Consider the following 49,964-nt stretch of genomic DNA (forward strand, 5'->3'; position numbering starts at 1 on the left):
GACCGGCGCATTCACCGGTACGACAGTCAACCAGTGGCCGGCCCAGCTCGTCTGGGTGGGCTGGTTCGCCGCGAACGCAGCCGTCGCCGGCGCCGTCCTGACCGGACGCCTCGCTCGCCGCGACGCCCCGGCGGCCGGCACCGGCCGGCAGTTGGCCGTCGGCGGCGCGGCAGCGCTCGGCGCCACAGTCATCGCCCCGCTCTGCATGCAGCCCGCCCGCGCCGCGGAGCTGATCTCCGTTGACCCGGTCTGGGCGGTGGGCATCTGCGCCATGGTCGGTGCGGTGATCGGGGCGGGCGCGGCGATCGCCGTCCTGTTCCGGCCCGAGCTGGGATGGAACATGGCGGCCGTGGCCGGCGTGGTCTGGCTGCTGGCGCTGATCTCCGTCCTGCCGTCGCTCGGCACGGCCGGCCCACTGCCGACCGTCCGGCTCGGCGTACTGGAGCCGAGCTGGCTCGACGACGCCGCCGCACAACGGCTGGCGCTGCTCCTGCTGCCCATCGTGGCGCTGCTGGCCGGCGCGGCGACCGCCGGGCTGGCTCGCTGGCGGGGCCAGGCTCCACTGGTCAGCGGGGCCACCGGGCTGGCCGGTCCGGTGCTGGTGGCGTTCGCCTACCTGACCGCCGGTCCGGGTGACGCGGTGGACCGCTACCAGACCGCCCCCTACTACGGCTCGTTGATCGCGATCCTCGCCGGAGCGCTCGGCGCGGCCGCCGCCGCGCTGCTGCGCTGGCCGACGGGCACTCGTACCGCCGATCCGCAGGCGATCGAGCCCACCGCCATCCTGCGCCCGCTGCCCGCCGGCCCGGCACTGCCCGGCGCGGCGAACGACCGGGACAGCGCGGCGAACGACCGGGACAGCGCCGAGCGCACCGACACGGAGACGACAAACGCCGAGCTGGCCACCAGCACGAAGCCCGCCGGCGTCGTTGCGGGTCCGGGGGCGACGGGCGACCCCGATGCCGTACGCACCGTCCCGGCCCACTGGGACTGGCCGGAGACCACCGCGAGCGGACAGCACGGCCCGGGCCCCGCCACTGCGACTCCTGCCGCACCGACTCCCGCCGCTCCCACTCAGCCCGCCGCCTGGCTGACCGCGCCGACCGGTGAGTTCACCGCCGCAGGGCAGACGCCCCCGCGCCAGGATGAGGTCCTGGCCACTACCGAGCCCTCCGCCGGCACCGACGTCAGCATCGTCACCGGTGTCACCGCGACCGGCACAACGGCCGGCACCACGGCCGGACGCGCCGACGCCGCGACCCCGACGGGCGGCCGCGCGGTCGACGAGCCGACCGGCAGCACCGCGACGGACACGACCGGCAGCACCGCGACGGACACGAGCGGCAGCACCGCGACGGACACGAGCGGCAGCACCGCGACGGACACGAGCGGCAGCACCGCGACGGACACGAGCGGCAGCGCGGCGACCAGCGGCAGGCCGACCGGTGGGCGCCTCACCCGCAAGTCCGCCGCCACCCCGAGTGGCACCGGCGCACCCGGTTCCGGCACGACCGGCACGGAGGCGAGCAGCGCGGGCACGGCCGACCACGGCACGCCCGAGGCGCCGCTGACGATCAAGCCGCGACGCGGCCGTAAGTCGAAAGCCAACCCGGACGCCACCGCCTCCGACGTGGCTGACGACACGTCCCCTGCCGGTTCGGCAACCACCAGCGAGACGACCACTCGCGGGACTACCACCGACGCAACCACCAGCGAGACGACCACCGGCCGCGCCGCGAAGGGCACCCGGCCGGGCAGTTCCGCCGACAGCACCGCCTCCGACGCGGCCACCGACGCTCCGGCACCCAGCCGGGGAAGCCCGGGTGAGCGGTCAAGTTCGACCTCCGAGGTCACCTCGGCTGCTGCCTCTGGCACGGCAGCAGCCCGGACCACCGCTACCGGCGCGAAGCGAGCACCCGCCACCGGCTCGAAGCGAGCACCGGCCGCCTCGACGACCGCCAAAACCGGCGCGACACAGGTGCCCGCCAGCCCGGAGTCCCCCACCACGTCAACCGTCGCCACCCAGACCCCGACCACCGGAGCCGGAGCCGGGACGACACCAGCACCGGCCACCGCAACCGGCGCGACGCGAGCAGCGGCGGCGGCGAGCACCGCGGCCGGCCAGGTTGGCGCGGAAGCCAACCCGCTCGCCCCGAGGGCCGACACGGGCAGCAAGGTAGCACCGGCCGACATGACCTCCCCGACCAGCGATTCCGCAACAGCCGAGGCTCGTGACACCGACAGCGCGCGGCCCACCGCCGAGGACGTTCCCGCCGCCGGGTTGTTCGGGGCAACCGCCGCCAATGACCCGGACACGGACCGGTGGACGCCCGCACCGTCGGCCTGGCCGGTCACCTCGACGTGGACGGTGCCACCGCAAGCCTCCGAGCCGGAGGCGACGGCATCGGATGGGTCGAGCAGGCCCGACGCGCCGACCGGGCCGACGCCCAGGTCCCGGCATCGGGCACCATTACCGGATCTGAGCAGGGCCGGCACCTGGAACGCGTTCGACACCTCGCGGCGCCGCGGGTCGGCGGAATCGCAGGACAGCTCGACGGCACGGACAGGGCCGACCGAAGCCGGCGAGACGACCACTCCGGTCGGAAACCCGGCTCCGACGGAGTTCCCGGGCACGGTGGGCGCGCCCTCCGGTGCCGCCGCCACCAGCGACAGCGCCGCCGGTACCGGCGATCTGACGCCTACCGACACCACGTCGGCAACGCCGACGGGTCCGAAGGTGGCAGAGCAGCCCTCCCGGCGAGGGCGGCTCGGGGGGCTGTTCCGCCGCAACCGGTCCCACGCCGACGAGGAGAGCCCGAAGACGTCGGACGAAGCCGAGCCGCTGGCGTCCCAGGACGAGGAATTCGTCGACTGGGTCGCCGGTCTGAGCAAGCCGGTGTCGGACAACGAGCCCGAGCAGGAGAACGGCCGCCGGTCGTTGCGCTCCACCGGTCGACACCACCGCGAATGACCCACCGCGACTGACTCCACCACCCAGCGCACCGACACACCCGACCGGTCGCTTTGTCGACACCCCCTGCACCGGCCCACGCGGACCGTCCCGGCGTCGCTCACAACGCCGGGACGGCCCAGCCTGGAAGGGTCAGGCGAGCGGTAGGTAGACCCGGCTCCCGCCGGAGACGAACTCCTCCGACTTGTCCTTCATGCCGCGCGCGGCGTACTCCTTGAGCTCTTGGGTGATCTTCATGGAGCAGAACTTCGGGCCACACATCGAGCAGAAGTGCGCGGTCTTCGCCGGCTCCGCGGGCAGGGTCGCGTCGTGGTACGAACGCGCCGTCTCCGGGTCCAGCGAGAGGTTGAACTGATCCTCCCAGCGGAACTCGAACCGCGCCTTCGACAGGGCGTCGTCCCAGGCCTGCGCGCCGGGGTGCCCCTTGGCCAGGTCCGCCGCGTGGGCCGCGATCTTGTACGCGATCACGCCCGCCTTCACGTCGTCCCGGTCCGGCAGGCCGAGGTGCTCCTTCGGCGTGACGTAGCAGAGCATCGCGGTGCCGAACATGCCGATCATCGCGGCGCCGATCGCCGAGGTGATGTGGTCGTACGCGGGCGCGATGTCGGTGGTCAGCGGACCGAGCGTGTAGAAGGGCGCCTCGTGGCACCACTCCTGCTGAAGGTCCACGTTCTCCTTGATCTTGTGCATCGGTACGTGACCGGGGCCCTCGATCATCACCTGGACGTCGTACGCCCAGGCGATCTTCGTCAGCTCACCGAGGGTGCGCAGCTCGGCGAACTGCGCCTCGTCGTTGGCGTCGGCGATCGACCCGGGGCGCAGCCCGTCGCCGAGAGAGAACGTCACGTCGTAGCGCGCGAGCAGCGCGCACAGTTCCTCGAAGTTGGTGTAGAGGAAGTTCTCCTCGTGGTGCGCCAGGCACCACGCCGCCATGATCGAACCGCCGCGGGACACGATCCCGGTCACCCGGTCCACTGCCAGCGGCACGTACGGCAGGAGCACCCCGGCGTGCACAGTCATGTAGTCCACGCCCTGCTCGGCCTGCTCGATCACGGTTTCCCGGAACACCTCCCAGCTCAACTTCACCGGGTCGCCGCCGACCTTCTCCAACGCCTGGTAGATCGGCACCGTTCCGATCGGCACCGGCGAGTTCCGCACGATCGCCTCACGGGTCTCGTGGATCCGCTTGCCCGTGGACAGGTCCATCACGGTGTCCGCGCCCCAGCGGGTGGCCCAGGTCAGCTTCTCCACCTCCTCCGCGACCGACGAGCTGACCGCCGAGGTGCCGATGTTGGCGTTCACCTTGACCAGGAACGCCTTCCCGATGATCGCCGGCTCGCACTCCGGGTGGTTGACGTTGAGTGGGAGCACCGCCCGACCGGCGGCGATCTCGGCCCGCACGAGTTCCGGTTCGACGTTCTCCCGGATCGCCACGAACTCCATCTCCGGCGTCACCACACCGGCCCGCGCGTACGCGAGCTGGGTGGGCCGACGACCGTCCACCCCGGCGAGTGGCGTGCCCGCACCCCGCACCGGGGCCACGTCACCCCGCTCGGCGATCCACGGCCCGCGCAGCGGCGGCAGCCCCACCTCCGGGTCCGAACCAGGGCCGGACGTGTCGTAGAGCCGCACCGGCGGCAGGTCCCCGGTCAGCCCCACCTCCGCGAACGGCACCCGGACATCCGGCCGCGAACCCTCGACGTACACCTTGCCTCGTGCGTGCATGACAGCCTCCCTGGTGATCAAGCGGACCAGCCGAAGTGGTTCAGCGGCCCACGTCCCGCGCCCAGCTCCCAGCCCCGCGCGCCGGTCAGCGCACGGAGCACGTACTCCTTGGCGGTCCCCACGGCGGCCGGCACCGGGTCACCCATACCGAGCCGCACCGCGATCGCCGCCGAGAACGAGCACCCGGTGCCGTGGGTGTGCCGGGTGGTCACCCGGGGTGCGCGCAACACTGTGGTGACTCCGCCGCCGTGCAGCACGTCGACCGCCTCGCCCCCGTCCAGGTCACCGCCCGTGACCACCACGAACTCCGGGCCACCGGCCACCAGGGCCTCGGCGGCCACGACCATCGCGGCCACGTCGTCCACCGGGCGTCCGGTGATCGCCGCGGCCTCCGCGCAGTTCGGGGTCGCCACAGTGGCGTACGGCAGCAGCCGCTCCACCGCACCCACCACGCCGAGCCGGTGACCGCTCGTGGCGACGAGCACCGGGTCGACGACGAGTTGAGGCAGCCGGCCGTCCCGGGCGGCCTCGGCCACCACGTCCGCGATCGCCGGGGTGCCGAGCATCCCGGTCTTCACGGCGCACACTGTGAAATCCGTGAGCACGCTTTCCAGCTGCTCGGTGACAGTGCGCGGGGGCAGCGGCAGCACCGCGTCGACACCCCGGGTGTTCTGCGCGGTGACCGCCGTGAGGACGCTGGTGCCGTACGCGCCCAGCGCGGCGAAGACCTTGAGGTCGGCCTGGATGCCTGCGCCGCCGCCGGAGTCCGAGCCGGCGATGGTCAGCAGTGTTCGCGGGGTCATTTTCCCTCGTCTTTGGTTGCGGTTGGGGACCTGGGTGACCCCGTGCCGGGTTTTGAGAGCTTGGGGGTGACCGCCTTTTTGAAGGCGCTGGTCAGACTCGTCGCTGTCTCGGCCGGGTTTGTGGCCCGCATAATCGCGCCGAGCACCGCTACCCCGACGGCTCCCGCCTTGACGCAGGCGGTTACCTGTTCTGGTGTCTCGACTCCGCCGAGGGCGAGCAGGGGCACCGGGCTGGCGCGGACCAGGCTGCCCAACCCCGCAACACCCAATGGTGGGCCGTAGCCCGGTTTTGTCTTTGTGGGCCAGATTGGGGAGATGGTGGCGTAGTGCTCGGTGGTCAGGCGGTTCAGCTCGGTTGCGTCGTGGCAGGAGCGGCCGACCATAGGGTGGGTCGGTGGCGGGTACGGGCCGGCGGCGGGCAGGTGCACGGCGTCGCCGCCGAGCGGGTCGGGGCCGGCCACGATGAGGGTTCCGCCGACGTCGGCGAGGATCGCGCGCAGGTCGGCGGCGAGGGCGGCGCGTTCGGCGCGGGGCAGGTCCTTCTCCCGCAGCACCACCCAGCGCACTCCCCCGGCAACGGCTCCCGCGATAACCCGCTCAAGCCCCCGGGAAGCGGCCAGCCGATCGGTCAGGACGACAACCCCCGACGGGATCTTGGAAAGAACAGGCCCCTCCAGGGGCAGATTGCTTCCAAGATCCGTGGGCGGCACCAAGCCGGTCACAGCTCGGGTCTTCCCTCGTCGGGGGTGGAGGCGAGCGCGTGGAAGCGGCGCTCGATCCGGCCGGCCTGGGCCGCCAGCCGGCCCGCCTCCACCGCGTACCGCATCGCGGTGGCCATCGCCACCGGGTCGGCCGCCCGGGTGACAGCGCTCGCCAGCAGCACCCCGTCACAGCCCAGCTCCATGGCCAGCGCCGCGTCGGACGCGGTGCCGATGCCGGCGTCGAGGATCACCGGCACGTCCACACCCTGCCGGATGAGTCGAATGTGGTGCGGGTTGCCGATGCCGAGCCCCGAGCCGATCGGGGAGCCGGCCGGCATCACCGCGGCGCAGCCCACATCGGCGAGGCGGCGGGCGAGCACCGGGTCGTCGCTGGTGTACGGCAGCACCGTGAAGCCGTCGGCGACCAACTCCTCGGCGGCGCGGAGCAGCTCCACCCCGTCGGGCAGCAGCGTCCGCTCGTCGCCGATCACCTCCAGCTTGACCCAGTCGGTGTCGAACGCGTCCCGGGCCAACCGGGCCACCTTTGTTGCCTCGGTGGCGGTGTGGCAGCCGGCGGTGTTCGGCAGCAGGCGTACGCCGCACCGGTCCAGCAGTTCCAGCAGCCCACCGGTGGAGCCCGGCGCCGTGCCCACCCGGCGCAGCGCCAGGGTGACCAGCTCGGTGCCGGACGCCCGGATCGCCTGCTCCAGGACGTGCAGGTTCGCGGCGCCACCGGTGCCGAGGATCAGCCGTGAGGTGAAGGTCTCTCCACCCAGTTCGAACGGCACGCCGCTCACCCGCCCTGCGCCGCGGTGAGCACCTCGACCCGGTCACCGTCGCGCAGTGCCCGGGCCGGCCAGCCGGTCCGGGGCACCACCTCGCCGTTGACAGCGACCGCCACCCCACGTGGGTGCGGCACGATGTCGCGGACCAGGTCCGCCACTGACGCGCCGGCGGCGACGCTGCGCCCGGCCCCGTTCACGGTCAACTCCACAGGTCCCCCTCCATCGTCGGTTCAGGTCCGCCCGACGCGGCCACCGCGGCACCGCCGAAGCGGTCGGCCCGGAAGGGCGCGAGCAGCGGGTCGGGTACGCCGCCGAGCACCAGGTCGGCGATCAGGTCGGCGGTGATCGGGGTGAGCACGATGCCGTGCCGGTGGTGCCCGGTGGCGGCCAGGACGTCCGGTCGGTCGGGCAGCGGCCCGAGGATCGGCGCGTTGTCCGGGGTGCCCGGGCGCAGCCCGGCGACCGCCTCGACCAGGTCGTACTCGGCCAGCTCGGGCAGCAGGTCGACCCCGGCGCGCAGCAGCCGTTGCACAGCGCCGGCGGTGACAGTGGTGTCCGAGCGCTCCTCGACAGTCGCGCCGAGCACTACCTCACCGTCGGCGCGGGGCACCAGGTAGACGTGCTCGCCGTCGGCGTACCCCCGGATCACGTGCCGGAAGCCCGGCGCGACGCCGTCGGGCGCGCGCAGCCGGAGGATCTGGCCCTTCACCGGCCGCACCGGCAGGCCGGTGAGCGCGGCGGCCCCGCAGCCGGCGGCGACAACGGTGACCGGTGCCTCCACATCGGACAGACGCCGGACCGGCTGCGGCACGAGCGCCGCGCCGGCCCGCTGCGCGGCCGTGCGCAGCGCCGGCACCAGCAGCCGGGGGTCGACCTGATGGTCGGTGGGCGCGAGCGCGCCGCCGCGCACCCGTGGGGCGAGCGCCGGTTCGCGGTCGCGCAGCTCGCTGGGGCGCAGCGGCGTCACGGGCAGGCCCAACCCCTGCTGGTACGCCCACAGCCGGCGCGCCTCGGCCAGGTCGTCGCCGGTGAGCCCGACCATCAGGGTGCCATCGGTCCGGTAGCCGATCTCGGCTCCGGTCGTCTCGGTCAACTCGGCGGCGAACGCCGGCCAGCGGGCGGCGGACGCCAGCAGCAACTTGGTCAACTGCCGCTCGCCGAAGTACGCCTCGGCGACCGGGGAGAGCATGCCGGCTGCCACCGCCGACGCCCCCGAGCCGGGCGCCGGATCGTGCACCACCACCCGCAGCCCGCGCGCGGCGCAACGCCAGGCGATCGCCAGCCCGATCGGCCCCGCACCCACCACTGCCACGTCCGGCCGGACCCGGTCGCTCGACGGCGGTGACGGGAACCGGCCGGTCAGCACGTCAGGGCCTCGATCAGCTCGGCGGTTGCCCGTGCCGGGTCGGCGGCGGCGGAGACGGCACCGACCACCGCCACCCCGTACGCCCCGGCGGCCCGCAGCGCCGGCACCCGGGCGGCGGTCACTCCGCCGATCGCGATGACCGGGACGTCGACGGCGTCGACGACGGCGCGTACCCCGGCGGGCCCGATGGGGTCCGGCAGGCCGGTCTTGGTGCTGGTGGTGTGACACGGCCCGACGCCCAGGTAGCTGGCGCCCGCCGCGACGGCCTCGCGCGCCGGGCCCGGCGCGCGAGCGGTGGCGCCCAGTACACCGGTGGGGCCGAGCACCCGGCGGGCGGCGGCGACCGGCAGGTCATCGGCGCCGACGTGCCCACCGGCGGCGCCCACCGCCAGCGCCACGTGCAACCGGTCGTTGACCAGGCAGGTCGCCCGGTACGACGCGCAGAGCGCGAGCACCCGCCGGGTCAGGTCGTACGCCTCGCGGTCGGTGGCGGAATCCTCGACCCGGACCTGCACCACCAGATCGGCGTGGGCCACTGTGAGGGCGGCGCGAACCACGGCGAGTGGGTCGCGACCCGGTCGGGTGTCGGTGATGAGATGCAATCGCCCCAGGGACGGCACGGCAACGCTCCTCCCTGCGCCGGCATTACCCGGATCAGGTTCGACGGTCGGGGGCTGTCAGCCCCCCTCTCAGCCCGGTACACCGGGCTCCCGTGGGTTACTTGCGTGTCACCGTACGACAGATCCGCCGGCCTGCCAAGGCGCGGGGTCGGCGGTGGCCGGCCGGCGGGCCGCGTCAAAACGAGCGAGATCCAATGGGGCACTTCATACGGTCCTGTTCGGAATGTCGCCCCCCGTTGCAGAACCGTTACCCGTCCGCATCTTGCCCGACATCGAGCCAGCCGAATTAATTTGTTCAGCGATTCGACAAAATGTCGGTGGGGGCACCCTGACACGGTGTGACCACCGGCTCCATCAGGGACGGCCTTCGGCGAGCCGACTCCCGCGAGCTCTGTCACTACGACACAGGAGGCGGCGTGTCCCGTTCTCGTCGTGCCCGCTTACCCATCACCGCAACCCTGATCTCCCTGGCCATGGCCTCGACCACCCTGTTCGGCGCGCCCGCGCAGGCGGCCGCCCAGGTTCCCCCACGGGATGCGAAAGCCGCAGCCCCGGTCAGCCAGGTGGCGCCGAAGGCGCCAAAGGCCGCGGCCGATCCCTTCTCCGTCCTCGTCTTCTCCAAGACCGCCGGCTTCCGGCACGACTCCATCCCCACCGGCGTCGCCGCCATCCAGCAGCTCGGCGTCGACAACGGATTCACCGTGGACAACTCCGAGGACGGCGCCGCATTCAACGACGCCAACCTGGCGAAGTACAAGGCGGTGATCTGGCTCTCCACCACCGGCGACGTGCTCAACGCCGACCAGCAGGCGGCGTTCGAGCGCTACGTGAAGGCCGGCGGCGGCTACGTCGGCATCCACGCCGCGTCGGACACCGAGTACAGCTGGGCCTGGTACGGCGACCTGGTTGGCGCGTACTTCGCCAACCACCCGCAGAACCAGCAGGCCACTGTCAAGGTGGAGGACCACGCCCACCCGTCCACGGCCGGGTTGCCGGACCGGTGGTCCCGCTTCGACGAGTGGTACAACTACCAGACCAACCCCCGGCCGGACGTGCACGTGCTGGCCAGCCTGGACGAGAAGAGCTACACCGCCGGTGCCGGCGCGATGGGTGCGGACCACCCGATCGCCTGGTGTCAGGACTACGACGGTGGCCGCTCCTGGTACACCGGCGGCGGGCACACCCGGGAGTCGTACGCCGAGCCCGAGTTCCTCTCCCACCTGCTCGGCGGCATCCGCACCGCGGCCGGCGTCGAGAACGCCGACTGCGGCGCCTCGAAGACCTCGAACTTCGAGAAGGTCACGCTGGACAGCAACACCAGCAACCCGATGGAGCTGGACGTCGCCCCCGACGGGCGGGTCTTCTACATCGAGCGCGACGGTCGCGTGCAGATCGTGAAGCCGGACACCGGCAACACCGTCACCGCCGTTGACCTGGACGTCTTCACCGGTAACGAGGACGGTCTCATCGGCATCCGGCTCGACCCGGACTTCGCCACCAACAACTGGGTGTACCTGTACTACGCCCCGAACGACGGGGTCACCCGCAACCTGCTGTCCCGGTTCACGGTGACCGGCGACACCATCGACCTGGCCAGCGAGAAGCAGGTGCTGCGGGTCGACACGCAGCGCAACACCTGCTGCCACGCCGGCGGCAGCATGGCCTTCGACGGCGACGGCAACCTGTACCTGGCCACCGGTGACAACACCAACCCGTTCGAGTCGAACTCGTACACGCCGATCGACGAGCGGGCAGGGCGCCAGGACTACGACGCGCAGCGCACCTCCGGCAACACCAACGACCTGCGCGGCAAGGTGATCCGGATCCACCCGGAGGACGACGGGACGTACACCGTTCCGGCGGGCAACCTCTTCGCGGCGGGCACCGAGAAGACCCGTCCCGAGATCTACGCGATGGGCTTCCGCAACCCGTTCCGGATCGGCACCGACCCGAAGACCAACACGCTGTACGTCGCGGACTACGGACCGGACGCCAACGCGGACAACCCGAACCGGGGCCCCCGCGGTCTGGTCGAGTGGAACGTCGTCACCCCGGGCAACTACGGCTGGCCGTACTGCACGGGCACGAACGAGGCGTACAACGACTACACGTTCCCGTCCGGCCCGAGCGGTCCGAAGTTCGACTGCGCCGCCCCGGTGAACAACTCGCCAAACAACACGGGCCTGACCAACCTCCCGCCGGTGGTCCCGGCGACCGTCGACTACGGGTACGCCGGTGACGCGCGTTACCCGGAGATCGGTGGCGGCGGCGCCCCGATGGGCGGCCCGGTCTACCGCTACGACGCCGACCTGAACTCGAACCGCAAGTGGCCGGCGTACTACGACGGCAAGGCTCTGCTCGGCGAGTGGAACCAGAACAAGATGTACACCATGCAGCTGACCCCCGACGGCAAGTCGTTGGTGGACATCAACCAGCTGCTCACCGGCATGAGCATGGTCCGGCCGATGGACTTCGAGTTCGGCCCGGACGGGGCGCTGTACCTGATCGAGTGGGGCAGCGGCTTCGGCGGCAACAACGACAACTCGGGCGTCTACCGGATCGACTACACCGCCGGTGACCGCGCCCCGATCGCCGCGGCGTCCGCCAACCCGACCTCGGGTCCGGCGCCGTTGACGGTGACCTTCTCCAGCGCCGGCTCCCGGGACCCGGACGGTGGCACGCTCACCTACGCCTGGACGTTCGGCGACGGGCAGACCTCGACCGAGGCCAACCCGACCCACACGTACGCCACGGCGGGCAACTACACCGCCCAGCTCACCGTCACCAACCCCAAGGGCCGGACCGCGGTGGCCAACGTGCCGGTCACCGTGGGCAACACCGCCCCGACGGTCTCCATCGAGTTCCCACCGGACGGCGGTTTCTTCAACTGGGGTGACCAGGTCCGCTACTCGATCAAGGTGACCGACCCCGAGGACGGGCAGATCGACTGTGACCGGGTGCAGCTTCAGGTGCTGCTCGGTCACGACGAGCACGCCCACCCGCTGGAGCAGCACACCGGCTGCACCGGCACCGTCCAGACGTCGCTCGCCTCCGGGCACGGCGCCGAGGCGAACGTCTTCGCGGTCTTCGAGGCGACCTACACCGACGAGGGTGGTGCCGGCGGCGCCGGTGCCCTGACCGGTCGGCAGATCGAGGTTCTGCAGCCGAAGCAGAAGCAGGCCGAGTACTTCACCGCCACCGGGCGTGCCCCGGTGAGCACCGGCGGTGGAGACCCCGGCGTGCAGCGGGAGGCCGGCGCCGACACCGCCGGTGGCGGCCAGAGCATCGCGTTCATCGAGGACGGTGACTGGTGGTCGGTCGCCCCGGCGGACCTGACAAACATCACCGAGATCCGGTTCCGGGCCGCCTCCGCCGCCGCTGGTGGTCGGATCGAGGTGCGCGCGGGTGCCGTTGACGGACCGGTGGTCGCCACGGCCGTCGTACCGTCGACCGGCGCGTGGCAGACGTACACGGACGTGAGCGCACCGGTCACCGGCGCTGCGAGCGGCTCGCTGTACTTCCTGGCCCGCGATCCGAACGGCGGAACGGGTTCGCTGTTCAACGTCAACTGGATGGACTTCGTCGGCCGCGGTGTCACCGAGAACGGGCCGCCGGTGGTCAGCGCCACTGCCACCCCGGCCACCGGCACCGCACCGGTCACCGTCGCCTTCGACGGCACGGCCACCGACGCCGAGGGCGACACCCCGTTGACGTACGCCTGGGACTTCGGTGACGGAGGCTCGGCGACCACACTGGACGCCAGCCACACCTACACCAGCCCGGGCACCTTCACGGCCACCCTCACGGTGACCGACAGCAAGGGCGCCAAGTCGTACGCCACGGTGCCGGTGCGGGTCGACGCGCCGGACACGTCCTGCTTCGGGGCGCGTTCGGACGACTTCAACGGCAACAGCCTCGACAAGGAGCGCTGGACCAGCGTCGTCCGGGAGAACCAGCTCTACTCGCTCAGTGGCGGCGCGCTGCGGCTACCCACCGGCGTGGGTGACCTCTACGGCGCTCGCAACGACGCCACCAACCTGGTGCTCCAGGCGGCCCCGACCGGCGCGTGGGAGATGACCACCAAGGTCACCCTGCCGGTGACGGCCAACTACCAGCAGGCCGGCCTGCTGGTGTACGGCGACGACGACAACTACGCCAAGCTGGACCTGCTGTACAACGGCAGCCGGGCGGTGGAGTTCATTCGGGAGACGGCCGGCACGCCGCGCAACGAGGCCGACGACAGGACCGCCGCACCGGCGGGTGACACCGTGTACCTGCGGATCACCAGCGACGGGACGAACCTGACCGCGGCCGTCTCGGCCGACGGGCAGACCTTCACCCCGGTCGGCCGTTCGGCCGCGCTCGAGGGCATCACCAACCCGCGGATCGGGGTCTTCGCGCTCAACGGAGGCACCGAGGCGCCGGTTGTCGACGCCGCGTTCGACTCGTTCCAGGTCACGCCGGACGCTCCGGCCGGCCCGGTCGACCCGTCGGACGAGTTCACCGGTAGCACGTTGGACAAGTGCCGGTGGGACGCAGTGACGCGGGAGGACCCGAGCGGTTACCGGGTCACCGATGGCGCGCTGCGGATCGACGTGCCCAACGGTGACATCTACGGCACCGACAACACCGGGCCGAAGAACTTCATCCTCCAGACCGCGCCGTCCGGCGACTGGACCCTGGAGACGAAGGTCGACGGCAGCCTGCTGAACGAGCAGTACCAGCAGGCCGGTCTGCTCGTGCAGGCGGACGACGACAACTACGTGAAGCTCGACTTCATCGCGGACAACCAGGCCGGCCAGGCGGTGACGCGGCGGATCGAGTTCCGCAGCGAGATCGCCGGGGTGGTCCAGAACCCGCAGCCCGAGGCGGGCAACCTGACCTCGGCGGTGTGGCACCTGCGGCTGGCCCGCACGGGCGACACGTTCACCGCGTCGTACTCGGCCGACGGGACGACCTGGACCGCGTTGGAGACGCTGACCAACAGCGCGGTCGGGGCAACCCCGAAGGTCGGGTTGTTCACCCTCGGCGCCAACCAGACGGCGTCGAAGACCGCCTCGTTCGACTACTTCCGGCTCAGCACGGAGGTGGCCGACGAGACGGCGCCGGTGACCACCTCGGCGGTTTCCGGCACCCCGACCGACGGGTGGCACACCGGGCCGGTGACGATCACGCTCACCGGTGCCGACGAGGCCGGCGGTAGCGGGCTCGCCGGTACGGAGTACCAGCTGGACGGGGCCACCACCTGGACGGCGTACACCGCTCCGGTGGCCGTCAGCGGGGACGGCGAGCACGAGCTCCGGTTCCGCTCGACGGACAAGGCCGGCAACGTGGAGGCGACCAAGACCGTCTCGGTCAAGATCGACGCCACCGCGCCGGTGACCTCGGCGACGTTCGCTCCGGCTAACGACGCCGGTTGGCACGACGGGACGATCCCGGTCGTGCTGGCCGCCACCGACGCCGGTTCCGGCGTCAAGACGGTGGAGTGGTCGCTGGACGGTGGCGCGTGGGCGCCGTACTCGACGCCGATCGAGGTGACCGGTGACGGGCAGCACGAGCTGCTGTTCCGTTCGGCGGACAAGGCGGGCAACGTCGAGACGCTGAAGTCGGCGGTGCTGCGCATCGACGGCACCAAGCCGACGCTGCTGGTGTCCGGGCTGGCCGACGGTCAGCTCTACGGCGACAGCCAGGACGTCCGGGTGGCCTGGCAGGCCGTCGACCCGACCTCGGGCATCGCGAGCGTGGTCGGTCAGCTCGACGGCCAGGCGTACACCAGTGGCACTCTGCAGGCCATGTACGACCTGTCGCTCGGCCTGCACGAGCTGACCGTGACCGCTACCGACAAGGCGGGCAACAAGACCACCTCGACGGTCCGGTTCTTCGTCACCACCTCGTTCCGGGACATGCAGAGTCTGCTGGACCGGTTCAAGGCGACGGGGCGGCTCTCGACCAAGGCGCACAAGCAGCTGTCGAACAAGCTCGACGCTGTTCGCGCGTCCGAGGCGGCCGGCGACGACAAGGCTGCCGTCCGGCAGCTGACCGCGTTCCGGACGCTCGCCAGCGATGCCACGCTGGTGCCCGAGGCGGAGGTCCGAGACGTCCTGATCCGGGACGCCGACGCCATGATCGTTCGGCTCGGCGGCGCGGCCAGCAAGGCCGGGGTCAAGGCGAACGACGGCGACTCGGTCAAGGGCACCGGGCGGCTCGGTGGCGATGCCACCCGGCTGGCACCCGGTCGTCAGCTCTGATCCGACGAGGCCCCTCCTCGGCGCTGCGGCGTCGGGGAGGGGCCTCCCTCATCGGTAGGGAGGAGATGTCCGTGACGGGTATCCGCAAGGTGCTGGCCGCCGTGTTCGTCGGACTGGCCCTGACCCTGTCCGCCGCCGCCCCGGCGGCGCAGGCTGCTCAGGCCGCCCCGGCGGCGCAGGCCGACAAGCTCAAACTCACCGTGGCCGGCGACGGGGCTCAGGGCGTCACCATCCAGGCCACCTACGCCGATGGCCGCCGGCTGGAGCAGGTGGTGCGGTTGGTCCTCACCGCCACCGGCCCGGACGGGCAGCGGGTCGGGCCGGTGCAGCTCGAACCGCAGCCCGAGGGGCACGGTTTCTACAGCAGCGGCCCGGTGCTCTCCACCGGCACGTGGAAGGTGTCGGTGAACTCCCCCGCTCCACTTCAGAGCAAGGCCACCGCCACGGTGCAGGCGAAGGCGGCGCAGTCACCGCCGGCGCCCGCGCCGGTCGCGGTGACCAAGCCGGTGGACGGCGGGTCGGGCACCGGTTGGTGGCCGTTCGCGGCGGCCGGTCTCGTGCTCGTCGCCGCGGCGATGGGGGTGGCCATGCTCTTCGGCCGCCGCCGCACCGACTGACCAGACAGCGTTCAACGACCGGGCCGGGCCGCGACGAGCGGCCCGGCCCGATCTCGTTCGACTCAAAGGACGGCGCGCAGCGCTGCCAGATCGTCGTCGCTGGGCTCCCAGACGCCGGCCGCGGCGTTGGCACGCACCTGCTCGGGCGTGGTGGCACCGGCGATCACCGAGGTCACCGCCGGCTGGGCGGCCAGGCCGCCGATCGCCACCTGGAGCATCGTCAGACCCCGCTCGGCCGCGTACGCCTCGATCGCCTCGATGGTGTCCCAGTCGGCAGCGGCGAGCCGCTCCGCGTACCGGCCACCGCCGGAGAGCCGGCTGCCGGCCGGCGGCTGAGCCTCGCGCTTGTACTTGCCGGTGAGCAGGCCGTTGGCGAGCGGGAAGAACGGCAGCATGCCGAGGCCGAACCGCTCACACGCCGGAATCACCTCGGCCTCCACCGAGCGCTCCACCAGGCTGTAGTGGTTCTGCGCGCTGACGAAGCGGGACCGACCGTTGGACGAGGCGACCCAGTCCGCGTCGGCGATCTGCCAGCCGGTGAAGTTGGAGTTGCCCAGGTAGCGCACCTTGCCGTCGCGGACCAGGTCGTCCAGGGCGGCGAGGGTCTCGTCGATCGGGGTGCCCGGGTCGGGCTCGTGCATCTGGTACAGGTCGATGTGGTCGGTGCCGAGCCGGCGCAGCGACGCCTCCACCGCGCGGGCGATGTAGCGCCGCGCACCTCGCGCACCGTAGTCCGGCCCGTTGAGGCCGTTCATGTCCATGCCGAACTTGGTGGCCACCACCACGTCGTCCCGGCGCCCCTTGAGCGCCTGCCCGAGCAGCTCCTCGGAGCTGCCCTGCGGCTCGCCGTAGATGTCGGCGGTGTCGAAGAGGGTGATCCCGGCGTCCAGGGCGGCGTCCACCACCGCCCGGGTGCCGTCGAGGTCGAGCTTGCGGCCGAAGTTGTTGCAGCCGATGCCGACCACGGACACCACGAGCCCGGAGTCGCCCAGCCGGCGATAGGTCATCTGAGTCACGAGATCCACCCTATGCCGGCCGGACGCACCGCCGCCGGGGACCGATCACCCGACGTCCCAGACCGGTTCCGGGGTCTCCACCACCTCGCTGTCGCCTCGGAACAGCACGAACCGGTCGAACGAGCGGGTGAACCAGCGATCGTGGGTGACCGCGATAACCGTCCCCGCGAAGGCGTTCAGGCCCGCTTCGAGCGCTTCCGCGCTGGCCAGGTCGAGGTTGTCGGTGGGCTCGTCGAGCAGCAGCAGGGTCGCCCCGGACAGCTCCAACAGCAGCACCAGGAACCGGGCCTGCTGCCCGCCGGAGAGCGTGCCGAAGCGCTGGTCGCCCTGCGCGGCCAGCTCGTAGCGACTGAGCACACCCATCGCCGCGTGCCGGTCCATCCCGGTGCGGTGCTCGTCGCCCCGCCAGAGGATCTCGACAAGCGTCTTCGACATCAGCTCCGGCCGGTCGTGGGTCTGGGAGAAGTGCCCGGGGCGGACCCGGGCACCGAGGCGGGCCGTGCCCTCGTGCGTCACCGGAGCGAGCGCGCCCGCGCCGTCGACCGGCCCGTTCGCCGGGTCCGGGTCGGTGCCGCCGCGGGCCAACAGCCGCAGGAAGTGCGACTTGCCGGTGCCGTTGGCACCGAGCACCGCCACCCGGTCGCCGTACCAGATCTCCAGGTCGAAGGGGAATGTCAGGCCGTCGAGCTCCAGCTGCTCGCAGATGACCGCGCGCTTGCCGGTCCGCCCGCCGCTGAGCCGCATCCGGATGTCCTGGTCCTTCGGCGGTACGGGCGGCGGCCCGGCCTCCTCGAACTTGCGCAACCGGGTCTGCGCGGCCTGGTAACGCGACGCCAACCCGTCGTTGTACGCGGCCTTCTGCTTGTACATCAGCATCAGCTCGCGCAGCTTCTGGTGCTCCTCGTCCCAGCGCCGACGCAGCTCGTCGAGGCGGGCGTGCCGAGTCACCCGAGCCTCGTGCCAGCTGGCGAAGCCGCCCGGGTGTACCCAGGCGCTGCCACCCTCGACGGCGACCACCCGGTCGGCGCTCTGGGCCAGCAGCTCACGATCGTGCGAGACGTAGAGCACCGACTTCGTCGACTCGCGCAGTCGCGCCTCCAGCCAGCGTTTGCCGGGCACGTCGAGGAAGTTGTCCGGTTCGTCGAGCAGCAGCACCTCGTCCGGGCCGCGCAGCAGCAACTCCAGGGCGAAGCGCTTCTGCTGGCCGCCGGAGAGGGTACGCACCGGCCGGTCCCGAACGGCGTCCCACGGCTGGCCGAGCACGATGGTCGCGACGGTGTCGAAGAGCACCTCGGCGTCGTACCCGCCGGCCTCGCCCCAGGCGCCGAGCGCATCGGCGTACGCCAGCTGGGCCTTGCCCGCGGCGTTGCTGAACTTGCCGTGGGCCTCGGCCGCCCGCATGGCCGCCTCGGTCTCGCCGAGCCGCCGGCCGGCGTCGCGAAGCGCCGGCGGGGCCAGCGACAACGCCAGGTCGGCGAGGGTCGACTCGTCACCGATCATGCCGATGAACTGGCGCATCACGCCCAGCCCGCCGGCCCTTGCGACAACGCCGCTGCGCACCGGCAGGTCGCCGGCGACCATCCTGAGCAGCGTCGTCTTTCCCGCGCCGTTCGGCCCGACCAGGGCGACCTTGCTGCCCTCCCCGACCCGGAACGACACGTCGGCGAAGAGTTCCCGACCGTCGGGCAGGATGTGCCCGACCGCTGCCACGTCCACGTATCCCACGCCGGGATCCTGCCCCAACGAGGGTCGGGGGGTATATCCAATTACCGGGTGACGCGAAGCACCCGGAAGCCCTTTTGGCTGGCGTACCGCTCGACCTGCCAGCTCTGCTCGGTGAGCCAGCGTTGCAGCGAGTCGCCGCCGAGGTGCCGGGCGACGACCAACCAGCCGACGCCGTCCGGGGCGAGTCGGGGCAGCCAGCGCAGCAACAGGTCGTGCAGCCCGTCCTTGCCGATCCGGATGGGCGGGTTCGACCAGATCTGGGCGAAGCGGACGCCGTCCGGAACGTCGTCCGGCGCGCTGACCCGCACCCGGTCGGCGGCGCCGACCCGAGCCGCGTTGGCGGCGGTCAGCTCGCGGGCCCGGGCGTTGACGTCGACGGCCCAGATGGTGCTGGTGGGCGCGAGGTCGGCCAGCACGCAGCTGATCGGCCCGAACCCGCAGCCGAGGTCGAGCAGGTCGCCGGTGGTGTCGGTGGCGGGCAGTTCGGCCTTGCGCAGCAGCACCGCGGTGCCCGGGTCGAGCCGGCTGGCGGAGAAGACTCCGCCGGCCGAGGTGAGCCGGTAGTCGCGGTCGGCGACGGAGAACTCGACCTCGCGCGCCGGGGCGTCGCTGGTGGGCTGAGCGGTGAAGTAGTGGTCGCCGGTCACCAGGCAATTCTCGCACCGGTCCGGGGCGGACCCGACACGGCCCACCCGCACATTTCCCCGATATTACCCCCTAAAGGGACAATGACTCCTACTCTGGGCGACATGGTGTATCGGTACCAGTCCGATGAGGACGCTTTCGAGGAGTACCCGGAGCCCGGGTCCGATCTGTCGGTGCTCGGCGCCGGTCCGCCCCCGGCGGCCGGGCCCTCTCCGTCGCGCTTCCCCACGCCGTCGCTGCCCCGGCCGAACCAGCTCTCGCTGCCCTCGTCGCAACCGGTGCCGGCCCGTGCCGATGTGCCGCAGCCCGGTCCGGCCGCCCGCGCCGATGCGCCGCGGCCACTGCCGACGCGTGCCGACATCCCGCCCGCCCCGCCGCGCAGCCAGATCTACACCTCGGCGACGTCGGCGGAGCCGCCCGCCCGGCGCGGCGGCGGCCGCCTGTGGCAGGTACTGATCGGCGGCGCAGCCGTCCTGGTGCTGCTCGCCCTCTGCGGCCTCGGCGCCGCCGCGCTGCTCATCGACCGCGGCGAGCAGCCGCAGAGCAACCCGACGTACCAGCCGAACGCCGCCCCGACGTCGGCACCCGCGGAACGGCTGGCCCTCGACTCCCGGGACACCGACCAGGCCCCGCTCACCGCCAAGGAACTCTTCCCCGGCAAGGAGCTGAAGCTCACCGACGGCCAGCCGAGCTACCAGGTGCTCAAGACACAGTCCAGCGGCAGTTGCGCCGTAGCCGCCACCGACGAGGTCGCCGACCTGCTGGTCCGGCTCGGCTGCAACCAGGTCGTCCGGGCCACGCTGAGTACGCCCGACGACAGCCACCTGGTCACCGCCGGCCTGTTCAACCTCACCGACAAGGTCACCGCGGAACGAGTCCGAGACCGACTCCGGCAACTGCTCGACGAGCGGCAGGGCCGTTTCCGGGGCCTCACCGCCGACGACGGCGACGGCACCGAAGTCCTGGCCAGCGCTCCGGCACGCGTCGGCTGGCAGGTCCGTGGCCACTACCTGGCGTACGCGCTGGTGGTCCGCAAGGACGGGGCGGCGGTCAAGGCGGGTGACGCCAAGGTCCGCGAGATCCTGTTCGACATGATCGAGCTGCACCTCAGCCGGGGCGTGCTGCAAAGCCGGGCCGACGGTGGCACCGCCGCGCAACCGACGGCGGCACCCACCGGCAGCAACGCCAACCAGGGCGACCTGCCGGGCGAGTGACAGTGCGGACGGTCAACCCTCGATCGGCACCCGCAACCGGCGGGTGAGGGTGGCACGGTGGGCGTACTCGGCCGGATCTGCCGGGTAGCCGACGGCGACCAGGGTCAGCCCGCGCGCGGGAGCGACTGTCACCTCGCTGGACCGCTCCCGCCGGGTGAGCAGGGTTCCCGGCCACTCGACCGGGCGGCGGCCGTCCCCGGCCACCAGCATGGCTCCCACCAGGCTGCGCACCATCGCCTGGCAGAACGCGTCGGCCTGCACTGTGGCGACCAGGATGCCGTCCGGGTCGCGACGCCAGTCCAGTCGGGTCACCTCGCGCAGCGTGGTGGCGTGCTCCTTGCGTCGGCAGTACGCGGCGAAGTCGTGCTCCCCCACCAGCCCGGTCGCGGCGGCGTTCAGTGCGGCCAGGTCCAACGGCTTCGGCCAGGCCAGCACCTCGTGGCGGCGCAACGGCTCGGCACCGAAGGGCGCATCGGTGACCCGGTACTCGTAGCGCCGGAAGGTGGCCGAGAACCGGGCGTCGAAGTCGGCCGGCACCTCGGTCATCGCCCGTACCCGCACGTCGGTGGGGAGCAGCCGGGCCAGGCGACGCAGCAGCCGTCCCTCGTGCTGCCGCCACACGTCCACGGGCAGGTCCACATGGCACACCTGCCCCGTGGCGTGCACTCCCGCGTCGGTCCGCCCGGCCACCGTCAGCCCGGTGGCCGTACCGACGCCGAGGACCAGGTCCAGGGTCTCGACGAGCACCCCCGCGACGGTGCGCCTGGTCGGCTGGGCTGCCCAGCCGGAGAAGTCGGTGCCGTCGTACGAGACGTCCAGCCGCAGCCGGATCCGCTCGTCCACCTCGTACCTCCTGTTACGGGTCGGGCCCGACACCCCGATGGGGTGCCGGGCCCGACAATGCCCTTGATCAGGCCTTGTTCTCGGTGGCCTCGTCGCTGTCCTCGCGGGCGGCGTCGGTGTCACCGGACGCCGACACCGGCGCCTCGGAGTCCTGGTCGGCCGGAGCCGACTTCGGGGCCTCGTCGGCCGGGGCGAGCGCCTCGACCTTGTCCTGCTGCGCGGCCTTGCGGGCGGCGGTCTTCTTGTTCGCCTTCGGCTCGGCGACCTGAAGCTCCTCCACCAGCTCGATGATGGCCATCGGCGCGTTGTCACCCTTGCGCGGACCGGTCTTCACGATCCGGGTGTAACCGCCGGGGCGGTTGGAGTACCGGGGTGCGATCTGGTCGAACAGGGCGTAGACCACGTCCTTGTCCTTGACGACACCCAGCACCCGACGCCGCGAGGCGAGGTCACCGCGCTTGGCCTTGGTGATGAGCTGCTCGGCCAGCGGGCGCAGCCGCCGGGCCTTCGTCTCGGTGGTCTGGATCTTCCCGTGCTGGAACAGCGCGGTCGCCAGGTTGGCCAGCATCAGCCGCTCGTGCGAGGGGCTGCCGCCGAGGCGGGGGCCCTTGGTGGGCGTGGGCATTTTTGGTGCTCCTCAGTTGTGGCGGCAGCGCGGACTAGAGCTGCTCGGTCTCGCGGTAGTCGTCGGTGTCGTAGTCGGCCTCGCCGAAGGTGTCCACGACGTGCGCCGGGTCGAAGTTCGGAGCCGAGTCCTTCAGCCCGAGACCCATCCCGGCGAGCTTCATCTTGACCTCGTCGATCGACTTCTGACCGAAGTTGCGAATGTCGAGGAGGTCGGCCTCGGTACGCCCGATGAGCTCACCAACGGAGTTGATGCCCTCGCGCTTGAGGCAGTTGTAGGAGCGGACGGTGAGGTCCAGCTCCTCGATCGGCAGAGCGAGGTCCGCCGCCAGCTGGGCGTCCTGCGGGGACGGCCCGATGTCGATGCCCTCGGCGGTCTCGTCCAGCTCCCGGGCGAGCCCGAACAGCTCCACCAGCGTCGAACCGGCGGAGGCCAGCGCGGTACGCGGACCCATCGACGGCTTGGTCTCGACGTCGATGATCAGCCGGTCGAAGTCGGTGCGCTGCTCGACACGGGTCGCCTCGACGCGGTAGGTCACCTTCAGCACCGGCGAGTAGATCGAGTCGACCGGGATCCGGCCGATCTCGGCGCCGGACTGCTTGTTCTGCGCCGCCGTCACGTAGCCCCGGCCCCGCTCGACGGTCAGCTCCATGTCGAGCCGGCCCTTGCCGTTCAGGGTGGCGAGCTTGAGATCCGGGTTGTGCACCGAGACGCCGGCCGGGGGCTGGATGTCGCCCGCGGTCACGTCGCCCGGGCCCTGCTTGCGCAGGTACATGCTGACCGGCTCGTCGTGCTCGGAGCTGACGCACAGCTCCTTGATGTTCATGACGAGCTCGACCACGTCCTCCTTGACACCGGGGATCGTGGTGAACTCGTGCAGCACACCGTCGATCTTGATCGAGGTGACGGCCGCGCCCGGGATCGACGACAGCAGCGTACGCCGCAGCGAGTTACCCAGGGTGTAGCCGAAGCCCGGCTCCAGCGGCTCGATGGCGAACCGGGACCGGGTCTCGTTGATCGACTCCTCGGAGAGGGAGGGTCGCTGGCTGATGAGCATCTTTTCTCTTCTCTTCCGGGGCGCCCGCTATTTGACGCCCACGACACAACCTGTTGCGGTGGCCCGCCCCGAAGGGCGGGCCACCGAACGAGCTCGGACTACTTGGAGTAGAGCTCGACGATCAACTGCTCCTGGACCTGCGTGTCGATGACCTGCCGGGCCGGGAGGGAGTGCACGAGCACCTTCATCTGGCTCGGGATGGCCTCAAGCCACGCCGGAACCGTCTTCGAGCCGGCCTGAGCCTGCGCGACGATGAACGGGGTGAGCTCCTTGCTCTTGCCCCGAACCTCGATGATGTCGTGCTCCTTGACGCGGTACGACGGGATGTCGACCTTCTTGCCGTTCACCGTGAAGTGACCGTGCTTGACCAGCTGGCGGGCCATGTCCCGCGAGTGGGCGTAGCCGGCCCGGTAAACGACGTTGTCCAGCCGCGACTCGAGGATCTGCAGGAGGACCTCACCGGTCTTGGCCTGCTTGCCAACGGCTTCCTCGTAGTAACCGCGGAACTGCTTCTCCAGCACGCCGTAAACCCGGCGGGCCTTCTGCTTCTCGCGGAGCTGGAGCAGGTACTCCGTCTCCTTGGTGCGGCCGCGGCCGTGCTGCCCGGGCGGGAACGGCCGGGACTCGAACGGGCACTTCGGACCATCGCACTTGCTGCCCTTGAGGAACAGCTTCATCTTCTCCCGCCGGCAACGGCGGCAGTCTGCACCGGTGTAACGAGCCATCTCTCTCTACCTCTCAGACCCGGCGACGCTTCGGCGGACGACATCCGTTGTGCGGCTGCGGGGTGACGTCGGCGATCTGCCCGACCTCGAGGCCCACGGCCTGCAGCGAACGGATGGCGGTTTCCCGGCCGGAGCCGGGGCCCTTGACGAACACGTCGACCTTGCGCATGCCGTGCTCCATGGCGCGACGCGCGGCAGCCTCGGCGGCCAGCTGCGCAGCGAACGGAGTCGACTTGCGGGAGCCCTTGAAGCCGACCTGGCCAGCGGAGGCCCAGGAGATGACCGCACCGGTCGGGTCCGTGATGGACACGATGGTGTTGTTGAACGTGCTCTTGATGTGCGCCTGCCCGTGGGCGACGTTCTTGCGTTCCTTGCGCCGGACCTTCTTTACAGCGGCTCCGGCACGAGCCTTCGGTGGCATAAGTCTGTGCGCTCCTAGTTGACTTTCCGGATTGGGTTGCGGCCTGACCCACCTCGGCGGCGGCCGACCCCGTCATCCGGTCAAGAACTACTTCTTGCCGGGCTTCTTCTTGCCGGCGACGGTCCGCTTCGGGCCCTTGCGGGTCCGGGCGTTGGTCTTGGTCCGCTGGCCACGCACGGGCAGGCCCCGGCGGTGCCGGATGCCGGCGTAGCAGCCGATCTCAACCTTGCGGCGGATGTCAGCGGCGACCTCGCGGCGCAGGTCGCCTTCAACCTTGTAGTTGCCCTCGATGTGGTCGCGGAGCTGCACGAGCTCCTCGTCCGTGAGGTCCCGAGCGCGCTTGTCCGGCGAGATGCCGGTGGCGGCGAGTGTCTCCAGGGCACGGGTGCGACCGACCCCGAAGATGTAGGTGAGCGCGATCTCCAACCGCTTTTCGCGGGGGAGATCCACGCCGACTAGACGTGCCATGTGCGGGCGTACTCCTCGTGATGTGTGGCGGAGGTGTGGACCCGTCCCACCCCGCTACCGGCCGTCCCGTCCTTCCGACGCAGTGAGCGCCGGCGACCGGGATCGGTCGCTGCCCGAGCGGGCCCCGGCCTCCGACCGGGGGTCAACCACGCAGAGGTACGTCTGGCGTACCGCTCGCGGCTGGGACGAGCATGTGTGATGTGTGTGTCGCTGGGGATCCACCTGGACCAACGCCACCCGGCCGTGCTCCGGCCGGACGGGCTGAGTCAGCCCTGGCGCTGCTTGTGGCGCGGGTCGCTGCAGATGACCATGACCCGGCCGTGCCGGCGGATAACCCGGCACTTCTGGCAGATCCTCTTGACGCTCGGCTTGACCTTCACGGTTGCCTTACTTCCCATCTGGCCCGGGGACGCGCTCTACGCGACATCGGACGTCGAAGACGGACACGGGACTTCCCGGCCGTCGTCAGGACTACTTGTAGCGGTAGACGATGCGCCCGCGGGTCAGGTCGTACGGCGAAAGTTCGACGACGACCCGGTCCTCCGGAAGGATGCGGATGTAGTGCTGCCGCATCTTGCCGCTGATGTGAGCCAACACCTTGTGGCCGTTCGCGAGCTCCACCCGGAACATGGCGTTCGGCAGGGGCTCGATGACCCGACCCTCGATCTCAATGGCTCCGTCTTTTTTCGGCATGTCCTCCGCTGTCCTGACGTCGATTGCTCCGGGCGGCCCACAACGTCTTACACGGAAATCTGATCAGAATCAGAAGCCCGCGCCAGCCGCGGCTCCAGCTCCCACCGAAGCGCAGGGTGGGCATGCCGGAGTGGACGCTGTGCGCCGATCTGAAAGTGTACGCCGGCCTGCACTCCCCCGCCAAACCGACCACCCACCAACCCGCGCGTCGCCCCGAACGGCCTCATCTCCAGCGCCGTTGATCATGAAGTTGTTGTCAGAACACGCCGGGGACGGTGGCGACAACTTCATGATCAACAGGCGGGGTGGGGGGTAGGCCCGGGGAGGTGGTGGGGTTCAGGAGGTTGGTGCGTCGTCGTCCGGTTTGAGGGCGCGCTCTGCCTGCTTGCGGTCTCGGCGGCGTTGGCGCTTGACGGCCTGGCGTTGGGGCTCCTTGGTGGCCAGCCCGCTGGCAGTGCGGACCACCAGCACCGCACCCCACGGCCCCGCCACCCAGGCCGGCCAGAAGTAGAGCAGGTCCTGGCTGAGCACCGACGTCACCGCCCAGATGGTCACCACGATGGGGATCACCCACAGGTACGGGGACCACACCTCAGCCAGCCAACGGGCGGTGACGCCCCTGCTGAAGGCCGGATCGAGCTGGTCGCCCGGCAGGCTCACCGTCGGCCCGGCAACCGGCGCCAGGCCCGACCGCTGCGCCGGCGTCACCGGCGGCAGGTCGGTGAGCAGCGCCTCAAGGTCGGCGTACGTGCGTGCCGCGTAGGCGCGCTGCAACCGCTCGTCGTACTCGTGCAGATCCAGTCGGCCCTCGTCGAGGGCGACCCGCAACCGGTCGGCCACCGCCGTACGGTCCGAGTCCGCGGCTCGCATCCCGTCGCGCCCGTCCATGCCGGCAAGCATGCCACCGTCGCGCCACTCCCGCCCGACCCCGAACATCGGTCGATCATGAAGTTGTTGCCCGCCTCACCGGCGTGTCAGGGCAACAACTTCATGATCAGCGGGGTCAGGGGGTTTTGGTGGCCGCGGGTTGGCGTGCCGTTACCAGGTCGCCCAGGCGGGCCCGGCCACCGTCGAACGCGGTGAGCACCCAGACGCCGTCCGGCAGCAGCGCCATCGAGTGCTCGACGTGCGCGGCCACCGAGCCGTCCCGGGTGACGACCGTCCACCCGTCGGCCAACTCGGCGGTACGCGGGGACGCCATGGTGATCATCGGCTCGATGGCCAAGGCCATCCCGGGGACCAGTCGCGGACCCTTGCCCGGCCGACCGTGGTTGAGCACGTGGGGGTCCTGGTGCATCTCGGTGCCGATGCCGTGCCCGCCGTAGCCGTCGACGATGCCGTACCGGCCGCCCTTGCGGACAGCGGTCTCCACCGCGTGCGAGATGTCGGTGAGGCGGCCCCTGCCGCTGGCCGCGCCACGCGCGGCGGCGGCGATGCCGGCCCACATCGCGTCCTCGGCGACCTCGGCCATCTTCAGCAGCGCCGGGTCGACGTCACCGACCCCGACCGTGATCGCGGAGTCGCCGTGCCACCCGTCCAGCACCGCGCCGCAGTCGATGGAGATCAGGTCACCGGCCCGGAGCACCTGCTCGGGCGACGGGATGGCGTGCACGATCTGCTCGTTGACCGAGGAGCAGATCGACGCCGGGAAACCGTGGTAGCCCTTGAACGACGGCACGCCGCCCGCCTCGCGGATGGTCGCCTCGGCGATGGCGTCCAGATCGGCGGTGCTCACACCGGGGGCGACAGCCTCCCGCATCCGACGCAGCGCCTCGGCCACCACCAGCCCGGCGGCCCGCATCTTCTCGATCTGGTCAGGGGTCTTCAGCTGGATGTCCAGCTGGGGACGACGCATGGAGCGGTTACCTTTCGTTGCCGAACAGCGGGGCACATAACGCGTACCCCGCTGTTCGCACTCTATCCGCCGTGGCCCGGCCGGACCTCAGCCGCCGTACGACCGCAACGCGTCGATGGCCCGGGTGGTGACGTCCTCCACCGGCCCGGTGGCGTCGATCCCGACCAGCTTGCCCTGAGCGCCGTAGTAGTCGACCAGGGGTGCGGTCTTCTCGCTGTATTCGCGGAGCCGCGTGGCGATCGTCTCCGGCTTGTCGTCGTCGCGCTGGAACAGCTCGGCGCCGCACCGGTCACAGATGCCGGGCCGGGTGGTGGCGTCGAACTCGACGTGCCAGATCTTGCCGCAGCCCCGGCACGTACGCCTGCCGGAGAGCCGCCGGATCACCTCGTCGTCGTCGACGACCAGCTCCAGGACCAGATCCAGGGCGGTGCCCAGATCGGCCAGGAGCTTGTCCAGAGCGGCCGCCTGCGGAGTCGTCCGCGGGAAGCCGTCGAGCAGGAAACCCTCGCTGGCGTCGGGCTCGGCCAGCCGGTCCCGGACCATGTTGATGGTGACCTCGTCCGGAACCAGCTCGCCCGCATCCATGTACCGCTTCGCCTCGACACCGAGCGGCGTGCCCTGGGTGACGTTCGACCGGAAGATGTCTCCGGTCGAAATCTTCGGCACCGAGAGGTGCGCGGCGATGAACTCGGCCTGCGTGCCCTTGCCCGCGCCCGGCGGGCCAACCAGAACGAGTCTCATCTACCGCAGGAACCCTTCGTAGTTCCGCTGCATGAGTTGGCTCTCGATCTGCTTCACGGTCTCCAGACCGACGCCGACCATGATGAGCACAGCGGTGCCGCCGAACGGGAAGTTCTGGTACTGCTGGTTGTCCAGCCAGATGAAGAAGAAGTTCGGCAGGATCGAGATGACGCCGAGGTAGAGCGCGCCCGGCAGGGTGATCCGGCTGAGGATGAAGTCCAGGTAGTCGGCGGTCGGCTTGCCCGGGCGGATGCCCGGCACGAACCCGCCGTACTTCTTCATGTTGTCCGCGACCTCGGTCGGATTGAACGTGATCGAGACGTAGAAGTACGTGAAGAAGATGATCATCAGGAAGTAGACCGAGATGTAGATCGGGCTGCTCGGGTTGACCAGGTTGTTCTGGATCCACGACTGGGTCTTGCCCGGGTCGGTCTGGTCGAAGAACTGCAGCGCCAACTGCGGCAGGTAGAGCAGCGACGAGCCGAAGATGACCGGGATCACACCCGCCTGGTTGACCTTGAGCGGGATGTAGGTCGAGGTGCCGCCGTACATCCGCCGGCCGATCATCCGCTTGGCGTACTGCACCGGGATCCGGCGCTGCGCCTGCTCGATGAAGGTGACAGCGGTGATGACCACCAGGACCAGCGCGATGACCAGGGCGAACATGTCCCAGCCCTTGCTGGTCTTGATCTGCCAGCCCTCGCTGGGCAGCCGCGCCGCGATCGAGGTGAAGATCAGGACGGACATGCCGTTGCCGACGCCGCGGTCGGTGATCAGCTCACCGAGCCACATGACCATGCCGGTGCCGGCGGTCATCGTCATCACCAGGATGGTCAGGGTCAGCCAGTCCGGGATGCCGGTGCCGGTGGGGATGATCGGGAACTGGTCGCAGCGGTTCTGGAACAGCTGGCCCGAGCGGGCCAGCGCCACGAACGCCGAGGCCTGCAGCACACCGAGACCGAGAGTCAGGTAGCGGGTGTACTGGGTGATCTTCGCCTGACCGGCCTGGCCCTCCTTGCGGAGCTGCTCCAGGCGGGGGATCACGACGGTCAGCAGCTGCAGGATGATCGACGCGGTGATGTAGGGCATGATGCCCAGCGCGAAGACCGAGAGCTGCAGCAGCGCTCCGCCGGAGAAGAGGTTGAGAAGGTTCACCACCCCGGTGGTGTCACCCTGGATGGTGTCGAGGCACTTCTGCACGTTGCCGTACGAGACGCCCGGGCTGGGGAGCGTTGCACCCAGCCGGTAGACCGCGATGATGCCTACTGTGAACAGCAGCTTCTTGCGCAGGTCAGGCGTACGGAACGCACTGAGAAAGGCGGACAGCAACTTCTTCCTCCTGCGCGAGGCGGGCCGCCGGTGATCCCTGGCGGGTCGGGGTGGATCACGGGCGAGTGCCCGCAATCCATGGCTGGGATGGGACTCTAACAGCCTCACCCCGGTCCGGGCAGATGCGCCCGACTACATAAATCGATTCCGATGTTACCGGGCGCTCAGGTCCCAGGTAGACCATGGCGCCCGCCAGTTGCTCTCAACTGGACGGGCGCCATGGTCGTACGCCTTACAGCTCGGTGACGGAGCCACCGGCGGCAGCGATCTTCTCCTTGGCCGACGCACTGAACGCGTGCGCGGACACCTGGAGCGCCACACCGCCGAGGTCCCCGGTGCCGAGGACCTTGACCGGGTGACCCTTGCGGACCGCGCCGGACTCGACGAGCTCCAGCGGGCCGACCTGACCACCATTCGGGAACAGCTCAGCGAGTCGGTCCAGGTTGACCACCTGGAAGACCACCTTGAACTTGTTCTTGAAGCCCTTCATCTTCGGCAGGCGCATGTGGATGGGCATCTGCCCACCCTCGAACGCCGCCGAGATGTTCTTGCGGGCCTTGGAACCCTTGGTACCGCGACCAGCGGTCTTGCCCTTGGAACCCTCACCGCGACCCACACGGGTCTTCGCGGTCTTGGAACCGGGCGCCGGGCGCAGGTGATGCACCTTGATCGTCATTACTCGACCTCCTCGACCTTCACGAGGTGGCTCACAGTGAAGATCATGCCGCGGATCTCGGGCCGGTCCTCCTTGACCACCACGTCGTTGATCCGCTTGAGACCGAGCGAACGCAGCGACTCACGCTGGTTGTGCTTGGTCCCGATACCGGACCGGAGCTGGGTGACCTTCAGGCGTGCCATCAGTGCGCCACCCCCGCACGCGACGCCAGCATGGCCGCCGGCGCGACGTCCTCCACCGGCAGACCACGACGCGCCGCGACCTGCTCGGGGGACTCAAGCCCCTTCAGGGCCGCCACGGTGGCGTGCACGATGTTGATCGGGTTCGACGAACCGAGGCTCTTGGAGAGCACGTCGTGGATCCCGGCACACTCCAGCACGGCACGCACCGGCCCACCGGCGATGACACCCGTACCGGCCGAGGCCGGCTTGAGCAGCACCACACCAGCGGCGTCCTCACCCGTCACCGGGTGCGGGATCGACTGGCCGATCCGCGGGACCTTGAAGAAGTGCTTCTTGGCCTCCTCGACACCCTTGGCGATGGCCGCGGGCACCTCCTTGGCCTTTCCGTAGCCCACGCCGACCGTGCCGTCGCCGTCGCCCACGATCACCAGGGCGGTGAAGCTGAAGCGACGACCACCCTTCACGACCTTGGCGACGCGGTTGATCGCGACGACCCGCTCGAGGTGCGGGGTCTTCTCGACGGGCGCGTTTCCGCGGCCGCCCTCACGGCGGTTGTCGCGGCGACCACCCTCGTTGCCACCGGACCCGCCGCCACGGCGCTGTTGACCTGGCATCAGCAGCCTTCCTTCTCTCTCGTGACGGGGTTGTTAGAACTCGAGCCCGGCTTCGCGGGCGGCGTCGGCAAGCGCGGCGACTCGCCCCGCGTACCGGTTGCCGCCGCGGTCGAAGACGACCTTGGAGACGCCGGCGGCCTTGGCCCGCTCGGCGAGCAGCGCGCCCACCTTGCCAGCCAGGGCGCTCTTGTCGCCCTCCGCACCGCGCAGCGAGGCGTCCAGGGTCGACGCCGACGCCAGGGTGTGACCCTTGGTGTCGTCGACGACCTGGGCGACCATGTGCCGCAGCGAGCGGGTGACGACCAGGCGCGGACGCTCGGCCGTACCGCTGACGTTCTTGCGGACGCGGAAGTGTCGACGCGCACGCCCAACGGCGCGCTTGGCGGCGACACCGCGGCGGCGCTTGAGCAGCGTGGCGCTCACTTCTTACCTGCCTTTCCAGCCTTGCGGCGGATGACCTCGCCCTGGTACTTGACGCCCTTGCCCTTGTAGGGCTCCGGCGGGCGGATCTTCCGGATGTTGGCGGCGACCTCACCGACCTGCTGCTTGTCGATGCCAGCCACGTGGAACAGGGTCGGCCGCTCCACCGTGAAGGTGATGCCCGCCGGGGCGGGGACGACCACCGGGTGCGAGAACCCGAGCGCGAACTCGAGATCCGAACCCTTGGCGGTGACCCGGTAACCGGTGCCGGCGATCTCCAGGCTCTTGCGGTAGCCCTCGGTGACCCCGACGATCATGTTCGCAACCAGCGTACGGCTCAGGCCGTGGAGTTCCTTGGCCTTGCGCTCGTCGTTCGGCCGGTTGACGCTCAGCTGCCCATCCTCGGCCCGCTCGATCGTGATCGGCTCGGCGAGGGTGTGCTGGAGCTGGCCCTTGGGGCCCTTGACCTTGACGGTCTGCCCGTCGATCGTGATGTCGACGCCGGCTGGCACCGGGATCGACTTACGTCCAATTCGCGACATTTCTACCTGTCTCCCGTTACCAGACGAAGGCGAGGACTTCCCCGCCAACACTCCGCTTGCGGGCCTGCCGGTCGGTCAGCAGCCCCTGGGACGTCGAAATGATCGCCACGCCCAGCCCACCGAGCACCCGCGGGAGCCCGTCCGACTTGGCGTACACCCGGAGACCGGGCTTGGACACGCGCTTGATGCCGGCCAGGCTCCGCTCGCGGTTCTGGCCGTACTTCAGCTCGACGACCAGTCGCTTGCCGACGGCGCCCTCCTCGGGCTCCTCGACCGACCAGGTGGCGATGTAACCCTCGGCCTTCAGGACCTCGGCGATGTTCGCCTTGATCTTGGAGTAGGGCATCTTCACCTGATCGTGGTACGCCTGGTTGGCGTTACGCAGACGCGTGAGCATGTCTGCGATCGGGTCGGTCATCGTCATGGATTTCGTCAGCCTTTCTCGCCGGGGTTCCCGGGGCATCAGCCCCGGGCCTACGGCGAAGAGCAATACCTAATCGGTGCAGGAGTTCCCGGCCGACGGCCGGGACGCGGTCGCCCTTACCAGGAAGCCTTGGACACGCCCGGCAGCTCACCGCGGTGAGCCATCTCCCGGATGCAGACCCGGCAGAGCCCGAACTTGCGGTAGACCGCCTTCGGACGCCCGCACCGCTGGCAGCGGGTGTACGCGCGAACCGAGAACTTCGGCTTCGCGGCCGCCTTGATGATCAGCGCCTTCTTGGCCATCTCAGTTCTCCTTGAACGGGAAGCCCAGGAGCTTGAGCAGCGCCCGGCCCTCGTCGTCGGTCGTGGCGGTCGTGACCACCGTGATGTCCATGCCCCGCTGGCGATCGATCCGGTCCTGGTCGATCTCGTGGAACACCGACTGCTCGGTCAGACCGAACGTGTAGTTGCCGTGCCCGTCCAGCTTGCGCCCGTCCAGACCGCGGAAGTCGCGGATACGCGGCAGCGCGATGGAGAGCAACCGGTCCATGAACTCCCACATCCGGTCGCCACGAAGGGTGACCTTCGCGCCGATCGGCATGCCCTCGCGGAGCTTGAACTGCGCGATGGACTTGGTCGCCCGCCGCACCTGCGGCTTCTGGCCGGTGATCGTGGCGAGGTCGCGGACCGCGCCGTCGATCAACTTGGCGTCGCGAGCAGCCTCGCCGACACCCATGTTGACGACGATCTTGACCAGCCGCGGCACCTGCATGGGGTTGCCGTAGCTGCGCTGCTCACGCAGCTGGGCCACGATCTCGTTGCGGTACCGCTCCTTGAGGCGCGGCAGGGTCTTTTCGGTAGCCGTGGTCATCACAGGTCCTTACCGGTGCTACGCGCGATGCGGACCTTCTGGCCGTTGTCGTCGATCCGGTAACCGACGCGGGTCGGCTTGCCGTCGGAGTCCAGGACCTGCACGTTCGAGACGTGGATCGGGGCCTCCTGAGTGACGATGCCGCCGGTCTTGGCGCCACGCTGGGTCGTGCTGATGCGGGTGTGCTTCTTGACCCGGTTCACGCCCTCGACCAGGACCTTGTCCTGCCGCGGGTAGGCCTGAATGACCTTGCCCTTGGCACCCTTGTCCTTGCCGGCGATGACGACGACCGTGTCGCCCTTCTTGACCTTCACGGTCACAACACCTCCGGCGCGAGGGAAATAATCTTCATGAACCGCTTGTCCCGCAGCTCCCGGCCCACCGGGCCGAAGATACGGGTTCCACGCGGGTCCCCGCCGTCCTTGATGATGACGGCGGCGTTCTCGTCGAAGCGGATGTACGAGCCGTCCGGACGCCGCCTCTCCTTGGCCGTGCGAACGACGACAGCCTTGACGACGTCGCCCTTCTTCACACCGGCACCCGGGATCGCGTCCTTGACCGTGGCCACGATGACGTCGCCGATACTCGCGTAGCGCCGACCCGAGCCGCCGAGAACCCGGATGCACAGGATCTCCCGAGCACCCGTGTTGTCGGCGACGCGCAGTCGCGACTCCTGCTGAATCACGTCTATCTCCTATGTCTGCCGGTTCTCCGGCCGCCGTAGCGGCCGGAGCCTGGCGGAACCTACGCCCGACGCAACGCCGGGCGAGCTCGAGCCTTCGCTACTTGGCCTTTTCCAGGATCTCCACGATCCGCCAACGCTTGGTGGCGCTCAGCGGCCGGGTCTCCATGATGAGAACCCGGTCACCGGTGCCAGCGGCGTTCTGCTCGTCGTGCACCTTCAGCTTGGCCGTACGGCGCATGATCTTGCCGTACAGCGCGTGCCGAACCCGGTCCTCGACCTCGACAACGACGGTCTTGTCCATCTTGTCGCTGATCACCAGGCCCTCGCGGACCTTGCGGCGCGACCGCGCGGCGGCGGTGGCGGTCTCTTCGGTCATGATGCAGTCACCTCAGTCGGCGCGGCCGAGAGCCCCAGCTCGCGCTCACGCATGATCGTGTAGATCCGGGCGATCTCCCGACGGATGACCTGCAACCGCCGGTTGTTGTCCAGCTGCCCGGTTGCGGCCTGCACGCGGAGGTTGAACAGCTCCGCCTTGGCCTCCCGCAGCTTCGTGACCAGCTCCTCTTCGGAGAGCTCACGCAGCTCGGTCGCCTTAACGCCCGCTGCCATCAGGATTCACCCACTTCGCGCGTAACAATGCGGCACTTCATCGGGAGCTTGTGGATCGCGCGACGCATGGCCTCTCGCGCGGTCTGCTCGTTGGGGAAGGACATCTCGAAGAGAACCCGCCCCGGCTTGACGTTGGCAACCCACCACTCCGGCGAACCCTTACCGGAACCCATCCGGGTCTCGGCAGGCTTCTTGGTGAGGGCCTGGTCCGGGAAGATCGTGATCCAGACCTTGCCACCACGCTTGATGTGGCGAGTCATCGCGATACGTGCCGACTCGATCTGCCGGTTCGTCACGTACGCCGGCTCGAGAGCCTGGATCCCGAACTCGCCGAACACCACCCGGTTACCACCCTTGGACGCGCCACTGCGGTCCGGGTGGTGCGGCTTGCGGAAGCCCTTCGGGGGCTTGCGCGGCATCAGCATCTGTCAGCCCTCCTGCTGCGTTTCTGCCGGAGCAGCAGTGGCGGCGACAGCTGCGCTGTCGACCGGCTCGCCGCTCGGCGTCTCGGCCTGCTGCGCGATGGTGGTCGCAGCAGCCCGACCGGCCTCGGTGCCACCAGCCGTGGTGCCGGACGAACCCGACCGGCCACGGCGCGGACGCTCGGGACGGTCGCCGCGCTCACCACGACGCGGGCGGGACGGACCGGCCTCGGCCGGAGCTTCCCGGCCCGGGACGGCGTCGCCCTTGTAGATCCAGACCTTCACACCGATCCGACCGAACGTCGTACGGGCCTCGAAGAAGCCGTACTCGATGTTGGCCCGCAGCGTGTGCAGCGGAACCCGGCCCTCACGGTAGAACTCGGTCCGGCTCATCTCGGCGCCGCCGAGGCGACCCGAGACCTGAACCCGGATGCCCTTGCAGACCGGGTTCTTCATCGCCGACTGCATGGCCTTGCGCATCGCCCGACGGAAGCTGACCCGGCTGGACAACTGCTCGGCCACGCCCTGCGCGACCAGCTGAGCGTCCGACTCGGGGTTCTTCACCTCGATGATGTTCAGCTGAACCTGCTTGCCGGTGAGCTTCTCAAGCTCGCCGCGGATCCGGTCGGCCTCCGCACCCTTACGGCCGATGACGATGCCCGGCCGGGCGGTGTGGATGTCGACCCGGACCCGGTCGCGGGTGCGCTCGATGTCGACCTTGGAAATCCCGGCACGCTCGAGGCCCTTGGACATCATGCGGCGGATCTTGACATCCTCGCCGATGTAGTCCTTGTAGAGCTTGTCCGCGAACCAGCGGGACTTCCAGTCGGTCGAGATGCCGAGCCGGAACCCAGTGGGGTGAACCTTCTGACCCATTACTCGGCGTCCTCCGTCTTGCTCTGCGCTTCGGCCGGTGCGGCCTCCGTGGCCGGGGCGGCCTTCTTCGCCGCGGCCTTCCTCGGCGCTGCCGGCGCGACCGCTTCGACCGCCACAGTGATGTGGCAGGTGCGCTTGCGGATTCGGTACGCCCGACCCTGCGCCCGCGGCTGGAACCGCTTCATCGTCGGGCCCTCGTCCACGAAGGCCTCGCTGACGAGCAGCGCGTCGGGGTCCAGCCGCTCGTTGTTCTCCGCGTTGGCGATCGCGCTAGCGAGCACCTTGTACACCTGCTCGCTCGCAGCCTGCGGCGCGAACTGCAGCACCGTGAGCGCCTCCTTCGCGGGCAGGCCGCGGACGAGGTTGACCACCCGGCGCGCCTTCATCGGCGAGATGCGCACGTGCCGCGCAACCGCCCGCGCGCCCGGAAGCACCGGAGCGTCGCCCTTTCCTGGCATCGCTGTAACCCCTTGTTCCCTCTATCCGTATGCCCGCGGCGTCAGCGCCGACGGCTCTTCCGGTCGTCCTTCTCGTGACCCTTGAACGTGCGGGTCAGCGCGAACTCGCCGAGCTTGTGCCCGACCATCGCCTCGGTCACGAACACCGGGACGTGCTTGCGTCCGTCATGAACGGCGATCGTGTGCCCCAGCATCTCGGGGATGATCGTCGAGCGCCGCGACCAGGTCTTGATCACGTTCTTGGAGCCCTTGTCGTTCTGAACTTCCACCTTCTTGAGCAGGTGGTCGTCGACGAACGGGCCCTTCTTCAGGCTGCGAGGCATGTCTTATCTCCCTCAGCCGCGCTTACGCGTGGCGTAGCGGCGGCGGACGATCAGCCGGTCACTCGGCTGGCCCTTACGGCGGGTGCGGCCCTCGGGCTTACCCTGCGGGTTGACCGGGTGGCGACCACCGGAGGTCTTACCCTCACCACCACCGTGCGGGTGGTCGACCGGGTTCATGGCGACACCACGGACGGTCGGGCGCTTGCCCTTCCACCGCATCCGGCCGGCCTTACCCCAGTTGATGTTCGACTGGTCGGCGTTGCCGATCTCGCCGACGCTTGCGCGGCAGCGCACGTCCACCCGCCGGATCTCGCCGGACGGCATACGCAGGGTCGCGTACGCGCCCTCGCGGCCGAGCAGCTGGATGCCGACGCCGGCGGAACGGGCCAGCTTGGCCCCGCCACCCGGACGCAGCTCCACGTTGTGGATCGTGGTACCGACCGGGATGTTGCGCAGCGGCAGGTTGTTACCCGGCTTGATGTCGGCGCCCGGGCCGGACTCGACGCGGTCGCCCTGCTTCATGTCCTTCGGCGCGATGATGTACCGCTTCTCGCCGTCGGCGTAGTGCAGCAGCGCGATGCGCGCCGTGCGGTTCGGGTCGTACTCGATGTGAGCGACCTTCGCCGGCACGCCGTCCTTGTCGACCCGCTTGAAGTCGATCAGACGGTACTGACGCTTGTGACCGCCACCGTGGTGCCGCGTGGTGATCCGGCCGTGGGCGTTACGCCCGCCCTTCTTCGGCAACGGAGCGAGCAGCGACTTTTCCGGCGTGGACCGGGTGATCTCGGCGAAGTCAGCGACACTCGAGCCACGTCGGCCCGGCGTCGTCGGCTTGTACTTACGGATAGCCATTGTCTACACCCCTCAGCTGACCGGGCCGCCGAAGGCCTCGATGCGGTCACCGTCAGCCAGCTTCACGATCGCCCGCTTGGTCGCCTTGCGCTGACCGAAGCCGGTCTTGGTGCGCTTGCGCTTACCCTGGCGGTTGAGCGTGTTGACCGTCAGGACGCGGACGTTGAAGATCTGCTGGATAGCGATCTTGATCTCGGTCTTGTTCGCGTCCGGGTGCACCAGGAAGGTGTACCAGTTCCGGTTCAGCTCGCTGTAGCTCTTCTCCGAGACGACCGGCGCCACGATGATGTCGCGCGGGTCGGCGATCGTGCTCACTTGCCACCCTCCTCGGTGGTCTCGGCGGGCACGCCCAGGAACTCGTCCAGGGCGTCCTTGGTGAAGACCACGTCGTCGGCCACGAGCACGTCGTACGTGTTCAGCTGGCCGGACTCGATCAGGTGCACGCGCGGCTCATTGCGCAGCGACACCCAGTTCAGCTCGTCGGTGCTGCTCAGCACGACCAGGACCCGACGGGCCTCGGTGAGCTTGGTCAGCGTGGCCAGGGCCGCCTTGGTCGACGGCTTCTCGCCCGAGACGAACGCCTCGACGACGTGCACCTGCCCGGCGCGGGCCCGGTCGGAGAGGGCACCCCGCAGAGCGGCGGCCTTCATCTTCTTCGGGGTCCGCTGGCTGTAGTCGCGCGGCACGGGACCGTGCACGACGCCACCGCCGGCGAACTGCGGCGCGCGGATCGAGCCCTGCCGGGCGCGACCGGTGCCCTTCTGCTTGTACGGCTTCTTGCCGCCACCGGCGACCTCGCCGCGGGTCTTGGCCTTGTGCGTGCCCTGTCGGGCCGCCGCGAGCTGGGCCACCACGACCTGGTGCATCAGCGCGACGTTGGCCTGCACGTCGAAGATGTCCTCCGGCAGCTCCACGGAGCCGCTGGTGGTGCCTTCGACGGTGCGCACGTCAACGGTGGTCACTTGGCCGCACCGCCCTTCTTCACCTTGCTCTTGGCCGCGGTACGGACCAGAACGAGCGCGCCCTTGGGACCAGGAATGGCACCCCGGACGAGCAGCAGGTTGTTCTCGGTGTCGACCGCCTGGACGGTGAGGTTCTGCACGGTGTACCGAACGCCACCCATACGGCCGGCCATCCGGGTGCCCTTGAAGACACGACCCGGAGTGGCGCAGGCGCCGATGGAGCCGGGCGAGCGGTGCTTGCGCTCGACGCCGTGCCCGGCGCCCAGGCCGTGGAAGCCGTGCCGCTTCATCGGGCCGGCGTAGCCCTTGCCCTTGGTCTTGCCGGTGACGTCGATGGTGACGCCGGCCGGGAACTCCTCGACAGTGACTTCCTGGCCGAGCGAGTATTCCCCAGCGTCAGTGGTGCGCAGCTCGACGATGTGCCGGCGCGGCGCCACGTCCGCCTTGGCGTAGTGCCCGCTGATCGGCTTCTTGACCTTGCGCGGGTCGATGGTGCCGTACGCGAGCTGGACCGCGGAGTAACCGTCCTTCTCGGCGCTACGAACCTGGCTGATGACGCACGGGCCGGCCTCGACCACGGTCACGGGAACAACACGGTTGTTCTCCCAGACCTGGGTCATGCCGAGCTTGGCGCCCAGGATCCCCTTGACTTGCCTGTCCATTTGTCCGGTCCCTACAGCTTGATCTCGATGTCGACGCCAGCCGGCAGGTCGAGGCGCATGAGCGAGTCGACCGTCTTCGGGGTCGGGTCGATGATGTCGATCAGCCGCTTGTGCGTGCGCATCTCGAAGTGCTCGCGCGAGTCCTTGTACTTGTGCGGCGAGCGGATAACGCAGAAACGGTTGATCTCCGTGGGCAGCGGCACCGGGCCCGCGACCTGCGCCCCGGTGCGCGTCACCGTCTCGACGATCTTCCGAGCCGAGGAGTCGACGACCTCGTGGTCATAGGCCTTGAGCCGGATGCGGATCTTCTGTCCCGCCATGGTGGCTTCTGTTCCTTCTCTCGATGCCGCTGTGTTGCGGGCGCCTGTACCGGCTGGCACAGGCCCACTTCGCCGACCCCCGCGGTCGGGCGTGTCGCGCCCTCGGGCCGAGCTCCGCCCCTAGGTACCGGAGTGGTGCCGACCGCACGGGGGGTCAAGGCGCCGATCGCATTACCGCGACCTGAACGCCGTGCGAGGGTGGTTGGCGACTGGGCCGCCAACCACCCTACGCTCGACTGCCTCGCCACCCGGAGGTTCAGCGAAAGCCGAACACAGGCGACGAACTGTCGTTACGCAACCTGACTAGTATGCCGCACGACCGGCGGCGGGTCTAATCGGGGTTACCTAGTTCACTTGTTAATCTTGGTGACGAACCCGGCGCCGACGGTGCGGCCACCCTCGCGGATCGCGAACTTGAGGTTCTCCTCCATGGCGATGGGCTGGATCAGCTTCACCGACATGGACGTGTTGTCACCCGGCATGACCATCTCGGTGCCCTCGGGGAGGGTGACGACACCGGTGACGTCAGTGGTCCGGAAGTAGAACTGCGGACGGTAGTTCTGGAAGAACGGGGTGTGACGGCCACCCTCCTCCTTGGAGAGGATGTAGACCGTCGCCTCGAACTCCGTGTGCGGGGTGTTCGAGCCCGGCTTCACGACGACCATGCCGCGCTCGACCTCGTCGCGCTTGGTACCACGCAGCAGCAGGCCGACGTTCTCGCCTGCGCGGGCGTCGTCCAGGGTCTTCCGGAACATCTCGATCGCGGTGACCTTGGTCTTGAAGCTCTTCTCCTTGATACCGACGAGCTCGACATCCTCGTTCGGCAGGAGAACGCCGCGCTCCACGCGACCGGTGACGACGGTGCCACGACCGGTGATCGTGAAGACGTCCTCAACCGGCATCAGGAACGGCTTGTCGACCTCGCGCTCCGGCTGCGGGATCGAGGTGTCGACAGCGGTCATCAGGTCCAGCAGCTTGCCGGTCCACTCGGGGTCACCCTCGAGGGCCTTCAGCGCCGAAACCCGAACGACCGGCAGGTCGTCACCCGGGTACTCCTGCGAGGAGAGCAGCTCACGGACCTCGAGCTCGACGAGCTCCAGGAGCTCCTCGTCATCGACCATGTCGCTCTTGTTGAGCGCCACGACGATGTACGGCACACCGACCTGACGGGCCAGCAGCACGTGCTCGCGGGTCTGCGGCATCGGGCCGTCGGTCGCCGCGACCACCAGGATCGCGCCGTCCATCTGCGCGGCACCGGTGATCATGTTCTTGATGTAGTCGGCGTGCCCAGGGCAGTCGACGTGCGCGTAGTGCCGCGACTCGGTCTGGTACTCGACGTGCGCGATCGAGATCGTGATGCCGCGGGCCTTCTCCTCCGGCGCCTTGTCGATCTCGTCGAACGGCGTGTAGGGGTTCAGGTCCGGGTACTGGTCGTGCAGGACCTTGGTGATGGCCGCCGTCAGCGTCGTCTTACCGTGGTCGATGTGACCAATGGTGCCGATGTTGACGTGCGGCTTAGTCCGCTCGAACTTAGCCTTCGCCACTGGTGTCCTCCTGTGGACTTCTTGGTTCGTACGCCCGGCGCGCCGGTCGGCGCTTAGGACTCTGTCGACAGCCTTTCCGGCCTGACGGCCGGAGAGCCTTTGTGGGTTCTGCGGCGATGAAGCCTACAGGCCCGGTCTCACGCGATCCGATCGTGGTGGCCGCGGGCGGGTGAACCCTCCCGCGACCAACCACGAATCACCTGCTCAGAGCGCTACTCGCCCGTTGCCTTGGCGATGATCTCCTTCGCGACGCTCTGCGGAACCTCGGCGTAGGAGTCGAACTGCATGCTGTAGCTAGCCCGGCCCTGGGTCTTCGACCGCAGGTCGCCGACGTAGCCGAACATCTCCGACAACGGCACCAGGGCCCGGACGATGCGGGCGCCGCTGCGCTCCTCCATCGCCTGGATGATGCCGCGGCGGGAGTTGAGGTCACCGATGACGTCACCCATGTTCTCCTCAGGAGTGGTGACTTCAACGGCCATCATCGGCTCGAGCAGTGCCGGATCGGCCTTGCGGGCCGCGTCCTTCATCACCATCGAGCCGGCGATCTTGAATGCCATTTCCGACGAGTCGACCTCGTGGTACTGGCCGTCCAGCAGGGTCAGCTTCACGCCGACCAGCGGGAAGCCCGCCAGGATGCCGTACTGCAGCGCGTCCTGCGCACCGGCGTCCACCGAGGGGATGAACTCCCGGGGGATGCGGCCGCCGCTGACGGCGTTGGCGAACTCGTAGGTCGGCGAGTCGTTGTCCAGCGGAAGCGGCTCGACGCTCACGATCACGCGGGCGTACTGGCCGGAACCACCGGTCTGCTTCTTGTGGGTGTACTCGACCTTCTCCACCTTGCGGCGGATGGTCTCGCGGTACGCCACCTGCGGCTTGCCGACGTTCGCCTCGACGTTGAACTCGCGGCGCATCCGGTCGACCAGGATGTCCAGGTGCAGCTCACCCATGCCGGAGATGACCGTCTGACCGGTCTCCTCGTCCAGCTGGACGCGGAAGGTCGGGTCCTCCTCGGCCAGGCGCTGGATGGCCGTGCCCAGCTTCTCCTGGTCGGACTTGGTCTTCGGCTCGATCGCCACCGAGATGACCGGCTCCGGGAAGGTCATGGACTCCAGGATGACCGGGTTCGCCGGGTCGGAGAGAGTGTCGCCGGTGGTGGTCTGCTTGAGACCCTGCACGGCGATGATGTCGCCGGCCTGCGCCGACGGACGCTCTTCCCGCTTGTTGGCGTGCATCTGGTAGATCTTGCCGATCCGCTCCTTGCGGTCCTTGGTGGAGTTGACCACCTGGGAACCGGAATCGAGCGTGCCGGAGTAGACCCGCACGTAGGTGAGCTTGCCCAGGTGCTTGTCCGTCTGGATCTTGAAGGCCAGGCCGGAGAAGGGCTCCGAGTTGGACGGCTTCCGCAGCAGCGGGGTCTCGCCGTCGGTGGCCGTACCCTCGATCGCCGGAACGTCCAGCGGCGACGGCAGGAAGTCGACCACGGCGTCGAGCATGGGCTGAACGCCCTTGTTCTTGAACGCCGAGCCGCAGAGCACCGGGTTGGCCTTGCCGGCGATGGTGGCACGCCGGATGGCGGCCTTGATCTCCTCGGCGGAGATCTCATCGCCCTCCAGGTACTTCTCCATCACCGCGTCGTCGACGTCGGCGAGGGTCTCCATCAGCTTCTCGCGCCACTCGGCCGCGGAGTCGGCCAGCTCGGCCGGGATCTCCTCAACCGCGTAGTCCTCACCCTTCTGGGTCTCCCCGCGCCAGGTGAGCGCGCGCATGCCGATCAGGTCGACGACACCGATGTGGTCACCCTCGAGCCCGATCGGGATCTGGAGCACCAGCGGGGTGGCGTTCAGCCGGTCGATCATCATCTGCACGCAGCGGAAGAAGTCGGCGCCGGTCCGGTCGAGCTTGTTGACGAAGCACATACGCGGGACGTTGTACTTGTCGGCCTGCCGCCAGACGTTCTCCGTCTGCGGTTCCACGCCGGCGACACCGTCGTAGACCGCTACCGCACCATCCAGGACCCGCAACGACCGCTCGACCTCGACCGTGAAGTCGACGTGGCCAGGCGTGTCGATGATCTGGATCGTGTGGTCTTTCCACTCACACTTGGTAGCAGCGGAGGTGATGGTGATACCACGCTCCTGCTCCTGCTCCATCCAGTCCATGACGGCAGCGCCCTCGTGGACCTCACCGATCTTGTACGTGATGCCGGTGTAGAACAGGATTCGCTCGGTGGTCGTGGTCTTACCGGCATCGATGTGCGCCATGATGCCGATGTTGCGTACCTTGGCGAGCGCGTCTGCGGCGGCCACTTCAATCCCTACTTATCGTCGTCTCGACTCAACTGGTGGCGGTTCCGGCGCCCGGAGGCGCCGGAACCAGGGTGTTACCAGCGGTAGTGCGCGAAGGCCTTGTTCGACTCGGCCATCTTGTGCGTGTCCTCGCGCCGCTTGACGGCGGCACCGAGGCCGTTGCTCGCGTCCAGCAGCTCGTTCATCAGCCGCTCGACCATGGTCTTCTCGCGGCGGGCGCGGGAGTACGTGACCAGCCAGCGCAGGCCCAGGGTGGTCGCCCGGGTCGGGCGGACCTCGACCGGAACCTGGTAGGTGGCGCCACCGACACGACGGCTGCGCACCTCGAGGGTCGGCTTGACGTTGTCCATCGCCCGCTTGAGGGTGACGACCGGGTCGGTGCCGGACTTCTCGCGGCAGCCCTCGAGGGCCGCGTACACGATGGACTCGGCGAGCTGACGCTTGCCGCGGAGCAGGATCTTGTTCACCAGCTGGGTGACCAGCGGCGAGTTGTACACCGGGTCAGCGACCAGTGGCCGCCGCGGAGCGGGTCCCTTACGCGGCATGTCAGCTCTTCTCCTTCTTCGCGCCGTAACGGCTGCGCGCCTGCTTGCGGTTGCGGACACCCTGGGTGTCCAGCGAGCCGCGAACGATCTTGTAACGCACGCCGGGGAGGTCCTTCACCCGGCCACCGCGGACGAGCACGATCGAGTGCTCCTGCAGGTTGTGACCGACGCCGGGGATGTAGGCGGTCACCTCGATCTGGCTGCTGAGCTTCACGCGAGCGACCTTGCGCAGCGCCGAGTTCGGCTTCTTCGGGGTGGTGGTGTACACGCGAGTGCACACGCCGCGCCGCTGAGGGGAACCCTTCAGCGCCGGGGTCTTGGTCTTGGTCGTCTTCGCCTGGCGGCCCTTTCGGACCAGCTGCTGGATCGTGGGCACCGGGTTTCTCCGCTCCCTTCGGCCGCATCCGCGGCCGCGCCGTCTGCTCGTTAGCCGGCCTGATGACCGGCTCTCCTACATTCCGACCAGGGCCGCCTTGCGGAGACCCCGGCACCCGCGGTCGGGCGTGTCGCCCTCGTCACGGCCCCGTTGCGGACGCTCTCGCGTTCGTACCGGGTTTTGTCACCGGCGCGCGGGTCGCCCCGCCCCGGATCTTTGGCTTGTCGTGCCGCCGTCCGTAAGCCGGAAACAGCGCACGCACGAGTTGCCCGGGCATGCCCGGGCACAAGGGGAAAGAGTACCTACCACAACCGCCCAGGTCAAAACGGAATGGCCCGGCGACCGTCTCACACCCGCCGGCCGGATCTCGTCCTGCCTCGTCGCCCGCGATGGGCACCTACGAACACAAGTGTAACGGCTTCCCCGCAGAAGCACCCATCGCCCCCGGGGTGACCGCAAGCCTTCCGCGGAAAACCCCCGTCAGGTGCCGGATCTCTCGGTGATGACTCTCACGTCAGGGTCAGAAGCAGGGCAAGACCCAGGCCCAGCAGGCTGAGCAGTGCTCCCGCCGCGCCGCAGCTGATCCCGGCCATCGCCAGCCCGCGGCCGGTGAACTGGACCGCGGAGGGCGCGGTCGGCCGCCGGATCTGCCGCCGGCCGAGCAGCCCGACGACGACGGCCGCCCCGCCGGCCAGCACACCCAGCGCGGCGAACGCCCCGGAGGCCCAGGCCCCGCCGTCGTTCTTGAAGGCCACTCCGAAGCAGATCACCAGAAGTGAGACCAGAAGTGAGGCGATCCCCGCCGCCAGCGCCCCGATGGCCAGCCCAGAGGTGACCGGTGCCACGTCCAGGTGCACGACGCCGAACGGCGTACCCGAAACCCCCTCCACCCGCTTCGGCGGCCGGCGTTGGTCGTCGGTGGGCGGCGGCACCGAACGCCCCGGAGGGCCACCCCACCCCGGGCCGTGCCCCGGCGGCGGGCCCCAGCCGGGCGGCGCCCCGTGCCCGGACGACGGCGGGCCCCAGCCGTACGGCGCAGCCGGCCCAGACGGGGACGGGCCCCACCCAGGCGGCGCAGACGGCGCAGCGGACGACGGACCCCACCCGGCCGGCACGCTCGGCGCAGACGAGGACGGACCCCAGCCGTAGGGCACTCCCGAACCGGCCGCCGGCGGGCCCCAGCCGGGCGGCACACCCGGCCCGGAGGTGGGCGGGCCCCAGTCCTGCGGCGTCGAGGTCGGGGCGCTGGAGACCGGGTAAGGCTGGTCGGAGCCGGGCGTCGGGGTCGCGCCCCAGCCGTTCGGACCCCAACCGGGGGGTGGTGCCGCAGGGGGTGGCGGGCCCGGGATGGACGCCGGTGGGTGCGGCTCGCCGCTCGGGCCGGGTCGCGCCCAGTCGCTCGGCTCGGATGGCGGAGCCGGAGGGTCCGGCGGGCCGGCCGGTTCGTCCGCAGGGGGCCGCGCCGGTTCCGTCACGAGGTCCTCCTGTCGAAAGGCCGCCACCGACACACGGCGGACACCGGCCAGGCTACCGCCGCGAGCACCGCCGCCCGCGCCGGGCGCGGCCACCGGTGGCTCAGTCCATGTTCGCCGGGTAGTCGTGGCCGAACGGGGCGCCGGCCAACCGGACCACCCCGATGACCACCGCGGCCACCACACTGACCGCGACCAGCACCAGGCCGGTCCAGGCCATCCACTCCCCCCGTCGCAGCCAGACGCCGCCGGTCAGGAACCCCCCCGAGGCGTACGCCTCCCGGCGCGCCTGCCGTGCCAGTTGCAGGGCCACCGTGGCCGGCACCACGCCACCGATGAACAGCCCGGTCAACATGCCGAGCAGGCCCAGCGCGAAGACCGCCCGTGCCTTCGTGGCGCGGGCCGGGTCCGGGTCCAGCGGGTGGCGCACGCCCTGCTGGGCGACGGACACCTGCCCGGGTGCGGTCGTCATCCCCCCATCATGCCGAACCCGGCCCAGGGGTGGGTCGGCACGCACACGACGAGGCCCCCGGCTTTCACCGGGGGCCTCGTCGTGTTACTGGTGCTTAGCGGTACGACCCGAAGTCGAAGTCGTCCAGCGGCACGGCCTGCCCGCTGGCCGGCCCGAACCCGTAGTCGGTCTCCGGGTAACCGGTCATCGAGTAGACCTTGGCCTTGGCCTCCTCGGTCGGCTCGACCCGGACGTTGCGGTACTTGCTGATGCCCGTACCGGCCGGGATGAGCTTTCCGATGATCACGTTCTCCTTGAGGCCGACCAGGGAGTCGCTGCGCGAGTTGATCGCAGCGTCGGTCAGCACCCGGGTGGTCTCCTGGAAGGAGGCCGCCGAGAGCCAGGAGTCGGTGGCCAGCGATGCCTTGGTGATACCCATCAGCACCGGACGACCAGCGGCGGGCTCGCCGCCCTCCGAGACGAGCCGGCGGTTCTCCGACTCGAACAGCGCCCGGTCGACGAGCACACCCGGCAGGAACTCGGTCGAGCCGGAGTCGATGACCGTCACCCGCTTGAGCATCTGGCGGATGATGATCTCGATGTGCTTGTCGTGGATGAGCACACCCTGCGAGCGGTAGACCTCCTGGACCTCACTGGTCAGGTGGACCTGGACCGCCCGCGGACCCATGATCCGCAGCAACTCGTGCGGGTCGATGGTGCCCTCGGTCAGCTTCTCGCCGACCGCGACGTGACCGCCGTCGTGGGTACGGAGCTTGACCCGCTTCGAGATCTTGTCGTAGACGATCTCTTCGCTGCCGTCGTCCGGCACCACGATGATCTTGCGCGAGCGCTCGCCGTCCTCGATCCGGATCTTACCGGGGGTGTCGGCGATGGGCGCCTTACCCTTCGGGACCCGAGCCTCGAAGATTTCCTGAACACGCGGCAGACCCTGGGTGATGTCCTCACCCGCGACACCACCGGTGTGGAAGGTACGCATCGTCAGCTGCGTACCGGGCTCACCGATGGACTGGGCGGCGATGATGCCGACCGCCTCGCCGATGTCGACCGACTTACCGGTCGGCAGCGACCGGCCGTAGCAGGCCGCGCAGACGCCCAGCTTCGACTCGCAGGTGAGCACGCTGCGCACCCGGACCGTCTCCACACCAGCGGCGACGATCTTGTCGACCCCGATGGAGTTGATGTCCTGACCACGCTCCGCCACCACGGTGCCGTCCGGCCCCTTGATGTCGTCGGCGAGGGTCCGGGCGTGCACGCTGGTCTCGGCGTGGGTGTGGACGACGAGCTTGCCGTCCAGCTTCTCACCGATCTGCATCGGGATCGCCCGGTCGGTGCCGCAGTCCTCTTCGCGGATGATGACGTCCTGCGAGACGTCCACCAGACGACGGGTCAGGTAACCCGAGTCGGCGGTCCGCAGCGCGGTGTCGGCGAGACCCTTACGGGCACCGTGCGTGGAGATGAAGTACTCCAGCACGGACAGACCCTCCCGGTAGCTGGCCTTGATCGGCCGCGGGATGATCTCGCCCTTGGGGTTGGCCACCAGACCACGGATCGCCGCGATCTGCCGGAGCTGGAGCAGGTTACCGCGAGCACCCGAATTGATCATCTTCCACAGCGGGTTCTCCTGCGGCAGCGCGGTGTCCATCTCCTTGGCGACCTCGTTGGTCGCCTTGGTCCAGATCTCGATCAGCTCGCCGCGACGCTCCTCGGCGGTCATCAGACCACGCTGGTACTGCTTGTCGATCTGGTCGGCGTCCTTCTCGTACTTCGCCAGGATCTCCGCCTTGCGCGGCGGAGCGATGACGTCCTCCATGCCGATCGTCACGCCGGACCAGGTGGCCCAGTGGAAACCGGCCTCCTTGAGCCCGTCCAGGGTGGCGGCCAGCGCCACCTTGGGGAAGCGCTCGGCGAGGTCGTTGACGATCGCGGAGAGCTGACCCTTGCGGATCTCGTAGTTCACGAAGCGGTAGCCCTGCGGCAGCGTCTCGTTGAACAGCACCCGACCCAGGGTCGTCTCCACGGTCAGCGGGTCACCCTCGACCCAGCCCTCCGGGGCGCTCCACGCCTCGGAGCCGTTGCCGTTGTCGACACCGACCACGCCGCGCAGGCGGATCTTCACCGGCGCCTGCAGGTGCAGCTCGCCGTTGTCGAAGGCCATCCGCGCCTCGGCGTCCGAGCTGAACGCCCGGCCCTCGCCCTTCTCACCGGCGGTGAGGTGGGTGAGGTGGTACAGACCGATGACCATGTCCTGGGTAGGCATGGTGACCGGCTTACCGTCGGCCGGCTTGAGGATGTTGTTCGACGACAGCATCAGGATCCGCGCCTCGGCCTGGGCCTCGGCGGACAGCGGCACGTGCACCGCCATCTGGTCACCGTCGAAGTCGGCGTTGAACGCCGTGCAGACCAGCGGGTGGATCTGGATCGCCTTGCCCTCGACCAGCTGCGGCTCGAAGGCCTGGATGCCCAGACGGTGCAGGGTCGGCGCCCGGTTGAGCAGCACCGGGTGCTCGCCGATGACCTCTTCCAGCACGTCCCACACGACCGGGCGCTGACGCTCGACCATCCGCTTGGCGGACTTGATGTTCTGCGCGTGGTTGAGGTCGACCAGCCGCTTCATCACGAACGGCTTGAACAGCTCCAGCGCCATCTGCTTGGGCAGACCGCACTGGTGCAGCTTGAGCTTCGGGCCGACCACGATGACCGAACGGCCGGAGTAGTCGACGCGCTTGCCCAGCAGGTTCTGGCGGAACCGGCCCTGCTTGCCCTTGAGCATGTCGGACAGCGACTTGAGCGGGCGGTTACCCGGGCCGGTGACCGGCCGGCCGCGACGGCCGTTGTCGAACAGCGCGTCGACGGCCTCCTGGAGCATCCGCTTCTCGTTGTTGACGATGATCTCGGGCGCGCCGAGGTCGATCAGTCGCTTGAGGCGGTTGTTCCGGTTGATCACGCGGCGGTACAGGTCGTTCAGGTCCGAGGTCGCGAAGCGGCCACCGTCGAGCTGCACCATCGGGCGCAGGTCCGGCGGGATGACCGGGACGCAGTCCAGCACCATGCCGAGCGGCGAGTTGCGGGTGTTCAGGAACGCCGCGACGACCTTGAGTCGCTTGAGCGCCCGGATCTTCCGCTGGCCCTTGCCGGACCGGATGGTCTCCCGCAGGCTCTCGGCCTCGGCGTCGAGGTCCATGTTCTGGACCAGCGCCTTGATCGCCTCGGCGCCCATGGAACCGGTGAAGTACTCACCGAACCGGTCGCGCAGCTCGCGGTAGAGCAGCTCGTCGGTGACCAGCTGCTTCGGCTCCAGCTTGCGGAAGGTGTCCAGCACCTCGTCCAGGCGGTCGATCTCGCGCTGGGCCCGGTCGCGGATCTGGCGCATCTCGCGCTCTCCGCCCTCCTTGACCTTGCGCCGGACGTCCGCCTTGGCACCCTCGGCCTCCAGCTCGGCCAGGTCGGCCTCGAGCTTGGCGGCCCGCTTCTCGATCTCCGAGTCGCGGCTGTTCTCGGACTGCCGCTTCTCGGCCAGGATCTCGTTCTCGATCGTCGAGAGGTCGCGGTGACGCGACTCCGCGTCCACGCTCGTCACGACGTACGAGGCGAAGTAGATGATCTTCTCGAGGTCCTTGGGAGCGAGGTCCAGCAGGTAACCCAGCCGGCTCGGAACGCCCTTGAAGTACCAGATGTGGGTCACCGGAGCGGCGAGCTCGATGTGCCCCATCCGCTCACGGCGGACCTTGGAGCGAGTCACCTCGACGCCGCAGCGCTCACAGATGATGCCCTTGAACCGGACGCGCTTGTACTTACCGCAGTAGCATTCCCAGTCCCGCTGCGGACCGAAGATCTTCTCGCAGAAGAGCCCGTCCTTTTCCGGCTTCAGGGTGCGGTAGTTGATCGTCTCAGGCTTCTTGACCTCGCCGTGCGACCACTGACGGATGTCGTCGGCGGTGGCGAGACCAATGCGCAGCTCGTCGAAGAAGTTGACGTCGAGCACTATGTCCCCTATGTCGTCGTCTGTACTGCTAATTCTCGGGTGGGGTCGGGGGGGGGGGGGGCGGCCCCCCCCCCCGCACCACAGCCCACGGAGAACCCGGACGGCGCGCGGCCGGGCCGGGGGGTGGCCCCCGCCCCCCCCGCCCCGGAAACCACCGACGCGGTCTCGCGCCAT

At 69.7% G+C, this 49,964-nt stretch carries 54 protein-coding genes and 1 riboswitch (1 of these 55 running past the window's edge); of the genes, 4 read left to right on the forward strand and 50 right to left on the reverse strand.

Going from position 1 to position 49,964, the window contains the following annotated elements; translation table 11 throughout:
• Positions 1–2,971, forward strand: the 3' portion of a protein-coding gene (locus tag ABZ794_RS15760; RefSeq protein ID WP_357516049.1) for a hypothetical protein. It extends 107 nt beyond the left edge of the window; 2,971 of the gene's 3,078 nt are visible here — the last part of the coding sequence; the start codon falls outside the window, past its left edge; the stop codon is at positions 2,969–2,971.
• Between the two features lie 132 nt (positions 2,972–3,103).
• On the opposite strand, the gene thiC is transcribed toward ABZ794_RS15760, so the two are convergent.
• From thiC to thiE, 7 genes are all read right to left on the reverse strand, one after another.
• Positions 3,104–4,696, reverse strand: coding sequence for a phosphomethylpyrimidine synthase ThiC (thiC, locus tag ABZ794_RS15765; RefSeq protein WP_112601253.1), 1,593 nt, complete (start codon positions 4,694–4,696; stop codon positions 3,104–3,106).
• 17 nt (positions 4,697–4,713) lie between these two features.
• Entirely contained in the window at positions 4,714–5,499 is a 786-nt protein-coding gene (gene thiD, locus ABZ794_RS15770; RefSeq protein WP_357516052.1) for a bifunctional hydroxymethylpyrimidine kinase/phosphomethylpyrimidine kinase, read from the reverse strand.
• Positions 5,496–6,152, reverse strand: coding sequence for a thiamine phosphate synthase (locus ABZ794_RS15775; protein ID WP_307850560.1), 657 nt, complete (start codon positions 6,150–6,152; stop codon positions 5,496–5,498). The genes thiD and ABZ794_RS15775 overlap by 4 nt, the downstream gene beginning before the upstream one ends.
• A 65-nt stretch (positions 6,153–6,217) precedes the next feature.
• Entirely contained in the window at positions 6,218–6,997 is a 780-nt protein-coding gene (locus ABZ794_RS15780; RefSeq protein WP_210784136.1) for a thiazole synthase, read from the reverse strand.
• Positions 6,994–7,194 (reverse strand): sulfur carrier protein ThiS, encoded by a 201-nt coding sequence (gene thiS / locus ABZ794_RS15785; protein ID WP_210784135.1) that lies wholly within the window; start codon positions 7,192–7,194, stop codon positions 6,994–6,996. The genes ABZ794_RS15780 and thiS overlap by 4 nt, the downstream gene beginning before the upstream one ends.
• Positions 7,185–8,348: a glycine oxidase ThiO gene (gene thiO / locus ABZ794_RS15790; RefSeq protein ID WP_357516135.1), complete on the reverse strand. Its 1,164-nt coding sequence runs from the start codon at positions 8,346–8,348 to the stop codon at positions 7,185–7,187. Before thiO ends, thiS begins: the two co-directional genes overlap by 10 nt.
• Positions 8,345–8,971, reverse strand: a complete 627-nt coding sequence (thiE, locus tag ABZ794_RS15795; RefSeq protein WP_145790326.1) for a thiamine phosphate synthase — start codon at positions 8,969–8,971, stop codon at positions 8,345–8,347. The genes thiO and thiE overlap by 4 nt, the downstream gene beginning before the upstream one ends.
• Positions 8,966–9,075: riboswitch (TPP riboswitch) on the reverse strand. It overlaps the preceding gene by 6 nt.
• Before the next feature lie 312 nt (positions 9,076–9,387).
• Between thiE and ABZ794_RS15800 the strand changes: the two genes are divergently transcribed.
• Positions 9,388–15,219 (forward strand): ThuA domain-containing protein, encoded by a 5,832-nt coding sequence (locus ABZ794_RS15800; protein ID WP_210784134.1) that lies wholly within the window; start codon positions 9,388–9,390, stop codon positions 15,217–15,219.
• A gap of 71 nt (positions 15,220–15,290) precedes the next feature.
• Positions 15,291–15,836 (forward strand): hypothetical protein, encoded by a 546-nt coding sequence (locus tag ABZ794_RS15805; protein ID WP_210784133.1) that lies wholly within the window; start codon positions 15,291–15,293, stop codon positions 15,834–15,836.
• 62 nt (positions 15,837–15,898) lie between these two features.
• Here ABZ794_RS15805 and ABZ794_RS15810 read toward each other — a convergent pair whose 3' ends face one another.
• Genes ABZ794_RS15810 through ABZ794_RS15820 form a run of 3 tightly spaced genes read right to left on the reverse strand, consistent with a single transcriptional unit; the run spans position 15,899 to position 19,224 of the window.
• The gene (locus ABZ794_RS15810) at positions 15,899–16,861 is read right to left on the reverse strand and encodes an aldo/keto reductase (protein ID WP_357516054.1); all 963 of its coding nucleotides are present in this window, start codon (positions 16,859–16,861) and stop codon (positions 15,899–15,901) included.
• Positions 16,862–16,897: 36 nt separating this feature from the next.
• Complete coding sequence (locus ABZ794_RS15815; RefSeq protein ID WP_210784132.1) at positions 16,898–18,577, reverse strand: ATP-binding cassette domain-containing protein; 1,680 nt, start codon at positions 18,575–18,577, stop codon at positions 16,898–16,900.
• A gap of 41 nt (positions 18,578–18,618) precedes the next feature.
• Positions 18,619–19,224 carry a methyltransferase gene (locus tag ABZ794_RS15820; protein ID WP_210784131.1) on the reverse strand — a complete coding sequence of 202 codons (606 nt, stop codon included), beginning with the start codon at positions 19,222–19,224 and terminating at the stop codon, positions 18,619–18,621.
• A gap of 102 nt (positions 19,225–19,326) precedes the next feature.
• Here ABZ794_RS15820 and ABZ794_RS15825 point away from each other — a divergent pair, with 102 nt between their 5' ends.
• Positions 19,327–20,436 (forward strand): hypothetical protein, encoded by a 1,110-nt coding sequence (locus ABZ794_RS15825; protein ID WP_238689130.1) that lies wholly within the window; start codon positions 19,327–19,329, stop codon positions 20,434–20,436.
• A gap of 12 nt (positions 20,437–20,448) precedes the next feature.
• On the opposite strand, the gene truA is transcribed toward ABZ794_RS15825, so the two are convergent.
• The 40 genes from truA to ABZ794_RS16025 form a co-directional block, all read right to left on the reverse strand.
• A complete protein-coding gene (gene truA, locus ABZ794_RS15830; RefSeq protein ID WP_210784129.1) occupies positions 20,449–21,279 on the reverse strand; it encodes a tRNA pseudouridine(38-40) synthase TruA in 831 nt (276 codons plus the stop codon).
• A 67-nt stretch (positions 21,280–21,346) separates the two neighbouring features.
• On the reverse strand, positions 21,347–21,904 hold the full coding sequence (gene rplQ, locus ABZ794_RS15835; RefSeq protein WP_091402374.1) for a 50S ribosomal protein L17: 558 nt from the start codon (positions 21,902–21,904) through the stop codon (positions 21,347–21,349).
• 34 nt (positions 21,905–21,938) lie between these two features.
• Positions 21,939–22,961 (reverse strand): DNA-directed RNA polymerase subunit alpha, encoded by a 1,023-nt coding sequence (locus ABZ794_RS15840; RefSeq protein WP_007465227.1) that lies wholly within the window; start codon positions 22,959–22,961, stop codon positions 21,939–21,941.
• A 98-nt stretch (positions 22,962–23,059) separates the two neighbouring features.
• Positions 23,060–23,686 carry a 30S ribosomal protein S4 gene (gene rpsD / locus ABZ794_RS15845; protein ID WP_030489600.1) on the reverse strand — a complete coding sequence of 209 codons (627 nt, stop codon included), beginning with the start codon at positions 23,684–23,686 and terminating at the stop codon, positions 23,060–23,062.
• A gap of 13 nt (positions 23,687–23,699) precedes the next feature.
• Entirely contained in the window at positions 23,700–24,107 is a 408-nt protein-coding gene (rpsK, locus tag ABZ794_RS15850) for a 30S ribosomal protein S11 (RefSeq protein WP_030329919.1), read from the reverse strand.
• An 87-nt stretch (positions 24,108–24,194) separates the two neighbouring features.
• The gene (rpsM, locus tag ABZ794_RS15855) at positions 24,195–24,575 is read right to left on the reverse strand and encodes a 30S ribosomal protein S13 (protein WP_030329917.1); all 381 of its coding nucleotides are present in this window, start codon (positions 24,573–24,575) and stop codon (positions 24,195–24,197) included.
• A 266-nt stretch (positions 24,576–24,841) separates the two neighbouring features.
• Positions 24,842–24,955, reverse strand: a complete 114-nt coding sequence (gene rpmJ, locus ABZ794_RS15860) for a 50S ribosomal protein L36 (RefSeq protein ID WP_088952025.1) — start codon at positions 24,953–24,955, stop codon at positions 24,842–24,844.
• A 91-nt stretch (positions 24,956–25,046) separates the two neighbouring features.
• The gene (gene infA / locus ABZ794_RS15865) at positions 25,047–25,268 is read right to left on the reverse strand and encodes a translation initiation factor IF-1 (protein WP_007073013.1); all 222 of its coding nucleotides are present in this window, start codon (positions 25,266–25,268) and stop codon (positions 25,047–25,049) included.
• A 336-nt stretch (positions 25,269–25,604) separates the two neighbouring features.
• Positions 25,605–26,156 carry a DUF1707 domain-containing protein gene (locus ABZ794_RS15870; RefSeq protein ID WP_210784146.1) on the reverse strand — a complete coding sequence of 184 codons (552 nt, stop codon included), beginning with the start codon at positions 26,154–26,156 and terminating at the stop codon, positions 25,605–25,607.
• A 115-nt stretch (positions 26,157–26,271) separates the two neighbouring features.
• The gene (gene map, locus ABZ794_RS15875; RefSeq protein ID WP_210784128.1) at positions 26,272–27,123 is read right to left on the reverse strand and encodes a type I methionyl aminopeptidase; all 852 of its coding nucleotides are present in this window, start codon (positions 27,121–27,123) and stop codon (positions 26,272–26,274) included.
• Between the two features lie 87 nt (positions 27,124–27,210).
• The gene (locus tag ABZ794_RS15880; protein ID WP_088950228.1) at positions 27,211–27,864 is read right to left on the reverse strand and encodes an adenylate kinase; all 654 of its coding nucleotides are present in this window, start codon (positions 27,862–27,864) and stop codon (positions 27,211–27,213) included.
• Complete coding sequence (gene secY / locus ABZ794_RS15885) at positions 27,865–29,193, reverse strand: preprotein translocase subunit SecY (RefSeq protein WP_210784127.1); 1,329 nt, start codon at positions 29,191–29,193, stop codon at positions 27,865–27,867.
• 232 nt (positions 29,194–29,425) lie between these two features.
• Positions 29,426–29,869 carry a 50S ribosomal protein L15 gene (rplO, locus tag ABZ794_RS15890; RefSeq protein ID WP_030329906.1) on the reverse strand — a complete coding sequence of 148 codons (444 nt, stop codon included), beginning with the start codon at positions 29,867–29,869 and terminating at the stop codon, positions 29,426–29,428.
• Positions 29,869–30,051 (reverse strand): 50S ribosomal protein L30, encoded by a 183-nt coding sequence (gene rpmD / locus ABZ794_RS15895; protein WP_007465262.1) that lies wholly within the window; start codon positions 30,049–30,051, stop codon positions 29,869–29,871. Before rpmD ends, rplO begins: the two co-directional genes overlap by 1 nt.
• Positions 30,051–30,665, reverse strand: coding sequence for a 30S ribosomal protein S5 (gene rpsE, locus ABZ794_RS15900; protein WP_074314587.1), 615 nt, complete (start codon positions 30,663–30,665; stop codon positions 30,051–30,053). The genes rpmD and rpsE overlap by 1 nt, the downstream gene beginning before the upstream one ends.
• Positions 30,666–30,698: 33 nt before the next feature.
• A complete protein-coding gene (rplR, locus tag ABZ794_RS15905) occupies positions 30,699–31,076 on the reverse strand; it encodes a 50S ribosomal protein L18 (RefSeq protein ID WP_181518401.1) in 378 nt (125 codons plus the stop codon).
• Positions 31,077–31,084: 8 nt separating this feature from the next.
• Entirely contained in the window at positions 31,085–31,627 is a 543-nt protein-coding gene (rplF, locus tag ABZ794_RS15910) for a 50S ribosomal protein L6 (RefSeq protein ID WP_124860508.1), read from the reverse strand.
• 16 nt (positions 31,628–31,643) lie between these two features.
• Positions 31,644–32,051, reverse strand: coding sequence for a 30S ribosomal protein S8 (gene rpsH / locus ABZ794_RS15915; protein ID WP_007465270.1), 408 nt, complete (start codon positions 32,049–32,051; stop codon positions 31,644–31,646).
• A 116-nt stretch (positions 32,052–32,167) separates the two neighbouring features.
• Positions 32,168–32,353, reverse strand: a complete 186-nt coding sequence (locus ABZ794_RS15920) for a type Z 30S ribosomal protein S14 (protein ID WP_007465272.1) — start codon at positions 32,351–32,353, stop codon at positions 32,168–32,170.
• Between the two features lies 1 nt (position 32,354).
• Entirely contained in the window at positions 32,355–32,921 is a 567-nt protein-coding gene (gene rplE, locus ABZ794_RS15925) for a 50S ribosomal protein L5 (protein WP_091402385.1), read from the reverse strand.
• Positions 32,921–33,241, reverse strand: a complete 321-nt coding sequence (gene rplX / locus ABZ794_RS15930) for a 50S ribosomal protein L24 (protein WP_172899047.1) — start codon at positions 33,239–33,241, stop codon at positions 32,921–32,923. Before rplX ends, rplE begins: the two co-directional genes overlap by 1 nt.
• The gene (rplN, locus tag ABZ794_RS15935) at positions 33,238–33,606 is read right to left on the reverse strand and encodes a 50S ribosomal protein L14 (protein ID WP_007465279.1); all 369 of its coding nucleotides are present in this window, start codon (positions 33,604–33,606) and stop codon (positions 33,238–33,240) included. The genes rplX and rplN overlap by 4 nt, the downstream gene beginning before the upstream one ends.
• A 97-nt stretch (positions 33,607–33,703) precedes the next feature.
• Positions 33,704–33,982, reverse strand: coding sequence for a 30S ribosomal protein S17 (gene rpsQ / locus ABZ794_RS15940; protein WP_030489590.1), 279 nt, complete (start codon positions 33,980–33,982; stop codon positions 33,704–33,706).
• A complete protein-coding gene (gene rpmC / locus ABZ794_RS15945) occupies positions 33,979–34,215 on the reverse strand; it encodes a 50S ribosomal protein L29 (protein ID WP_007465283.1) in 237 nt (78 codons plus the stop codon). The genes rpsQ and rpmC overlap by 4 nt, the downstream gene beginning before the upstream one ends.
• Positions 34,215–34,640, reverse strand: a complete 426-nt coding sequence (gene rplP / locus ABZ794_RS15950; protein WP_053653940.1) for a 50S ribosomal protein L16 — start codon at positions 34,638–34,640, stop codon at positions 34,215–34,217. Before rplP ends, rpmC begins: the two co-directional genes overlap by 1 nt.
• 3 nt (positions 34,641–34,643) lie before the next feature.
• Positions 34,644–35,513 (reverse strand): 30S ribosomal protein S3, encoded by an 870-nt coding sequence (gene rpsC / locus ABZ794_RS15955; RefSeq protein ID WP_091402401.1) that lies wholly within the window; start codon positions 35,511–35,513, stop codon positions 34,644–34,646.
• Positions 35,513–35,971 carry a 50S ribosomal protein L22 gene (gene rplV, locus ABZ794_RS15960; RefSeq protein ID WP_007465297.1) on the reverse strand — a complete coding sequence of 153 codons (459 nt, stop codon included), beginning with the start codon at positions 35,969–35,971 and terminating at the stop codon, positions 35,513–35,515. Before rplV ends, rpsC begins: the two co-directional genes overlap by 1 nt.
• A 41-nt stretch (positions 35,972–36,012) precedes the next feature.
• Entirely contained in the window at positions 36,013–36,294 is a 282-nt protein-coding gene (rpsS, locus tag ABZ794_RS15965; RefSeq protein ID WP_007465299.1) for a 30S ribosomal protein S19, read from the reverse strand.
• A 12-nt stretch (positions 36,295–36,306) separates the two neighbouring features.
• Entirely contained in the window at positions 36,307–37,146 is an 840-nt protein-coding gene (rplB, locus tag ABZ794_RS15970; protein WP_088950237.1) for a 50S ribosomal protein L2, read from the reverse strand.
• 12 nt (positions 37,147–37,158) lie between these two features.
• On the reverse strand, positions 37,159–37,461 hold the full coding sequence (rplW, locus tag ABZ794_RS15975) for a 50S ribosomal protein L23 (protein ID WP_007465304.1): 303 nt from the start codon (positions 37,459–37,461) through the stop codon (positions 37,159–37,161).
• Entirely contained in the window at positions 37,458–38,108 is a 651-nt protein-coding gene (gene rplD / locus ABZ794_RS15980; RefSeq protein WP_030489587.1) for a 50S ribosomal protein L4, read from the reverse strand. Before rplD ends, rplW begins: the two co-directional genes overlap by 4 nt.
• Positions 38,105–38,770: a 50S ribosomal protein L3 gene (rplC, locus tag ABZ794_RS15985; RefSeq protein WP_091402403.1), complete on the reverse strand. Its 666-nt coding sequence runs from the start codon at positions 38,768–38,770 to the stop codon at positions 38,105–38,107. The genes rplD and rplC overlap by 4 nt, the downstream gene beginning before the upstream one ends.
• An 11-nt stretch (positions 38,771–38,781) precedes the next feature.
• On the reverse strand, positions 38,782–39,090 hold the full coding sequence (gene rpsJ / locus ABZ794_RS15990) for a 30S ribosomal protein S10 (RefSeq protein ID WP_007073037.1): 309 nt from the start codon (positions 39,088–39,090) through the stop codon (positions 38,782–38,784).
• Between the two features lie 350 nt (positions 39,091–39,440).
• The gene (gene tuf / locus ABZ794_RS15995) at positions 39,441–40,634 is read right to left on the reverse strand and encodes an elongation factor Tu (protein ID WP_030489585.1); all 1,194 of its coding nucleotides are present in this window, start codon (positions 40,632–40,634) and stop codon (positions 39,441–39,443) included.
• Positions 40,635–40,846: 212 nt separating this feature from the next.
• Positions 40,847–42,943 carry an elongation factor G gene (gene fusA / locus ABZ794_RS16000; RefSeq protein WP_210784126.1) on the reverse strand — a complete coding sequence of 699 codons (2,097 nt, stop codon included), beginning with the start codon at positions 42,941–42,943 and terminating at the stop codon, positions 40,847–40,849.
• 74 nt (positions 42,944–43,017) lie between these two features.
• The gene (gene rpsG, locus ABZ794_RS16005) at positions 43,018–43,488 is read right to left on the reverse strand and encodes a 30S ribosomal protein S7 (RefSeq protein ID WP_007465317.1); all 471 of its coding nucleotides are present in this window, start codon (positions 43,486–43,488) and stop codon (positions 43,018–43,020) included.
• 1 nt (position 43,489) lies between these two features.
• Positions 43,490–43,864 carry a 30S ribosomal protein S12 gene (rpsL, locus tag ABZ794_RS16010; protein ID WP_007465318.1) on the reverse strand — a complete coding sequence of 125 codons (375 nt, stop codon included), beginning with the start codon at positions 43,862–43,864 and terminating at the stop codon, positions 43,490–43,492.
• A 509-nt stretch (positions 43,865–44,373) separates the two neighbouring features.
• Positions 44,374–44,754 carry a hypothetical protein gene (locus ABZ794_RS16015; RefSeq protein ID WP_210784145.1) on the reverse strand — a complete coding sequence of 127 codons (381 nt, stop codon included), beginning with the start codon at positions 44,752–44,754 and terminating at the stop codon, positions 44,374–44,376.
• A 685-nt stretch (positions 44,755–45,439) separates the two neighbouring features.
• Complete coding sequence (locus tag ABZ794_RS16020) at positions 45,440–45,808, reverse strand: hypothetical protein (protein ID WP_210784125.1); 369 nt, start codon at positions 45,806–45,808, stop codon at positions 45,440–45,442.
• A gap of 94 nt (positions 45,809–45,902) precedes the next feature.
• Positions 45,903–49,790: a DNA-directed RNA polymerase subunit beta' gene (locus ABZ794_RS16025; protein ID WP_210784124.1), complete on the reverse strand. Its 3,888-nt coding sequence runs from the start codon at positions 49,788–49,790 to the stop codon at positions 45,903–45,905.
• Between the last annotated feature and the right edge of the window lie 174 nt (positions 49,791–49,964).

This window comes from Micromonospora sp. NPDC047187 (assembly GCF_040643355.1).
In the GTDB taxonomy this organism is placed as follows: Bacteria; Actinomycetota; Actinomycetes; order Mycobacteriales; family Micromonosporaceae; genus Micromonospora; species Micromonospora salmantinae.

What these genes read in the sequence shown, in the direction of transcription:
- thiC (WP_112601253.1), bottom strand. Translation starts at nt 4,696, where the DNA reads ATGCACGCACGAGGCAAGGTGTACGTCGAGGGTTCGCGGCCGGATGTC.
- thiD (WP_357516052.1), bottom strand. Translation starts at nt 5,499, where the DNA reads ATGACCCCGCGAACACTGCTGACCATCGCCGGCTCGGACTCCGGCGGC.
- ABZ794_RS15825 (WP_238689130.1), top strand. Translation starts at nt 19,327, where the DNA reads ATGGTGTATCGGTACCAGTCCGATGAGGACGCTTTCGAGGAGTACCCG.
- rplQ (WP_091402374.1), bottom strand. Translation starts at nt 21,904, where the DNA reads ATGCCCACGCCCACCAAGGGCCCCCGCCTCGGCGGCAGCCCCTCGCAC.
- ABZ794_RS15840 (WP_007465227.1), bottom strand. Translation starts at nt 22,961, where the DNA reads ATGCTCATCAGCCAGCGACCCTCCCTCTCCGAGGAGTCGATCAACGAG.
- rpsD (WP_030489600.1), bottom strand. Translation starts at nt 23,686, where the DNA reads ATGGCTCGTTACACCGGTGCAGACTGCCGCCGTTGCCGGCGGGAGAAG.
- rpsK (WP_030329919.1), bottom strand. Translation starts at nt 24,107, where the DNA reads ATGCCACCGAAGGCTCGTGCCGGAGCCGCTGTAAAGAAGGTCCGGCGC.
- rpsM (WP_030329917.1), bottom strand. Translation starts at nt 24,575, where the DNA reads ATGGCACGTCTAGTCGGCGTGGATCTCCCCCGCGAAAAGCGGTTGGAG.
- infA (WP_007073013.1), bottom strand. Translation starts at nt 25,268, where the DNA reads ATGCCGAAAAAAGACGGAGCCATTGAGATCGAGGGTCGGGTCATCGAG.
- ABZ794_RS15870 (WP_210784146.1), bottom strand. Translation starts at nt 26,156, where the DNA reads ATGGACGGGCGCGACGGGATGCGAGCCGCGGACTCGGACCGTACGGCG.
- map (WP_210784128.1), bottom strand. Translation starts at nt 27,123, where the DNA reads ATGCGTCGTCCCCAGCTGGACATCCAGCTGAAGACCCCTGACCAGATC.
- ABZ794_RS15880 (WP_088950228.1), bottom strand. Translation starts at nt 27,864, where the DNA reads ATGAGACTCGTTCTGGTTGGCCCGCCGGGCGCGGGCAAGGGCACGCAG.
- rplO (WP_030329906.1), bottom strand. Translation starts at nt 29,869, where the DNA reads ATGACGATCAAGGTGCATCACCTGCGCCCGGCGCCCGGTTCCAAGACC.
- rpmD (WP_007465262.1), bottom strand. Translation starts at nt 30,051, where the DNA reads ATGGCACGCCTGAAGGTCACCCAGCTCCGGTCCGGTATCGGGACCAAG.
- rpsE (WP_074314587.1), bottom strand. Translation starts at nt 30,665, where the DNA reads ATGCCAGGTCAACAGCGCCGTGGCGGCGGGTCCGGTGGCAACGAGGGT.
- rplF (WP_124860508.1), bottom strand. Translation starts at nt 31,627, where the DNA reads ATGTCGCGAATTGGACGTAAGTCGATCCCGGTGCCAGCCGGCGTCGAC.
- rpsH (WP_007465270.1), bottom strand. Translation starts at nt 32,051, where the DNA reads ATGACGATGACCGACCCGATCGCAGACATGCTCACGCGTCTGCGTAAC.
- ABZ794_RS15920 (WP_007465272.1), bottom strand. Translation starts at nt 32,353, where the DNA reads ATGGCCAAGAAGGCGCTGATCATCAAGGCGGCCGCGAAGCCGAAGTTC.
- rplE (WP_091402385.1), bottom strand. Translation starts at nt 32,921, where the DNA reads ATGACCACGGCTACCGAAAAGACCCTGCCGCGCCTCAAGGAGCGGTAC.
- rpsQ (WP_030489590.1), bottom strand. Translation starts at nt 33,982, where the DNA reads ATGACCGAAGAGACCGCCACCGCCGCCGCGCGGTCGCGCCGCAAGGTC.
- rpmC (WP_007465283.1), bottom strand. Translation starts at nt 34,215, where the DNA reads ATGGCAGCGGGCGTTAAGGCGACCGAGCTGCGTGAGCTCTCCGAAGAG.
- rplP (WP_053653940.1), bottom strand. Translation starts at nt 34,640, where the DNA reads ATGCTGATGCCGCGCAAGCCCCCGAAGGGCTTCCGCAAGCCGCACCAC.
- rpsC (WP_091402401.1), bottom strand. Translation starts at nt 35,513, where the DNA reads ATGGGTCAGAAGGTTCACCCCACTGGGTTCCGGCTCGGCATCTCGACC.
- rplV (WP_007465297.1), bottom strand. Translation starts at nt 35,971, where the DNA reads ATGCCAGGAAAGGGCGACGCTCCGGTGCTTCCGGGCGCGCGGGCGGTT.
- rpsS (WP_007465299.1), bottom strand. Translation starts at nt 36,294, where the DNA reads ATGCCTCGCAGCCTGAAGAAGGGCCCGTTCGTCGACGACCACCTGCTC.
- rplB (WP_088950237.1), bottom strand. Translation starts at nt 37,146, where the DNA reads ATGGCTATCCGTAAGTACAAGCCGACGACGCCGGGCCGACGTGGCTCG.
- rplC (WP_091402403.1), bottom strand. Translation starts at nt 38,770, where the DNA reads ATGGACAGGCAAGTCAAGGGGATCCTGGGCGCCAAGCTCGGCATGACC.
- rpsJ (WP_007073037.1), bottom strand. Translation starts at nt 39,090, where the DNA reads ATGGCGGGACAGAAGATCCGCATCCGGCTCAAGGCCTATGACCACGAG.
- rpsG (WP_007465317.1), bottom strand. Translation starts at nt 43,488, where the DNA reads ATGCCGCGTAAGGGACCCGCTCCGCGGCGGCCACTGGTCGCTGACCCG.
- ABZ794_RS16020 (WP_210784125.1), bottom strand. Translation starts at nt 45,808, where the DNA reads ATGACGACCGCACCCGGGCAGGTGTCCGTCGCCCAGCAGGGCGTGCGC.